At 36.5% G+C, this 57,671-nt stretch carries 56 protein-coding genes (2 of these 56 running past the window's edge); 34 read left to right on the forward strand and 22 right to left on the reverse strand.

Annotation, left to right across the window (positions count from 1 at the left end; all coding sequences use genetic code 11):
- The 7 genes in view from FBT53_RS09740 to FBT53_RS09770 are tightly spaced (at most 55 nt apart) and all read left to right on the forward strand, a layout consistent with a single transcriptional unit that may run on beyond the window.
- Positions 1-560 carry the 3' portion of a RagB/SusD family nutrient uptake outer membrane protein gene (locus FBT53_RS09740; protein WP_136950995.1) on the forward strand. It extends 940 nt beyond the left edge of the window, so 560 of the gene's 1,500 nt are visible here — the last part of the coding sequence; its start codon lies off the left edge, out of view; it ends in the stop codon at positions 558-560.
- Between the two features lie 10 nt (positions 561-570).
- Positions 571-2,238: a hypothetical protein gene (locus tag FBT53_RS09745; protein WP_136950996.1), complete on the forward strand. Its 1,668-nt coding sequence runs from the start codon at positions 571-573 to the stop codon at positions 2,236-2,238.
- 19 nt (positions 2,239-2,257) lie between these two features.
- Entirely contained in the window at positions 2,258-3,778 is a 1,521-nt protein-coding gene (locus FBT53_RS09750; RefSeq protein ID WP_136950997.1) for a hypothetical protein, read from the forward strand.
- A gap of 55 nt (positions 3,779-3,833) precedes the next feature.
- Complete coding sequence (locus tag FBT53_RS09755; RefSeq protein WP_136950998.1) at positions 3,834-4,880, forward strand: glycosidase; 1,047 nt, start codon at positions 3,834-3,836, stop codon at positions 4,878-4,880.
- Entirely contained in the window at positions 4,864-6,447 is a 1,584-nt protein-coding gene (locus tag FBT53_RS09760; protein ID WP_136950999.1) for a cellulase family glycosylhydrolase, read from the forward strand. Before FBT53_RS09755 ends, FBT53_RS09760 begins: the two co-directional genes overlap by 17 nt.
- A gap of 15 nt (positions 6,448-6,462) precedes the next feature.
- On the forward strand, positions 6,463-8,058 hold the full coding sequence (locus FBT53_RS09765) for a sodium:solute symporter (protein WP_136951000.1): 1,596 nt from the start codon (positions 6,463-6,465) through the stop codon (positions 8,056-8,058).
- Positions 8,059-8,060: 2 nt separating this feature from the next.
- Entirely contained in the window at positions 8,061-8,879 is an 819-nt protein-coding gene (locus FBT53_RS09770; protein WP_136951001.1) for a sialate O-acetylesterase, read from the forward strand.
- 92 nt (positions 8,880-8,971) lie between these two features.
- On the opposite strand, the gene FBT53_RS09775 is transcribed toward FBT53_RS09770, so the two are convergent.
- The 3 genes from FBT53_RS09775 to FBT53_RS09785 form a co-directional block, all read right to left on the reverse strand.
- Positions 8,972-9,493, reverse strand: a complete 522-nt coding sequence (locus FBT53_RS09775) for a DUF421 domain-containing protein (protein ID WP_136951002.1) — start codon at positions 9,491-9,493, stop codon at positions 8,972-8,974.
- A 324-nt stretch (positions 9,494-9,817) separates the two neighbouring features.
- Complete coding sequence (locus FBT53_RS09780; RefSeq protein ID WP_136951003.1) at positions 9,818-10,681, reverse strand: SDR family oxidoreductase; 864 nt, start codon at positions 10,679-10,681, stop codon at positions 9,818-9,820.
- Positions 10,682-10,730: 49 nt separating this feature from the next.
- Entirely contained in the window at positions 10,731-11,288 is a 558-nt protein-coding gene (locus tag FBT53_RS09785; protein ID WP_136951004.1) for a TetR/AcrR family transcriptional regulator, read from the reverse strand.
- A 231-nt stretch (positions 11,289-11,519) separates the two neighbouring features.
- On the opposite strand from FBT53_RS09785, the gene FBT53_RS09790 reads away from it, so the two are divergent.
- The 17 genes from FBT53_RS09790 (at position 11,520) to FBT53_RS09870 (ending at position 33,374) form a co-directional block, all read left to right on the forward strand.
- Positions 11,520-13,859, forward strand: coding sequence for a chondroitinase-B domain-containing protein (locus FBT53_RS09790; protein ID WP_136951005.1), 2,340 nt, complete (start codon positions 11,520-11,522; stop codon positions 13,857-13,859).
- Position 13,860: 1 nt separating this feature from the next.
- Entirely contained in the window at positions 13,861-16,101 is a 2,241-nt protein-coding gene (locus tag FBT53_RS09795) for a heparinase II/III family protein (protein WP_136951006.1), read from the forward strand.
- 6 nt (positions 16,102-16,107) lie between these two features.
- Complete coding sequence (locus FBT53_RS09800) at positions 16,108-16,455, forward strand: cupin domain-containing protein (RefSeq protein WP_136951007.1); 348 nt, start codon at positions 16,108-16,110, stop codon at positions 16,453-16,455.
- A 410-nt stretch (positions 16,456-16,865) separates the two neighbouring features.
- On the forward strand, positions 16,866-19,907 hold the full coding sequence (locus FBT53_RS09805; protein ID WP_136951008.1) for a TonB-dependent receptor: 3,042 nt from the start codon (positions 16,866-16,868) through the stop codon (positions 19,905-19,907).
- Positions 19,908-19,934: 27 nt separating this feature from the next.
- Entirely contained in the window at positions 19,935-21,359 is a 1,425-nt protein-coding gene (locus FBT53_RS09810) for a RagB/SusD family nutrient uptake outer membrane protein (protein WP_136951009.1), read from the forward strand.
- A gap of 13 nt (positions 21,360-21,372) precedes the next feature.
- Complete coding sequence (locus tag FBT53_RS09815; protein WP_136951010.1) at positions 21,373-22,224, forward strand: PKD domain-containing protein; 852 nt, start codon at positions 21,373-21,375, stop codon at positions 22,222-22,224.
- 41 nt (positions 22,225-22,265) lie between these two features.
- Positions 22,266-23,153 (forward strand): polysaccharide lyase family 7 protein, encoded by an 888-nt coding sequence (locus tag FBT53_RS09820; RefSeq protein ID WP_136951011.1) that lies wholly within the window; start codon positions 22,266-22,268, stop codon positions 23,151-23,153.
- A gap of 10 nt (positions 23,154-23,163) precedes the next feature.
- Positions 23,164-24,108 (forward strand): polysaccharide lyase family 7 protein, encoded by a 945-nt coding sequence (locus FBT53_RS09825; RefSeq protein ID WP_136951012.1) that lies wholly within the window; start codon positions 23,164-23,166, stop codon positions 24,106-24,108.
- A 178-nt stretch (positions 24,109-24,286) separates the two neighbouring features.
- Positions 24,287-24,994 carry a FadR/GntR family transcriptional regulator gene (locus FBT53_RS09830; protein ID WP_136951013.1) on the forward strand — a complete coding sequence of 236 codons (708 nt, stop codon included), beginning with the start codon at positions 24,287-24,289 and terminating at the stop codon, positions 24,992-24,994.
- A gap of 199 nt (positions 24,995-25,193) precedes the next feature.
- Positions 25,194-26,495 carry an MFS transporter gene (locus FBT53_RS09835; protein WP_136951014.1) on the forward strand — a complete coding sequence of 434 codons (1,302 nt, stop codon included), beginning with the start codon at positions 25,194-25,196 and terminating at the stop codon, positions 26,493-26,495.
- 33 nt (positions 26,496-26,528) lie between these two features.
- Positions 26,529-27,293, forward strand: coding sequence for an SDR family NAD(P)-dependent oxidoreductase (locus FBT53_RS09840; RefSeq protein WP_080319773.1), 765 nt, complete (start codon positions 26,529-26,531; stop codon positions 27,291-27,293).
- 12 nt (positions 27,294-27,305) lie between these two features.
- Complete coding sequence (locus FBT53_RS09845; protein ID WP_136951015.1) at positions 27,306-28,061, forward strand: SDR family NAD(P)-dependent oxidoreductase; 756 nt, start codon at positions 27,306-27,308, stop codon at positions 28,059-28,061.
- Between the two features lie 34 nt (positions 28,062-28,095).
- Positions 28,096-29,142, forward strand: coding sequence for a sugar kinase (locus tag FBT53_RS09850; RefSeq protein ID WP_136951016.1), 1,047 nt, complete (start codon positions 28,096-28,098; stop codon positions 29,140-29,142).
- A gap of 7 nt (positions 29,143-29,149) precedes the next feature.
- A complete protein-coding gene (locus FBT53_RS09855; RefSeq protein ID WP_136951017.1) occupies positions 29,150-29,815 on the forward strand; it encodes a bifunctional 4-hydroxy-2-oxoglutarate aldolase/2-dehydro-3-deoxy-phosphogluconate aldolase in 666 nt (221 codons plus the stop codon).
- Between the two features lie 12 nt (positions 29,816-29,827).
- Positions 29,828-31,099, forward strand: coding sequence for an Nramp family divalent metal transporter (locus tag FBT53_RS09860; protein ID WP_136951018.1), 1,272 nt, complete (start codon positions 29,828-29,830; stop codon positions 31,097-31,099).
- Positions 31,100-31,217: 118 nt separating this feature from the next.
- Positions 31,218-31,781 (forward strand): type 1 glutamine amidotransferase domain-containing protein, encoded by a 564-nt coding sequence (locus FBT53_RS09865; protein WP_136951019.1) that lies wholly within the window; start codon positions 31,218-31,220, stop codon positions 31,779-31,781.
- A gap of 63 nt (positions 31,782-31,844) precedes the next feature.
- Positions 31,845-33,374, forward strand: a complete 1,530-nt coding sequence (locus FBT53_RS09870) for a GH3 auxin-responsive promoter family protein (RefSeq protein ID WP_136951020.1) — start codon at positions 31,845-31,847, stop codon at positions 33,372-33,374.
- A 5-nt stretch (positions 33,375-33,379) separates the two neighbouring features.
- On the opposite strand, the gene FBT53_RS09875 is transcribed toward FBT53_RS09870, so the two are convergent.
- From FBT53_RS09875 to FBT53_RS09910, 8 genes are all read right to left on the reverse strand, one after another.
- Positions 33,380-34,003 (reverse strand): hypothetical protein, encoded by a 624-nt coding sequence (locus FBT53_RS09875; RefSeq protein ID WP_136951021.1) that lies wholly within the window; start codon positions 34,001-34,003, stop codon positions 33,380-33,382.
- Between the two features lie 71 nt (positions 34,004-34,074).
- On the reverse strand, positions 34,075-34,287 hold the full coding sequence (locus tag FBT53_RS09880) for a hypothetical protein (RefSeq protein WP_136951022.1): 213 nt from the start codon (positions 34,285-34,287) through the stop codon (positions 34,075-34,077).
- Positions 34,288-34,335: 48 nt separating this feature from the next.
- A complete protein-coding gene (locus tag FBT53_RS09885; RefSeq protein WP_080319291.1) occupies positions 34,336-34,497 on the reverse strand; it encodes a DUF1328 family protein in 162 nt (53 codons plus the stop codon).
- Positions 34,498-34,702: 205 nt separating this feature from the next.
- Positions 34,703-35,395, reverse strand: coding sequence for an SOS response-associated peptidase (locus tag FBT53_RS09890; RefSeq protein WP_136951023.1), 693 nt, complete (start codon positions 35,393-35,395; stop codon positions 34,703-34,705).
- A 138-nt stretch (positions 35,396-35,533) separates the two neighbouring features.
- Complete coding sequence (locus FBT53_RS09895) at positions 35,534-36,427, reverse strand: mechanosensitive ion channel family protein (protein WP_136951024.1); 894 nt, start codon at positions 36,425-36,427, stop codon at positions 35,534-35,536.
- A 61-nt stretch (positions 36,428-36,488) separates the two neighbouring features.
- Positions 36,489-36,695, reverse strand: coding sequence for a hypothetical protein (locus tag FBT53_RS09900; protein WP_136951025.1), 207 nt, complete (start codon positions 36,693-36,695; stop codon positions 36,489-36,491).
- Entirely contained in the window at positions 36,688-37,041 is a 354-nt protein-coding gene (locus FBT53_RS09905) for a hypothetical protein (protein WP_136951026.1), read from the reverse strand. Before FBT53_RS09905 ends, FBT53_RS09900 begins: the two co-directional genes overlap by 8 nt.
- On the reverse strand, positions 37,041-37,370 hold the full coding sequence (locus FBT53_RS09910; protein ID WP_136951027.1) for a YtxH domain-containing protein: 330 nt from the start codon (positions 37,368-37,370) through the stop codon (positions 37,041-37,043). The genes FBT53_RS09905 and FBT53_RS09910 overlap by 1 nt, the downstream gene beginning before the upstream one ends.
- 180 nt (positions 37,371-37,550) lie before the next feature.
- Between FBT53_RS09910 and FBT53_RS16100 the strand changes: the two genes are divergently transcribed.
- The 3 genes from FBT53_RS16100 to trxB all read left to right on the forward strand — a co-directional run bounded on the left by FBT53_RS16100 (position 37,551) and on the right by trxB (position 42,576).
- Positions 37,551-37,715, forward strand: a complete 165-nt coding sequence (locus FBT53_RS16100) for a hypothetical protein (protein ID WP_169630348.1) — start codon at positions 37,551-37,553, stop codon at positions 37,713-37,715.
- A gap of 51 nt (positions 37,716-37,766) precedes the next feature.
- Positions 37,767-41,489: a metallophosphoesterase gene (locus tag FBT53_RS09915; RefSeq protein ID WP_136951028.1), complete on the forward strand. Its 3,723-nt coding sequence runs from the start codon at positions 37,767-37,769 to the stop codon at positions 41,487-41,489.
- Between the two features lie 118 nt (positions 41,490-41,607).
- Complete coding sequence (gene trxB, locus FBT53_RS09920) at positions 41,608-42,576, forward strand: thioredoxin-disulfide reductase (RefSeq protein ID WP_136951029.1); 969 nt, start codon at positions 41,608-41,610, stop codon at positions 42,574-42,576.
- A gap of 73 nt (positions 42,577-42,649) precedes the next feature.
- On the opposite strand, the gene FBT53_RS09925 is transcribed toward trxB, so the two are convergent.
- The 6 genes from FBT53_RS09925 to FBT53_RS09950 all read right to left on the reverse strand — a co-directional run bounded on the left by FBT53_RS09925 (position 42,650) and on the right by FBT53_RS09950 (position 47,334).
- Entirely contained in the window at positions 42,650-43,096 is a 447-nt protein-coding gene (locus FBT53_RS09925) for a hypothetical protein (RefSeq protein ID WP_136951030.1), read from the reverse strand.
- A gap of 130 nt (positions 43,097-43,226) precedes the next feature.
- A complete protein-coding gene (locus FBT53_RS09930; protein ID WP_136951031.1) occupies positions 43,227-43,949 on the reverse strand; it encodes a head GIN domain-containing protein in 723 nt (240 codons plus the stop codon).
- A gap of 94 nt (positions 43,950-44,043) precedes the next feature.
- Positions 44,044-45,816 carry a PspC domain-containing protein gene (locus FBT53_RS09935; protein ID WP_136951032.1) on the reverse strand — a complete coding sequence of 591 codons (1,773 nt, stop codon included), beginning with the start codon at positions 45,814-45,816 and terminating at the stop codon, positions 44,044-44,046.
- A 14-nt stretch (positions 45,817-45,830) separates the two neighbouring features.
- Positions 45,831-46,160 carry a PadR family transcriptional regulator gene (locus FBT53_RS09940; protein ID WP_010519797.1) on the reverse strand — a complete coding sequence of 110 codons (330 nt, stop codon included), beginning with the start codon at positions 46,158-46,160 and terminating at the stop codon, positions 45,831-45,833.
- Between the two features lie 188 nt (positions 46,161-46,348).
- Positions 46,349-46,858 carry a nuclear transport factor 2 family protein gene (locus FBT53_RS09945; RefSeq protein ID WP_136951033.1) on the reverse strand — a complete coding sequence of 170 codons (510 nt, stop codon included), beginning with the start codon at positions 46,856-46,858 and terminating at the stop codon, positions 46,349-46,351.
- Positions 46,858-47,334, reverse strand: coding sequence for a DUF4870 domain-containing protein (locus tag FBT53_RS09950; RefSeq protein ID WP_136951034.1), 477 nt, complete (start codon positions 47,332-47,334; stop codon positions 46,858-46,860). Before FBT53_RS09950 ends, FBT53_RS09945 begins: the two co-directional genes overlap by 1 nt.
- Positions 47,335-47,501: 167 nt before the next feature.
- Between FBT53_RS09950 and FBT53_RS09955 the strand changes: the two genes are divergently transcribed.
- Positions 47,502-47,957, forward strand: a complete 456-nt coding sequence (locus FBT53_RS09955) for a DUF4442 domain-containing protein (RefSeq protein ID WP_136951035.1) — start codon at positions 47,502-47,504, stop codon at positions 47,955-47,957.
- 76 nt (positions 47,958-48,033) lie between these two features.
- Here the strand turns inward: FBT53_RS09955 and FBT53_RS09960 are convergent, their stop codons facing one another.
- Entirely contained in the window at positions 48,034-48,531 is a 498-nt protein-coding gene (locus FBT53_RS09960; RefSeq protein ID WP_136951036.1) for a hypothetical protein, read from the reverse strand.
- Between the two features lie 140 nt (positions 48,532-48,671).
- Here FBT53_RS09960 and FBT53_RS09965 point away from each other — a divergent pair, with 140 nt between their 5' ends.
- From FBT53_RS09965 to FBT53_RS09975, 3 genes are read left to right on the forward strand one after another with little or no spacing between them, the layout of a single operon-like run.
- A complete protein-coding gene (locus tag FBT53_RS09965) occupies positions 48,672-49,472 on the forward strand; it encodes a TIGR00266 family protein (protein WP_136951037.1) in 801 nt (266 codons plus the stop codon).
- Positions 49,473-49,484: 12 nt separating this feature from the next.
- On the forward strand, positions 49,485-50,138 hold the full coding sequence (locus FBT53_RS09970) for a DUF2461 domain-containing protein (RefSeq protein ID WP_136951038.1): 654 nt from the start codon (positions 49,485-49,487) through the stop codon (positions 50,136-50,138).
- A 7-nt stretch (positions 50,139-50,145) separates the two neighbouring features.
- The gene (locus tag FBT53_RS09975) at positions 50,146-50,733 is read left to right on the forward strand and encodes an NUDIX domain-containing protein (protein WP_136951039.1); all 588 of its coding nucleotides are present in this window, start codon (positions 50,146-50,148) and stop codon (positions 50,731-50,733) included.
- Here FBT53_RS09975 and FBT53_RS09980 read toward each other — a convergent pair.
- Together FBT53_RS09980 and FBT53_RS09985 are read right to left on the reverse strand one after the other, a co-directional pair.
- The gene (locus FBT53_RS09980) at positions 50,723-51,211 is read right to left on the reverse strand and encodes a D-alanyl-D-alanine carboxypeptidase (RefSeq protein ID WP_240729813.1); all 489 of its coding nucleotides are present in this window, start codon (positions 51,209-51,211) and stop codon (positions 50,723-50,725) included. The genes FBT53_RS09975 and FBT53_RS09980 overlap by 11 nt on opposite strands.
- Before the next feature lie 5 nt (positions 51,212-51,216).
- Complete coding sequence (locus tag FBT53_RS09985) at positions 51,217-51,984, reverse strand: D-alanyl-D-alanine carboxypeptidase (protein ID WP_169630349.1); 768 nt, start codon at positions 51,982-51,984, stop codon at positions 51,217-51,219.
- Positions 51,985-52,143: 159 nt separating this feature from the next.
- Between FBT53_RS09985 and FBT53_RS09990 the strand changes: the two genes are divergently transcribed.
- Together FBT53_RS09990 and FBT53_RS09995 are read left to right on the forward strand one after the other, a co-directional pair.
- Positions 52,144-52,341, forward strand: coding sequence for a hypothetical protein (locus tag FBT53_RS09990; protein ID WP_136951042.1), 198 nt, complete (start codon positions 52,144-52,146; stop codon positions 52,339-52,341).
- A gap of 229 nt (positions 52,342-52,570) precedes the next feature.
- Positions 52,571-55,744, forward strand: coding sequence for a PAS domain S-box protein (locus FBT53_RS09995; RefSeq protein WP_136951043.1), 3,174 nt, complete (start codon positions 52,571-52,573; stop codon positions 55,742-55,744).
- Here the strand turns inward: FBT53_RS09995 and FBT53_RS10000 are convergent.
- Positions 55,741-56,688 carry a LysR substrate-binding domain-containing protein gene (locus tag FBT53_RS10000; RefSeq protein ID WP_136951044.1) on the reverse strand — a complete coding sequence of 316 codons (948 nt, stop codon included), beginning with the start codon at positions 56,686-56,688 and terminating at the stop codon, positions 55,741-55,743. The genes FBT53_RS09995 and FBT53_RS10000 overlap by 4 nt on opposite strands.
- 132 nt (positions 56,689-56,820) lie before the next feature.
- On the opposite strand from FBT53_RS10000, the gene FBT53_RS10005 reads away from it, so the two are divergent.
- Positions 56,821-57,294 carry a Dps family protein gene (locus FBT53_RS10005; protein WP_136951045.1) on the forward strand — a complete coding sequence of 158 codons (474 nt, stop codon included), beginning with the start codon at positions 56,821-56,823 and terminating at the stop codon, positions 57,292-57,294.
- 54 nt (positions 57,295-57,348) lie between these two features.
- On the opposite strand, the gene FBT53_RS10010 is transcribed toward FBT53_RS10005, so the two are convergent.
- Positions 57,349-57,671: the 3' portion of a DUF2141 domain-containing protein gene (locus FBT53_RS10010; RefSeq protein ID WP_136951046.1), read on the reverse strand. It continues 94 nt past the right edge of the window; the window shows 323 of its 417 coding nt (coding positions 95-417); the start codon falls outside the window, past its right edge — the gene reads right to left on this strand; the stop codon is at positions 57,349-57,351.

Here is a 57,671-nt window from a genome sequence, read left to right on the forward strand (position 1 = left end):
CAGATGATAGTCTAATCCCAACGCACGACGGTTGGAGTGTATTCCAGACTACTGAAAAGCTTTTTTCTGCCTACGACCCAGCAGATAATAGAAGAAACAGTTTATTGGTTACAGAGGTATATGACCAAGAAGGTAACACCATTGGTTCTACACAAGATGGGTTAGTACCATATCCATTCACAAGAAAATATATAGACCCAAACTTTGAAGGCGATAAAACAAGCACAAGACCTTACCTAATCCGCTTTACAGATATACAGTTGGTATATGCAGAAGCAACCGCAAATGCAGAGGGATTAGCGTATTACAATCAAGTGCGTAGAAGAGCAGGGGTAGAAGAATTGGCAAGTTTAGCAGGCATAACAACCGCACAGTTTAGAAATTTGGTTGTAGAAGAACGCCAAAGAGAATTGGCCTTTGAGGGCGATAGACTATGGGACCTTAGAAGAAAAAATTGGGTACAACAAGAGGTGCTTACAGCTGCAGGCATTTCTGCAGAAGCAGCAGCGTTTTTTCCGCTTCCGCAACGAGAAATCGATTTAAATCCTAACATCAACTAAACTAAAACGAATGAAAAATCTATTTAAATTTTGGATCCTAGCAATCGGATTTTTGTTGGTAGGATGTACGGATGACCCATTAGAAGATTTAGAGGGTACTGCATGGCAAAAAGAACGGAATATAGTTTCTATTTTGTTAGAAGGGCAGATTGGTACTGCTCTTATAGAAAGAGATGTTGAGGAGGCTACTATTAAGGTTTTTGCTAAAACAGAAAATATAAAGGACCTTTCTAAGGTAGCCATAAAAGATATTCAGTTGTCTTATGGTGCTTCTACAGAGCAAACGGTAGGTACAACCTTAGATTTTACTTCTGGAGAATCAATGTTAGAGATAAAATCTGGAGCTGGTGAGTCGCTAATATGGCGTATAGAATTGCTTCCATTTAAATCAGACTTAGAAGGTACTTGGTATATTGGGCAAATTGGGTTGTATGCAGACTTATTTACATGGGAGTCATGGGGATGGGAAAAGTATGAGCAAATCAATAACTACTTGCCAGAATTAAACCCAGAGTTTGATAATACTATAACTTTTACTGTGGAAGGAGCCGATGAAAATGGGAATCCGTATGGCGTGTATGAGCACAATGCAGGTAATGACGGAGTTTATGGAAGTTTTACGGATACAGCGAATGGGTGGGATTTTAATAGCCGATTCAGAAAGATTCCAAAAGGCACGGGGACTTGGTCTCGAAATTTTGAGCTGAATAAAGTGATTATTACCGATGCCAACCGTGTGGTTCATGAGCTAGATTTAGAAGTGCTTGTAGCAACGGGAGAGGTTTCTTTAAAAGCAGAAGTGCCTTACCAACCAGAATTGTTTGATTGGAATGAGCAAAACTGGTCTTATGAAGAATTGGCACACATGTCTAAGTCTATGTGGTATACGCTGACCAAAGATTATGAGGCGCAAACAGGGAATGACATTATGAGCATTACCGTAGCAAATCAAGATGGAGATACTAGTTTTGATTATGATAACCACCAGATTACAGTCACTATACAAGATAATGAGGCAGATATTAGTGCTTTAGAAATCACAGGATTAGAATTGTCTTATGGAGCTACTGCAAACGTTACAGTTGGGGATGTCTTAAACTTTTCTGCTGGTAATACAACAACGGTAACAGTTACGTCAGAAGCTGGTGAAAGTCAAACTTGGACCCTCAATTTAGTGGTAAAACAAGCTATTGAAGGCACCTATACTTTGGCAAGTGCTTTAATCCACGTGAACCAAGAATGGGGCAGTGATTTTAATAAAGAAATAAGTGCTGATTTTCCTGATGCCCTGGCAGAATATGATAACCAGATACGTATTATCAATGAAGGGGTAGAAGGAGATAGGCCCTTTGGAACTATCAGCAACGAAGCAGGTGCAGACGGTATGTTTGGAGACTTTAATCACCCAGATGCGGATGTGGATTTAAATACAAAATTAAGACATCTATTGCCTACAGGGGATTCTTATTGGGAACTAGACACCACCACGGGTATTTTTTACATAGGCCTATCAAAAGATGAAATTACATCACAAGCAACCCTTATCGCTACAGAAACGGGTTACGTGTTAGCTTTTGAGTTGCCATATAGAGAACTAGAACCACGTTGGGATTATGGTAATTATGATAATTACATGTGCTGGACGTATAAGTACGAAGTATACATCGATAAAAACTAAAAATCACTTAGTAAATCGCATGAAGAATTTATATCATTATTCCGCTATATGCATGTTCATTTTTGGATTGGTTTCTTGCCAAGAAGATGATTTGAATGTAAACGAAGCAATTGCCCAAAATAGAGATATACAAATAACAAACCAAGTGGTGTCGACCAATTTTATTGGTAATGGTGTACAATGGGGCGGGTATGATATGGTGCCTACTTGGTTAGGAACAGAAACGTTGAGTGAGGAGGATTGGAGTACCCTTTTTGCAAGAATAGACTTTTTAAGACCACCGTTTTTAAGAATTATGACGAGCCCGTCTTGGTCTTATGAAGTAAATGGTGCTTATGATGAACAATCAAAAACTGCTTCTTTGTATCGCATGCTAGACTACGCCCAAGCCAAAGGAATAGAAGTAACCTTTGGTGAATGGGGGCATGTGTATGATGGGGATATAAGCAACATAAACGGGCAATGGGTTGCAAACTCAGTAAAATTTGTAAACCATTTGATTAATGAAAAAGGGTATACTGTTATTAAAACAGTCAACATTGTAAATGAACCTAATGGCGATTGGTCTTCTACTAATGGTAACTATAACGTTTGGAGAGATGTGCAATTGATGTACTTAGCAGAAATGGAAAAGTACAATTTAGCTTCAGTTAAGCTGATGGGGCCAGATATTGCCATTTTCAATTCTGCTGCGCAAACAGAATGGTTCACTAACGCAACTGTAGATTTAGGAGATAATTTAGGTTTGTATGATATCCATGTTTATCCGGAGCAGACTACCGTTAGGAGCGGGGAATATGCAAAAATGCTACGTGCATACAAAACGATAACGCCTGCAGATAAACCATTGGTTTTAGGAGAAATAGGGTTTAAATATGCCAATGTAGATGCTGCTTTAAAGGCTAAAAATGATGCTGCTATTGCAGAAGATGCTTTTGCCGGTCAAGATTCTAATATGATGGTATACCAAGCTTTTTATGGTGTAGATATGGCAGATGCCTTAATCCAAACCATGAGAGAAGGATATGCTGGCTCCATTATTTGGAATATGGACGATGCCATGTATAATAGTCCAGATGATGGAGATTACCATACACAAAAGTTAAAACGTTGGGGCTTTTGGAACATACTAGGAGAAGAGCTGGGAGGTAAAGCTGAAGACGAAATGATTAGACCATTCTTTTATCCTGTTTCATTGTTATCTAGATTCTTCCCCGCTGGCAGTACATTGTATCAAGTTAATTTGCCAGACAAAAAAGGAGTACGTGCTATTATGGGAGAGAAAGACGGTAAATACACTATTGCATTGGTCAATTCGCACTACGTCTCCTATCCTATAAATTTAAAGTCTAATGATTTAGAGTCAATTTCAGTAGCTAAATACAGCTACAAAGCAAACCAAGATGGCAGTTTTATAGGCGCTGTAGATCTGAACGGTTTTGCCATACCAGAGACGGAAAATATCGCTTTAAATTTAAAAGAAGGGGTAACGATAGAACTAGAGGGGCAATCTTTTGTCTTGTTTACCAATATGGAGTAACACCAATCATAAAATCATAAAATAAACAGCAAAACAACGCATAGTTAATTACAAGATGAATATAGTAAGTGATAATAAGCAAGTGGCTACAATAAAACTAAATAAGCATCCAGAGAATCCAATTTTTAGTCCAAATCCAGATAACCATTGGGAGAATTTGGTAGTATGTAATCCTGGAGTTTGGTATGAGGATGGTAAGTTTACCATGCTTTATAGAGCAGCAGGTAATGATGAAGAGCATTATATAAGATTTGGTCTTGCAGAGAGTACAGACGGTGTTCATTTTAAAAGAATGAGTAAGGACCCCATATTTTCTCCCAGTATAGATGGACCAGATATGGGTGGGGTAGAAGACCCCAGAATTGTAAAATTTGGAGAGGAATATTATATAACTTATGCGTATAGACCTTTTCCTCCTGGACAATATTGGAAGTTTGAGCATGATGTTATTTTAGTGCCAGAATCTGGAGAAGATACCCCACATGTTTATAAAAATAACGTAGCCAATTCTGGATTAGCTATATCCAAAGATTTAAAAACATTTAAACGTCTAGGCCGCATCACAACTGCAAATCTAGACGATAGAGACGTGATTCTTTTTCCAGAAAAAATTAATGGAAAGTATGCTATGTTACACCGTCCAAAAGAATGGATAGGAGAAGCATACGGCACTAATAGACCAGCAATTTGGATTCGTTTTTCAGATGATTTAATGGTTTGGGAAGAGCCTAGTACATTACTTATTGCAGGTATAGAAGGCACTTGGGAAGAAAAAGTGGGAGGTAGTACACCTCCATTACGTACCAAAGATGGATGGTTAATTATTTACCATGGCGTAGAAAATGGCGGATTAGGGTACTACCGTGTTGGAGCTGCATTATTAGATTTAGAAGACCCAACTAAGGTTATTGGTAGGTTAGAAGATTGGATAATGGAGCCAGAAGCTGATTATGAAATAGAAGGCTATTACAACGGGTGTGTTTTCCCAACAGGGAACATGATTATAGAAGATACGTTGTACGTTTATTATGGTGCAGCAGATAAGTATATTGGTTTAGCAACATGTAACATCAATCAGTTATTAGATGCATTTAAACAATAAGCAATTTTTATTTTTTTCCCTTGTCGCTTTTTTAACAGTCCTGTTATGGTCTTGTAAAGACAACGGTTTTGTACCAAAAGCAGACATTAATGTAGTTGTATCACCAGCCCAAAAATTAGATTTTCCATTTTTGGGCCACGGTGTACAATGGTCTGCATATCCACATGCCGATGCTCCAGATGCAGAATGGGGTGCGTTAATGACACCTGAAAAATGGGAGCTTTTATACGAAAGATTAGATTATATAAACCCAAGAATTATTAGGGTGATGGATGTTGCCTCATGGCGTTACTATCAAGGCCTAAATAAACAAGGGCAACCCCAACTTAATTTTGATACTCCAGAAATCAAAAGTCTGTATAAGCTTTTAGACTATTGTCAAAAAAGAGATATTCCTGTATTATTTGGAGAATGGGGAGCTCCTGGTTTATGGAATTTAAATAATGCGATTCCAGAAATAGAGCGGGCAGATGACCCTAGATGGATACAGATGATTATAGCCTATTTAGACCATCTAATTAATGTAAAGGGCTACACTTGTATTCAATATTACAATCTGGTGAACGAACCCAATGGATATTGGGCCTCTACCGATGGGGATTGGGAACAGTGGAAAAAGGGATACCAAATGCTATTTGATGCGTTACAAGCGTCTGATTTAGCACAACATATAGCTTTAGCAGGGCCAGATGCGGTTACGCAGTGGAATCATCCTACTAATCCTAAAAAGGCACATGATTGGGTGTATAGCACCATAACCGACTTAGACAAACAGACAGGTCTATATGACTTTCATATTTATGCCAATCAAGATATGATAAGAACAGGAGATTTTGTAGGTTATTTAGAACCCTTCATGCAAAAAATACATCCAACTCAAAAACCATTTGTTTTAGGAGAATTGGGAATGAAGTATACTGGGAAATTATTTGATGAAAATAAGAAAAGAGGAGAAGAAGACCCCCATGCAGGGCCAGATGATTCTTCTATGTTTGTTTACGATTACTTTTATGGGGTAGATATGGCAGATGCGGCAGTACAATCCATGTTGGCTGGGGCCAGTGGTACTATTGCTTGGGATTTGGATGATGCCATGCACACTGTTGGCGATTTAGGAGAAAAACATCAGCTTAAAAAATGGGGTATGTGGAATATTTTGGCAGAGGAGTTTGGGAATCATTCCAAAGATAAAACACCTAGACCTTGGGCGTATCCTTGGACGTTGTTATGCCAACTTTATCCTCCTAAATCTACGGTATACAAGCCCCAATTAGATGTTGTTAATGATAGTATAAGAGCTGTGGCAGCTCAATTTGATAATGGCTTTACATTTACTCTGGTCAATCAATCAAAAAAGGACCAACATATGGCATTTTCTTCATCCCTAATAGACCAAACGCAAGATTTGTATGTGTATGAGTATGCAGAAGCGCAAAGCGCCAAAAATACAGCAGGTTTTCCTGTTGCAGCTCAAAGAATAGAACCAAACAACCAAGCTACTTTTTTGTCTTCTATCGCTTTAAAAAAGCATAGTGTACTTTTTGTAAGCACCAAGGCTCTAGAGTAAAAAATAAACATATAAGTGGAATATAATTTAGGAACTGTAGACATTGTAGTACTAGTACTGTACTTTATTTTTATTGTATGGTTTGGGATTAAATCTTCTAAAAAAGGGAGTACTTCTACGCAAGATTATTTTATGGCTGGCCGTAGTATGACCTGGCCTATTATTGGTTTTTCCTTATTTGCAGCCAGTATTTCTAGTACTACCTTAATTGGTAAAAGTGGCGATGCCTACTCAACGGGTATAGCGGTATTTAATTATGATTTAGTATCTGTACTTGTCATGGTATTCTTTGCCATGTTCTTTTTACCGTTTTATATAAAATCTGGTATTTTTACGATACCAGAATTCTTAGAAAAACGTTTTGATAAGCGTTCTAGATACTATTTCTCCTTTATCACTTTAATGGGGAGTACTTTTTTAGACGCCGCAGGGGCATTATACGCCGCATCTTTATTAATGAAATTGGTTTTTCCGTCTTTAACTATAATGCAACTATCTATTGTATTTGCAGTGATTGTTGCGGCATATACTATTCCTGGCGGACTTTCTGCTGCAATAAAGGTAGATTTGGTACAGGGCGTATTGTTATTAGTGGGGACTTTTATCCTCACTTTTTTGGCACTAAATAATGGGGGAGCAGCATATTTAAAAGAAATGCTTTTGGAGGGCGATTATATGATGAAATTAATCCGCCCAATGGACGATGCTTCTGTTCCTTGGTTGGGTATGGTTGTGGGTATCCCCATCTTAGGGTTTTATTTTTGGGGTAACAATCAAGTTTTAGTGCAAAGGGTATTAACTGCTAAGTCTATAGACCATGGAAGAAAAGGAATTTTACTAGTTGGATTTTTAACGGTTTCTATCATTTTCATCATCATATTTCCGGCAGTAATTGGTAAGCACCTATTCCCAGATTTACCTAAGAATGATATGGTGTATCCCAAATTGGTCATAGAATTAATGCCAACTGGGTTGCTAGGTTTAATGCTAGCAGCTATGGTAGCGGCACTTACTTCTACACTCAGTGCGTTGCTCAACTCTGTTGCTACACTATTTACTATGGATTTTTATAGCACTATTAAGAAAGATGCATCGCAAAAAGAACAGGTATTTGTAGGTAAAATAGTCTCACTATTAGTTTTAATACTGGCGGTATTATGGGTGCCGTTTATTTCTAAGTTCGATTCACTTTTAAAGTACTATCAAGAGATGCTTACCTATATTGCGCCACCGGTAGTAGCCTTGTTTTTCTTAGGAGTGTTCTGGAAAAGAATAAATAGGCATGGTGCTTTTTGGGGACTTATTGCCGGAGCTATTCTAGCGCTAGATACCATTCTTTTAAAAGCACTTTTTGATATTGAGCTTCTAGGCAATATGCACTTTCTTTTAAAGGTGCCTTTTTACTTTTTGTTTAGTGCTTTGGTCATTATTATTGTAAGTTATACAACAAAACCAGATGGCCCAGAAAAGATTAAAAACTTAATTTGGACTAAAAAGATTTACAAGGAAGAAACAGAAGAATTAAAGGGTGTTCCATTGCTTAAAAATTTTAGATTTTGGTCTTTAATATTAATAGGTTTTTGTTTGTCGGTTTTATTTTTATATCGTTAAGCATGAGAAACAGTTTGTTTTTAGTGCTTAGTATCTGGGCTGTACTGATGGGGCAAGCACAAGATTCCAATTTTCATGTTTATCTCTGCTTTGGACAATCCAATATGGAGGGTTCTGCAGTCATTGAAAAAGAAGATAAGCAGCCAACAGATAGATTCTTAGTGCTCCAAAATATGGATTGTAAAAATTATTCCCGTTCTAAAAATACATGGTACCCCGCTATACCGCCCTTAAGTAATTGCCAATCAGGATTGTCACCTGCAGATTATTTTGGAAAAACATTGGTAGCCAATTTACCAGACAGCGTAAGAATAGGAGTTATAAACGTGGCAGTAGGCGGTTGTGATATTAGATTATTTGATAAAAATCAATATCAAAATTTCACAGAAACTTATCCAGAAGAATGGTTTCAGAAAAAAATTAAAGATTACGATGGTAATCCCTATCAATATCTAGTAAATTTAGGGAAAAGAGCCCAAAAAGATGGAGTGATAAAGGGAATTTTGTTGCACCAAGGAGAATCCAATACTGGTGACGAAGAATGGCCAAAATATGTGGCTAAGATATATAAAGATTTACTTACGGATTTAGGCTTACAAGCATCAGAAGTGCCCCTTCTGGCGGGAGAAGTTGTGCATGCGGAACAAGGAGGTACATGTGCTGCTATGAATATAATTATAAACAAACTACCAAATGTTATCCCTACTGCACATGTAGTTACTTCAAAAGGATGCGAAGTGCAGAAAGATTTGGTACACTTTAATAGTGCTGGTGTAAGGGAAATTGGGAAAAGATATGCGACTAAAATGTTGCAAATATAGTAGTGTAGTAGATAGATGTAGTTAATTTTAGAAAAAAACACCAATCTTGAGCGGTTGGTGTTTTTGTTTTCTAAAAGAAAGTACTTTATAGACTATTGCTGTACTCCATCTATAATCCAATTTTGAATTAAATTATCGTCTTTTTTGTGTAGTACAGAGACATCACCAGTAGATTCAAAAATTACAGCTTTTACTTGGTTTAAATGTGTTACGTTAGCTTCTCTTAGTTTAGCTTTTAAATCGCTCTCAGTAACTTTAGCTTTCTTTAAATTTTGGTAAATAATATTTGTGCCATCCATTAGCAGTAATGGTTTATTGTCCACCAAGTTTTGAATTAATGGGAGTTCTCTAAAATGGGCAAGAGTTATCTGTAATACATAAATTGCCAATAGTCCAATAAAACCTTCTGCTAAGTTTACTTTTAAAGGTAAAATAGTAGTGGCTATAACAGAACCGATTGCAATAGTCATAGCAAAGTCAAAACTAGACATCTTAGAAAAACTTCTTTTCCCAACCACACGAGTAAGTAGTATGGTTACCAAATAGATTCCTATGCTGGTCAATAGTATTAGTAAAGCAGATTCCCAAGTTGTTTTCAATAATTTCTCTAGCATGTTATGATTTCAATAATTTAAGGTAATAACGAATAGCAATAACACACTAATTGCAACCAGTATAAATACCATGTTCTTCAATATCCTATTGCAATTATTTCCTTTCATAAAGAGGATGTAAAATTCTAAAACCTAGCAATTATGTTCCAAATTAGGAAGTTAAGCTAGAATGGATTAGCGTAAAATGAAAAATGCTTAACGCAATAAATGAGCATAAACAAAACAAAAAAGCCATTGAGACAACGAATCAATGGCTTTGTTCCCAAAATAAACGGGATAAATTTTAAGGCATTTAAAAATTGGGACCGTCCTTTTAATATGATTTTATAAAAATTTCGCTTTAACCTCTTGTAATAATTTGTTCCCAGTAGGATCTGCCTTAGTTTTTAAATGGCATAGTTGTTCTGCCCAATCAGACGTACGCTTACGTAGTGGTGGATTTTCTTCTTTTGCCAAATCTAAAATAATTGCCGCTACTTGTTCTGGGGTTTGGTAAGCAGTGGCGTCTCCGTTAGCAGCTCTATCTTGTGCTCCCTGTAAAAACGTATCAAAAATGGGCTTATAGGCCCCTGTAACCATTTCGCCTTTATCATTAGAAGTTTTGGCAACAGCATTATTCATAAATTCGGTTGCTATTCCTCCTGGTTCTACTAAAGAAAATTTGATATTGAAAGGCTCACCTACATAAGAGGCAAGTGCTTCTGTAAAGCCCTCTACGGCAAATTTAGCTCCACAATATAATTCTGAAAAAGGTTGCCCCACCAAACCACCTACAGAAGTGATATTAATGATATGTCCACTTTTAGCAGCCCTCATATGTGGTAACACCGCTTGGGTAGTTTTTACTACTCCTAAATAATTTACGTTGGTGACCCAATCTATTTCTTCCAGTGAAGTTTGTTCTAACGTTTTTGCAAAGCCAGCCCCTGCGTTATTCAACAGTATGTCTAGCTTGCCGTCTGCCTTAATAATAGTGGCAACTGTGTCCTTAATAGTATCTACCTTAGTTACATCTAAGGGTAGTACGGTAATATCCAAGCCTTCTTTAGAAATAGCATCATGTAACGGCTCAGCTTTATCTAAGTTCCGCATGGTGGCGTAAACTTTGTAACCTTCTCTAGCAAATAGTAGCGCACTCTCTAGGCCTACTCCAGTGGATGTTCCTGTAATTAAAATGTTCTTTTTCATGTTTAAGTATTTTAGAATGAATATTCATTCCAAGTTAATAATAAAATTTTTACGCCTTTATAGCATCCCACGTCATTTGTAATTGATTTTTGAGAGCCTTTTGAGAAGCGTTTGTAGCCTTAGAATTAAAATGAGTTCGTAAAAAAGAGAGTATGGATCCTGCCATAAATTGCAATAAATCTGATGTTGCTATATCCTTTAAAATTAGGTCTTGCTTTCCTTTTTCAATAAGTTGATGTACCATAATAATGGATTTTAAACCTACCTCTCTACTTTCTGGAGCAATAATGGGAGAAGCCTGTAGTTGGTCCATGAACTTAAAATATTGTTCATGCTGCAAGAAAAACTTGACTACCTTGGTATAATAATTTTCAAATTGTGTTCTTATCGGAGCATTTGCATCAAAAACATCAAATAAAACTTCTTCTTCAATCTTTATTTTTTGATAAATAGCATTGATTAACACCTCTTTATTGGGGAAATAATTATAAATGGTACCCATTCCTGTACCAGCTTTATTAGCAATGGCAGACATTGGTGTAGCATGCACCCCGTTAGTAGTTAGTAGTTCTAACGCTGCGTGTAATATTCTTTCTTTTTTATTCACTCCACAAAACTAGCACAAATGGAATGTTTATTCCAATTTTTTGAAACTAATTCTTTGTTAATCTTATTTAAGAGTTGGTACCGAAAATATCTACGAAAACTAAACTTCGGAGATATCATTTTGATAATCATTAGCCTTTAAAATACATTTTTGTTAATATATAAGGTTAGATTTTGATGTTTATGAAATATGTTTATATTTGGTCAACCAAACTGGTAAACCAATTAATGTATGAAATACACTAAACTGCTGCAAACGACTTTTTTATTAACATCTTTACTGGTAATAACTAGTTGTAAAGACACGAATACACCCAAAGATGTGGTGCATAATGTGGCCGAATTTGACCAAGCTGTGGCCAACGCTAAACCAGGAACTACTATTACTTTGGCAAATGGAGTCTGGAAAGATGCAGAACTACTTTTAGAAGGGGAAGGAACAGCGGAGGCTCCAATTACTTTAACTGTTGAGGAAAAAGGGAAAGTGCTGTTAGAAGGGCAATCTAATTTAAGATTGGCTGGTAAATATTTGGTGGTAGAAGGTTTAGTCTTTAAAAACGGATATACCCCAACAACCGAGGTGATTAGTTTTAAAAAAGATAAAAATACTTTAGCGCACCATAGTAGGTTAACAGAGTGCGTTATAGATAACTATAACAATCCAGAACGTCATGAGCCAGATACATGGGTAGCCATATATGGCAAGCATAATAGAATAGACCATAATCACTTAGTAGGTAAGCGTAATCGTGGAGTTACCATGATTGTAAGGCTTAATACAGAAGAAAGTCAAGAAAATCATAACCAAATAGACCATAACTATTTTGGTCCGCGTCCTAATTTGGGTTCGAATGGAGGCGAAACTTTACGCATCGGAACAAGTCACTACTCTTTAACCAACTCCAGAACTGTGGTAGCTTCTAATTATTTTGACCGTTGTAATGGGGAGCATGAAATTATTTCGAACAAATCTGGAAACACTACGTATAAAGACAATATGTTTTATGAGTGTACTGGAACCTTAACTATGCGCCACGGTAGTAATACGCATGTGGAAGGCAATGTTTTTATAGGAAATAATAAGCCTAGTACAGGTGGTATTCGTGTTATCAATGGCCAGCAGACGGTTATTAATAACTACGGTGTAGGATTAACAGGCTACCGTTTTAGAGGGGCTTTTGTGATGATGAACGGTGTACCCAATTCGCCTATTAACAGATATCACCAAGTGGTGGATGCTAAAATTGCGAACAACACTTTTATAGATTGTGACCATATACAATTATGTGCAGGGAGCGATGCGGAACGGAGTGCAGTTCCTGTAAATTCTGTGATGGAAAACAACGTTTTCTATAGCACGGACCGTAAAAATTTATTCACGGTCTATGATGATATCAGCGGAATTACGTTCAAGAAAAATATTATCAGTCCAATTACGGAAAGTATAGATGCCGAAGGTTTTGAGCAAAAAGAGCTTAAACTGGTTGAGAATGATGCTGGTTTATTACTTCCGGAGGGTCTTAAAGGTATTGGCGCTACGCTAAGTGATAATTTGGCTTCTAAAGAAAATACGGGTGTTTCTTGGTATTCTAAAGAGGATACAGAGGTTGCACTAAATACAGGAAAAAAAGTGCAAGTAGCACCTGGCCTTAATGCTTTGGTGGCTGCGGTTGCAAATTCCAATGCAGGTGATATTCTTGTTTTAGAAGCAGGTGAAAAGTATACCAATACAAAATCAGTTGCAGTCAATCATCCAATTTCCATTAAAGGAGCCGAGGGAGATAAACCTACGGTATACTTCGAGAAAAAATCGCTTTTTCAAATCAATAACGGTGGTAGTCTTTCTCTTGAAAATCTAATTTTTGATGGGGAAGATGCACCAGATAGAACAGGTAATTCGGTCATTACTACTAGCAAATACAGCATGACAAAAAATTACAAGCTGTTTGTGGATAATTGTGACTTTGTCAATTTAGATGTTAATCATTCTTATGATGCAATCCGCGTTTACAAAAATACGTTTGCGGATACCATCAGCATAAAAAATTCTAAATTTCATACCATTAGTGGTAATGTTATGGCATTGGATAAAGAAACCGATGATATTGGTATTTACAATGCAGAATATGTAATTCTAAAAAACAACAGTTTTACCAATGTTGGGGGAGCGGCGTTGCGTTTACACCGTGGCGGTAAAGATGAAAGTACCTTTGGGCCTTTCTTAGAATTAGAAAACAATGTTTTTGATCAAGTTGGGCAAGACAAGCGCAATAAGTATGATGCTGCTATAAGCCTCTACGGAGTACAGGAAATAGCTATTAAGGATAATATTTTTCAGGAATCAAAGGGAATTAACATGCATTTGGTTGTTGGGGAGCCTATTGTAAACGTGGTGCATAACAATTTCTACAAGTCAGACCAGTTAAATGTTACAGGAGACCAAAAGTACAACGCCGCAAATCTATGGCAGATGCCGCCTAAATTTAAGGAGGATAGTTATGAGCTAGCAGAAGATTCGCCGTTGAAAGGGAAAGGCGTCACAGGAGAGGATTTAGGACTACAAGTAGATTAAAATGGTATTGAAAAAGCTAAAATTAGCATTAAGTGTGCTTATTTGGTTACCTGTACTTTTCTTAGGAGCTCAGGAACACCCAAAATTGATTCTGACTAAAACGGGGGTAAACCAAATAAGACAGCAATTGGGAAAATTACCCATGCTAGATAAAACGGTACAAGCGGTAAAAGAAGAGGTAGATGTAGCAATGCTAAATGGTATAGATGTTCCCGTTCCTAAGGATTATTCTGGTGGATACACGCATGAAACGCACAAGAAAAATTATCGTTTAATGCAGCAGGCAGGGGTGTTATATCAGATTTTAGAAGACGAAACCTACGCCATTTACGTGCACGAGATGCTCAAGGCTTATGCAGAATTGTATCCTACTTTACCTATTCATCCAAAAGAACGTTCTTATGCTAGGGGAAAATTGTTTTGGCAGTGTTTAAACGATTCTAATTGGTTGGTATACACCAGCCAAGCTTACGATTGCATTTATGATTTTTTAAATAAAAAAGACCGTAAGTATCTAGAAAATAAGTTGTTTAAGCCATTTGCCGATTTCATATCCATAAAGAACCCTCAGTTTTTTAATAGAATACATAATCATAGTACGTGGGGTAATGTAGCGGTAGGTATGATTGCCTTGGCTATGGATGATGATGCTTTACTAGAGCGAGCTTTGTACGGAATAAAGGATGCGAAGTTAGCACAAGGTTTAAAAGATAACGACGGAGGATACATTATAGAACCAGGCAAGGCAGCCGGATTCTTTGCGAATTTAGATGAACCCTTTTCTCCGGACGGTTATTACACAGAAGGCCCGTACTATCAGCGCTACGCCATGTATCCTTTTTTAATTTTTGCGCAAGCATTACAGAATGTAAAGCCAGCGGTTAAGGTGTTTGAATACAACAATGGTGTGCTGCTCAAAAGTGTTTATGCGCTTTTGCAATTATCAGATAAAGATGGTGAATTCTTTCCTATAAATGATGGTCAAAAAGGCATGTCTTATTATAGCAACGCCTTAGTAAACGCTGTAGATATAGGATATTTCTATGGAGGTAAGGATGCATCATTGTTATCTATAGCAAAAGAACAAAACAAGATTGTTTTAAATGATGCTGGCTTAGCTGTAGCTATGGGAATACAAAAAGGGCAAGAAAAGCCCTTTGTTAAAGAATCTGTTGCATTTACAGATGGAGCAAAAGGAGACGAAGGTGGTATTGCTGTGTTACGTAAAAATGGTTTGGAGCTGGTATATAAATACACTGCTCAAGGTTTGAGTCACGGACATTATGATAAGTTGTCTTATTCTTTATTTGAAGATGGAGAAGAGGTGATTCAGGATTACGGCCTAGCTAGGTTTGTAAATATTGAGCAAAAAGGCGGAGGCAATTATTTAAAGGAAAATAAAACTTGGGCAAAGCAAACCATTGCGCATAATACCTTAGTTCAAGATCAAGAATCTCATTTTGGAGGTGCGTATGAGGTTGGTAGTAAACATCATTCTAATTTAGTATACACAACCCTAGACCAGTCAGAAGTTGTAGCTGTAAGAGCAAAAGAAGAGAATGCATATCCGGGTACAAATATGGTTCGTACAATGGCAATTGTACAAGATAGTACTTGGCAAAGTCCTGTAATTTTAGATATTATGGAGGTGCAATCTAAAGAAGCGCATAAATATGATATGCCTTTGTATTATTTAGGTCAGCCAATGACGGTAAGCGTACCTATAACTTCAGCAGAGTTATTAAAACCTCTAGGGGGTAAAAACGGCTACCAGCATTTATATAAAGAAGCTGTGGCATCATTAACAAATGATAATCTAAAATTCTCTTGGTTACAAAACCAAAGATTTTATACCGTAACTGCTATAAGTACAAATAAAGATTCCTTAGTAATGGGGAGAACAGGTGCTAACGACCCTGAATTTAATTTACGTAGAGATCCTGTTTTAATTCAAAGAAGAAATGCAGTAGCAAATACGGTATTCGTATCTACAATTGAGTCTCACGGAACGTACAGTCCTGTATCAGAATTGGCGGTAAATGCAACATCTACAATTCAAAAAATAGAAGTTATACTGCAAAATGAAGATTATTTAGTTACAAGTATAACTAAAACGGATGGTAGTATTTACGCAGTTGCATTCTCCAAACAAAAAACGGATAAAAGCACTAAACATAATATAGCGATTAAGGGTAAGCAAATTACTTGGCAAGGCCCTTGCACACTAATCAATTTAAAATAACAAAGGATGAAATCATTTGGAGCAAGTAAAGAATTTTTATTGGACCAAGACCAAGAATGGGAAACTGTTGGTGAAGGCGTAAAACGAAAAATTATGGGCTATGATGATAAAATTATGCTCGTAAAGGTTCATTTTGATGAAGGGGGTATTGGGTATGAGCATGAGCATTACCATTCTCAAACAACCTATGTTGCTAGTGGTGAGTTTGATTTTACCATCGGTGGTGTAAAAAGAACCGTAAAGGAAGGGGATAGTGTATATATTCCGCCACATGTACTACACGGTGCAACTTGTACAAAGACAGGGATTTTAATTGATGTCTTTAGTCCAATAAGAGAAGATTTTATGGAATAGCCATTTAACTAGGGCTAAAATTGTTCATGCAACCAAATTTTACAGGGTAAATTGTTAAATAAGTAATTTTTGTAAGATATTTTTTCAAAATCATTTTTAATTAACATTTCTGTAACTTATATTTGGTAAACCAAATTGGTTTACCAGTTTGGGTAGCCAAATTAAAATAGACTACATGAGAATAATTTAAGAATAAAAAAAGGATAGGTGCACGCCTATCCTTTTGGAATATCACTTCTTTCGGAGGGAAGTAATACACAGACACATTACTGTAATCTGCTACAGCAAAATTAACAAAATTCATTTGATTTTGATTGCAACCGATTGCAGGTAATAGAAAAGTAAACAAACTGCATAAAATTTAGCAGGGGGAGAGCGCAAGAAGAATTAATTAGAAACTAACTGAACAAATGAATTTTAAACTGAAATTAATGCTGTTGTTTGTCGGCTTATTAAGCTTGCAAACATTTGCTCAAGATACCTTTACAGTTACAGGTACGGTATCTGATAGCAACAATATCCCGATTCCAGGGGCCACCGTTTTGGTGCAAAATACTACTAGAGGAACAACCACAGATTTTGATGGAAACTTTAGTATAGCTGTTTCTCAAGGAGAAGCACTCCAGATTTCTTATTTAGGTTATGCTACGCAAACGATTTCAATAGAAAATCAACAAAGTCTAAATGTGGTATTACAAGAAGATACCAATCAATTAGATGAGGTAGTAATTGTAGGTTATGGAACTAGAAAGAAAGTTCATTTAACCGGAGCGGTTGCGCAGGTGGTGAATGAGGACTTAGATCAGATAGCTGTAGCTAGGGTAGATGATGCCTTGGTTGGGCAAATAGCTGGTGTAAATATTTCTGCTACAGAAGGTGAGGCAGGTTCAGCACCAACTATTAGAATTAGGGGGGTAGGTTCCTTGAACGGTGATTCTGCACCCTTAGTAGTGGTAGACGGTTTGCCTGTAGATAGTGATTTCCTGGGTAATTTAGATATGAATGAAGTACAGAGTTTTGATGTATTAAAGGATGCTGCTTCTTCTGCTATTTATGGTTCTAGAGGTGCTAATGGGGTAATTTTAATTACGACAAAACAAGGTAAAACAGGTAAAACCAAATTCAGCTATAATGGATATACTGGTTTTAAAGAAGCAAAGCAAAGTGATGCCTATTATTTCTCTATTGCGGAGACTGCGGCAGCAGAACAAGCTGCTACAGGCGGATTGTCTGATAGGACAAGATATAAACAATTAATTGGCATTGACAGGGATTGGCAAGATGTAATTTTTGATGGAGGTAAGATAGAAAGTCATTCTTTAAGTGCTCGTGGAGGTAGTGAAGATACCAAGTTTAGCGCTTCTTTAGGCTACTTGCATGATGAAGGTGTATTGCTAACAGATGACTATAAACGTTATAATATGCGTTTAAAAGTAGATACTAACGTAGGGGAGCGCGTAAAGTTAGGTGCTAACATTGCGCCTTCTTACTCTAGAAGAAGAAGATTTGACGGTTCCACGCATGATATTTTAAGACAAACGCCTTGGTTGCCTGTATATCATGATGCAAATACTATTCAATATGTAGATAGAAATGTGTATCCAGACGTGCAAATAGGTGATTATGCATTACAGAGACATTTTGATAACTACGATTTGTATGGTGATGGTAGTGCATTAGTGGATATTTCCAATACATCTAATACCAACCCAGCTGCAAAGGTTCTAGAAAGAGACCGTAATGATTATAAATTCAAAATTGCAGGTAGTGTTTATGCGCAGTATGAAATTGCAGAAGGTTTAAGTTTTAGAACTGTGCTATCTGGAGACTATCAAAATACGTTTAGAGATAGATGGCAAGGAGTAGAGTCTAATAGAAATGGGGCATCTGCGGCAAGTTACAATGTTAGTAATGAAAACAGATTTCACGTAGTTTCAGAAAATTATTTTACCTATGATAAAGTTATTGGTAAGCATGATATTTCTGCCATCGCTGGTCTTTCTGGTGAAAAATGGGAATGGCAAGGTGATAGTTCTGCAGGTACAGGTTATACCTCAGATTTGTTAAAAACCCTTAGTGCAGCTACTGTATTGACATCTATTGGTTCTTTTAAGTTGGATGAAAGATTTCAATCTTATTTTGGTAGGTTAAATTATGCTTTCGATAATAAGTATTTAGCATCTTTTAGTTACAGAAGAGATGGTAGTTCTATTTTCGGTGTTGATAAAAAATTCGGAGACTTCCCGGCTGCCTCTTTAGGTTGGAGGGTTTCTGAGGAAAACTTCTTAAATAACAGTTCAATTATCAGTGACCTTAAATTAAGAGTGAGTTATGGATATACAGGTAATAAAGATATAGATACGGGTAGTGATGTTATAGATTTATATCCTTCTATCCCATTATTAGGTACAGCAGTTTATAATTCTCAAGCAGCCTTTGTGGCATTAAACATTCAAAACCCAACATTGCAATGGGAGCGTTTAGAAGAATTCAATCCTGGGGTAGACTTTGGTTTCTTCAACGGTGTTGTTTCAGGTTCTGTGGATTATTATGAGCGTAAGTCAGATAAACTTTTGCTGTATAACCCTGTTTCTTCAACCACTGGTTTTAGCAGTGCGTTGGTAAATTTAGGACAAGTTAAAAATAGTGGTTGGGAGCTAGAATTGCGTACTAGAAACGTCTCTACAGAAAAATTTAGATGGTCTACTACATTCTTAGCTTCTATGAATGAGAATGAGTTGACCGACTTTGCAGACGCCAATGGACAGATATTAAATGTGGACAGCAAACGTGCAGCTGAGTGGATTAACTTAGTTGGCAATCCAATTTCATCTTATTATGGATGGGTTGTTGATAGGGACATTCCTTTGGAGTATTTAAATAACCCGTATCACCCAGTAGGTGGTGAGGCACAAGATGTATATGTAAAGGATTTAAACGGAGATGGTCTTATTGATGATGATGATAAGACAATTTTAGGGGATCCTTATCCAGAATTAATTTGGAGTTTAACCAATGATTTTAAGTTCGGTAATTTAGATTTTAGTTTTTTATTCCAAGGAAGTCATGGTGCTGAAATAAGAAATATGGGAGACCAATACATTTTTAATCACTTTAACAGTGCACAAGATTTTGATCCTGCTATTACTCCAGACCAAGGATTTATAAAGGAAAAGATTTTTACGGATGATATTATACAAGATGCATCTTATATCGCATTAAGAAATGTCAATTTAGGATATAATTTTTCTAAAGACATTACAGACAAATTAGGTCTAAGTAGCTTTAGATTATACGTTACAGGGCAAAATTTAATGTATTTAACTGCGGATGATTATACGGGCTTTAACCCAGAATCAATCAATGATACTAGTCCAACCACTTATGGTTACCAGCGTGCAGGATCACCTGTTTTCAGAACTATTTCTATTGGTACTAATATTGAATTTTAAGGTTTAACTATTAAGAAGAGATTTAAAATGAAGACTATATACAAATATGTTAGTTTGGCTTTGGTTCTAGGTACTTTGGTAGCCTGCGAGAACGATTTTTTAGAGCCAGTACCAGAATCTGCAATTAGTAGTTTAGGGTACTTTAGTAATGATGAAGAAATAGAAACTGGAGTGATAGCAATGTATGATGCAATACAAGGTATCAACTCTACAGATTTGGACGATAATAGAGGTGTACAGTTAGAGTACTACTTAACGGAAATGCGAAGTGATAATACTAGGACTAAAAGTCAAGAGGGTGAAGCTGCGCAATTTGAATCCTTTACGGTTTCTACTGCTAACGGTATAGTTAACAACTATTATAAGAGTTTTTATAATGTAATTTATCGTGCCAATTTAGTACTTGCTAACCTAGGAAATGCTTCTGAGGCTAAAGCGACCCAATTTGAGGCAGAGGCAAAATTTGTTAGAGCTTACGCGTATTTTAATCTAGTAAGATTATACGGTGATATTCCTCTTATAGATGGCTTAATTGGGCCATTAGATAATGAAACTGCATTTACAAGGGTAGCTGCTGCAACTATTTACGAATTAATAGTGGAAGACTTGGGTATTGCGGCTGCAGGATTAACCAATGGGGAGAAATTTAGAGCATCTAAAGCAGCAGCAGAAGCTTTATTGGCTAAAGTACATTTAACCCTTGGTAATTATACAGAAGCTCAAGTTTTATGTGAAAACGTTATGAGATATGGTTTTGCTTTGGAATCAAACTTTAATGATGTTTTTTATAATGAAGGAAATAATGAAATAATTTTTGCTATCGCCTACAACCCAGGTATCGAATCTGATAGTCAGGATTTTTCTGCGGAGTTCATGAATGGTGTGGGTAGAACTGTTGGTGTAAACTATGTTACTGACGAGGCTATTGCTGCATTAGACGAGTTTGGTGGTGATAGAACACAATACTCTTATCGTGTGGATCCTTCACAGCCAACCCAAACGCAAGTGGTAAAATATCTGCCAAACGGAGAAGACGGCGGTGCAGATGGAAAAAGTTTTAGTACAGATGCAACCTTATCTGGTAATGATTGGATAGTTATTCGTTATGCAGATGTTCTTTTAATGCATGTAGAAGCTATATTAGCTGGCGGTCAAGAAACTAGTGCAGGTGCGGCATTATCATCATTTCAAACGGTAAGAGATAGAGCCGGAATTACAACTCCAGTAAGCTCAATCACTAAAACAGATTTGTTAAATGAAAGAAGGGTAGAGTTGGCTTTTGAAAATCACAGATTATTTGATCTGATTAGATTTGGTGTTGCTCAAGATGTATTATCAGCATTTTCTACGGCTAACGGATACGGTTTTACAGCAACAGATTTATTACTACCAATTCCACAGAATGAGATAAACCTTAGTAAAGGTTTGATGAATCAAAATCCTGGTTATTAAAATTAAAATTGAAATGAAAAATTCTATAAATAACATTAAAAATTATATGTTCGCCGGTATAGCCCTACTTGGGCTTGCTGCGTGCGACTTTGAGTATGATATAGCAGAAGAAGGTTCAATAGACGATTTAACTCCTCCTAGTGCTAGTTTTTCTGCATCGCAAAGCGAGGTGGATTTTCTGCAGTACGCCTTTGCAAATCAGTCTAATAGTGCTACTACATATGCATGGGATTTTGGAGATGGTAACACTTCAGATGAAATAGACCCTGTAAATATTTATCCAGCAGAAGGTACATATACCGTAAGTTTAACGGCTTCGGATGCGTTGGGTGCAGTTAGTACTTTTACTATGGATATAACCGTAGTAGAGCCAGAAGAGCCAGAAGCAATAACTCCAGTGGTTTTAGAAGCAGATTTTGAAGATTTGAGTTTACCAGATGGAACAGGAGATGGTCGTGATTCTTGGAGAAATGATTTTGGAGGTGTAATACAGATAACAGGTAGCCCTGTACAGTCTGGTGATCAAGCGGCTAAATTCCCATCTGCTGGTGACCGAGTTGCTTACCAGTCAGATATAGCTGTGACTCCAAATACAGATTATGTATTAACATATTACTACACACTTAAAACAGATAATCCAGGTAGCATAACCTTATCTGTAATAGGTGGTGGTATTAGTGATTTAGCAGAATTAGATGCTGCTAAACTTGCAGACTTTGTAGGTGACGATCAAACTAGTGCTAATGATTATGTAAAGGTAGATTTAGCATTCAACTCAGGTGCAAATGCAAGTATTGCAATTTTAATAACCAATCAAGGAGCAGAGGCTAGGTTAGATAATATATCTATAGAGCCTGCACAGTAAAATAGTTGTATTTAGTTTAGTTTTTTAGTTTAAAAAGGATAATGAGATTTTCGGCATTCATACTTAGTTTTTTAACGCTTACCCTTACATTGTTGGTGAATTCACAAGAGGTAGCGATTAACACCACAACTTGCTTAGTCAAGGAGAAGCCAGTTAAGAAAAAGAAAAAGTATCGTTTGCCGAAAATTGACCTATCCCACTGGAAGGTGACCATACCAACAGGGAAACCAGATGAAGTTACCCCTCCAGAAATAAAAGATTATGCTACCATAGAAAAATTGAAACCGTTTATGTACACGGATTCTACAGATGGTTCTATAGTATTCCATGCTATTCCTAATAAAACTACTGCGAACACCAAATATTCTAGGACAGAATTAAGGGAGCAAATGGAGCCAGGCAGTAACCATGTAAACTGGACTTTTGCAGAGGGTGGTGCCCTTAGTGGAACTATGAGAATGGACGCTGTTTCTAAAGCAGCAGATGGTAAATACCATAAGGTAATCATCATGCAAATACATGGTAGGTTAACCAATGAGCAAAGAGACTTAATAGGTCAAAAAGATAACAATGCACCTCCTATTTTAAAGATTTATTGGGATAATGGTAAGATTAGGGTGAAAACCAAGGTGCTAAAAGTAAAAGGACTTTCTGGTGATGCCTTATTACACGAAAGTGTTTGGGGAGATGATGAAGGTCGAAATTTTGAAGAAAAAGTCAATTTTGACAAATTTAAATTAGAAGTTAAAGTCACAGATGGCAAAATGGTCGTTTCGCTAAATAAAAACGAATATTTTGTATACGATGACATCAATATAAAAAAATGGGGAATCTTTGAGAACTACTTTAAAGCAGGTAATTATCTGCAAACTAGGGATGATGGTGCTTTTGCAAAGGTGAAAATATACCAGCTTAACGTTTCTCATTAATAACTAATAGATGTATAATTTTTGTTCCAAATCAAATAACAACTATAATCTTTATTTAGTACTTAGTTTGCTGCTAACAGTTTTAATAAGCTGTAGTGATAAGCAAGGAGAAGAAGAGGTTGTGGCTAAAGAGCAACCCAATGTTGAGGCAGAAGAAGAAGGTACGGTACAAGAAGATGCTACAGCAAATTATTCACTACCTACAATAGACTTGAACCATTGGAAGGTAACACTACCCATTGGTAACAATGGTAAACCCATAGAAGTGGAGCCGCCAGAGATATTGGATTATGCTACAAATGAGACCTTATTGCCGTACATGTACAACGACTCTACCGATGGTTCTTTAGTCTTTTATACTTTTCCAGAAGCTAGTACTGCTAATAGTACTTATTCTAGAACAGAATTAAGAGAGCAAATGGTGCCAGGTAGCAATTCTATAAATTGGACGTTTGAACAAGGAGGGGAGCTATCTGGAACATTATCGGTTCCAGAGGTTTCTTTGGACCAAGATGGTAATCCTTATCGCATAATTGTAATGCAAATTCATGGCAGATTAACAATTGAACAACGAGATTTAATAGGGGAAGATGATAATAATGCACCCCCAGTTTTAAAAATCTATTGGGCTAAAAATAAGGTTAGGGTGCACACAAAAATGCTCAAGGATACTACATTGTCAGATACTGAAATTTTATATACTACTGCTTGGAAAGATTCGGTTAGAGAGTTTTCTGAAGTTGTAGGTACAGCTAAATTTAACTTAACAGTAAAGGCATCAAAAAATAAATTAGAAGTAAGTCTCAATAATGCAGAAACGTTTGTTTACGAAGATGTACATATGCGTAGATGGGGCATATTTGAGAACTACTTTAAAGCTGGTAACTATTTTGTAAGCAAAGTAGAGGGGACAAATGCAACTGTAAAATATTATCAATTAAAAATTGACCATTAACATAAAGATTGAGTTAGTTTAGTTTGGTTCTTAAGCTGTTGACAAATAGCAATTTGTCAACAGTTTTTAAGAGCTGTAATAAAAAGAGAAATTTAACTTCATTAATGTTTTGTGGGTTTTGCAAATTGTGTAATTTTAACAAACCAATCTGGTTAACCAATTTTAATTCGGGTAGTTTATGAGAATGGAAATTCTTACTAAGGGAGATAACGAAGGGGTCCAAAAAGATATTATTAAAAAGTTGAGAGACTTAATAGATTATAAAAATTTGGAACCTGGAGACAAGCTACCTTCTGAGCGTATGTTATCAGAAAAATTTGAGGTAAGCCGGAGTAATGTTAGAGAAGCAATTCAAAAACTGGAATTTTTCGGGATTCTCAAATCCAAGCCACAAAGCGGTACGTTTATAGCAAACATCGGCCAGATTGCTATGAAAGGGATGTTAGAAGACATTTTAAAATTAGAGGATCCTGATTTTAAATCTTTAGTAGAAACACGTATTCTATTAGAGCTTAAAACGGTGAAGTTAGCATCCTTAAGAAGAACAGAGGAGGATTTAAAAAAGATAAGAGAAACCTTAGATGCCTATAAGGCAAAGGTTTTAAATGGGGAAGATGCGGTTCAGGAAGATTTGCTATTTCACTTAGCCATTGCAAAGGCAAGTAAAAATAGTACTATGAATACGTTCATGTTGATTATCACCCCAGAAATCATTACCAATTTTGAAAAATATCATGTTTGTGACAATAATCAATCTTTTTTAGGGATTCAAGAGCATGAGGATATTTATGAAGCGATAAAAAAGCAGGACCCCCAGTTGGCAAGAGAAAAAATGAAGGTCCATTTTAAAATTTTGTATCAGTATTGTTACAATACTAAAGAATAATAAAAAAGCTGACTATTGTAGTTGCACGCCTGCAATAGTTATACATGAAATAGGAGGGAAGTAAAACTTACTACACATTTGAAGATGCGTTCCTAGCATCATTAACATGCATGTTGTCTAAGTTTTATGTAAAACTGGAGGGTTATAACAGGTGGTTGTAACATTCTGGATAGGGTTTTAATTGTTTAAAAACAAGAATATGAAATTTAAAGGATTACGGTGGTGGGTTGTAGGATTGGTAGCTTTAGCCGCAATCATAAACTACATAGATAGGCAAGCTTTTGGTGCATTGTGGCCAGATATTGCAAAAGAATTGTTCCCAGATATGGATGCAGATGGGCACAAGGCCATTTATGGTTCCATTTCTACTGTTTTCATATTATCCTACGCCGCAGGTCAAGGTTTATTTGGTAAAATTTTTGATTGGATTGGCACGCGGTTGGGTTTCGCATTGTCTATTGCAGTTTGGTCCATTGCAACTATGTTACACGCAATAGCACAAGGTTTGTACAGCTTTTCCATATTTAGATCCATTCTAGGTTTGGCAGAAGCGGGCAATTGGCCAGGGGCTGCTAAAGCAAATGCAGAATGGTTCCCTACCAAAGAGCGCGCTTTTGCTCAAGGAATCTTTAATTCGGGTGCAGCTATTGGGGGTATTGTGGCGTATCCAATCATAGGAATATTAGCAGATTTTCTTGCATGGAAATCCATTTTTATTGTGGTGGGTATACTGGGGCTACTATGGTTATTACCGTGGTTATTTATCGTTAAAGCAAGCCCTAAAAAACATCCTTGGCTATCAGAAGAGGAGAAAGAATATATTCTTAGCGGACAAAAGAATCAAGATTTAGATGGTGATGGAAATTATGATGAAGGCTATAACCCAACTACGGGAAAACTTTTAAAGCATAAAGAAAGTTGGGGTGTAATTATTGCGTCTGCCGCTATAGACCCCATATGGTGGTTATTTATCGTGTGGATTCCCATTTACCTTTCAGAAGTTTTTGGACTTAATGTAAAAGAGATTGCGTTCTCTGCCTGGTTGCCTTATGTAGGTGCCATGTTAGGTGCTTGGGCAGGTGGATTGTTGGCGCAGAATCGTATAACAGCAGGTTGGTCTGTAGACAAGACTAGAAAAATGGTCATAACCCTAGGATGTTTAATCATGTTGCCTTGTTTCTTTTTATTAAAAGCCCCAGGAACGGCTACCAATGCAGTAATTATTATGGCTGTTTTATTGTTCGGTTTTCAAGTGGCTATAGGTAACATACAAACACTTCCGAGCGATTTATTCAGCGGTAAAATAGTAGGTACACTTTCTGGTTTTTCAGGAATGGCGGCCAAATTGGGTGCTGCAGGTTTAACCTTATTAGTAACATTTATTACTACAGGGGGTAATTATACACCAGCCTTTATCATCGGTGGCATCTTAGCACTTGTAGCCCTTGGAGCGGTATGGGGGTTATGTCCAAAGATTGCACCCCTAAAACCTAGACAATAATTAGTAATTAGATAATACAAACAAATACATAAAATGAGCAATTCTAACGGAAAAGTAGCGGTAATAACTGGTGCAACAGGAGGTATTGGTTTTCAAGTAGCCAAAAGGCTAGGTCAAGACGGATACACCGTTATCCTTAATGGTATCGAGGACGAAAAAGGTGCCGAAAGAGTAAAAGAATTAGAGGCAGAGGGTATCAAAGCAGAATATTATGGTTTTGATGTTACCAAAGAAGATGCCGTTAACGAAAACATTAAAGCTATTGGCGATAAGTACGGGAAAATAGATGCACTTATCAACAATGCAGGCGGTCTTGGTGGTCGTTCTAGATTTGAAGAAATGACAACGGAATTCTACCGTTTTGTAATGGCATTGAACTTAGATTCTACCTTCTTTGCTTCTAGAGCAGCAATTCCTTACCTAAAAAAGGGAGAGAATGCTTCTATCATTAATTATACGTCTATTGCAGGTTGGAATGCAGGTGGGCCAGGTGCTGGTATTTATGGAACATCTAAAGCAGGTGTACATGCTATCACTAGAGCATTGGCTAAAGATTTGGCAGAATATGGTATTCGTGTAAACGCTGTATCTCCAGGTACAATAGACACACCATTCCACACCCAAATAAAATCAACCAAACCAGAAGTATTCGCTTCTTGGAAGAATAATATTTTACTAGGAAGATTGGGACAGCCAGAGGATGTAGCCTCTGTGGTTTCTTTCTTAGTAAGTGACAATGCTGCCTTTTTAACGGCAGAGACCATCCAAGTTGGTGGTGGACAAGGATTAGGAATCTAATAAAATATAAAAATGGGTAAGCTAGAAGGAAAAATTGCAGTAGTTACTGGTGGTTCTAGAGATATTGGTAGAGCTATAGCCGTGAAATTGGCCAAAGAAGGTGCTCATGTAGCAGTAAACTACCTTAATTCAGAAAAAGGAGCCAACGAAACTGTTGCAGAGATTGAAGCATTGGGTAAAAAAGCAATTGCCGTTAAAGCAGATGTATCCAAACTAGAAGATATTCAACAACTAAAAGCAGCGGTCACTAAAGCTTTTGGAGAAAAGGTGGATATTTTGGTAAACAACGCTGGCGGTTTATTTGCTCGTAAGACCTTACAAGAGTTCGATGAAGCATTTTATGATTTAGTGATGAACGTGAACTTTAAATCTACGGTATTTGTATCCCAAGCTTTTGAACCTTTAATGGACAAAGGAGCTTCTATCATCAATATTTCTTCACAAGCAGCTAGAGATGGCGGCGGTGGCGGATCTGCACTGTACAGTTCTTCTAAAGGAGCAGTAACAACCTTTACTAGGGCTATGGCCAAAGAATTGGGTCCAAAGGGAATTCGCGTAAACGCACTTTGTCCAGGTCTAATCGGTACAAAATTTCATGACGATTTTACAAAGGATGAAATTCGCTCTAAAGTAGCATCGGTAACTCCTTTGCGTAGAGAAGGCCAAGCTGCAGAAGTTGCGGATTTAGTAGCTTACCTGGCTACGAACGATGCCACGTTCGTAACCGGAAATAATATAGATATCAACGGAGGTTTGGCATTTAGCTAAGCTTTCTACAAACAACAAAGCATAACAGTCAATAATGAAAAAAGTAGTAACCTTCGGAGAAATAATGCTCCGATTGGCCCCTCAAGGGTTTTTAAGATTTTCACAAGCCAATAGTTTTGATGTGGTCTATGGTGGTGGCGAGAGTAACGTTGCCGTATCCTTAGCCAATTATGGTGTACCCGTAGATTTTGTAACGCGTTTACCTAAAAATGATATTGGCCAATGTGCCCTTATGGAAATGCGTAAGCGTGGTGTGGGTACAGATAAAATTGTTTACGGCGGTGACCGTTTAGGCATCTATTTTTTAGAAACTGGTGCGGTTTCTAGAGGTAGTAAAGTGGTGTATGACCGTGCACATTCTGCTATGGCAGAGATTGAAAAAGGCATGGTAGACTGGAAATCTGTTTTTGAAGGTGTAGAATGGTTCCACTGGACAGGGATTACCCCTGCCATTTCTCAAGGTGCCGCAGATGCGTGTTTAGAGGCAGTTAAAGCAGCAAGTGATATGGGCGTTACCATCTCTACCGATTTAAATTATAGAGCTAAACTTTGGAAGTATTGTGATGATGCTAAGCGCGAAGAAATAATGGCGGAGCTTACATCCTATTGCGATATTGTTTTGGGGAATGAAGAAGATGCAGAAAAGCATTTTGGTATTAAACCAGAAGGTTTAGATATTACTACTCAAGGAGAACACGTAAAGGCCGAAGCATTTCTATCGGTTTGTGAGCAAATGATGAAACGTTTTCCACGGGCTAAGAAAGTAATTACCACCTTAAGAGGTTCCCTTTCTGCAAGCCATAACACATGGGCAGGGGTATTGTACAATGGTACAACCATGTACAAATCTCCAGAATACCAGATTACACACATTGTAGACCGTGTAGGTGGGGGCGATTCTTTCATGGGTGGTTTAATCTACGGATTATTAAAATACCCAGAAGATGACCAAAACGCCTTGAATTTTGCAGTTGCTGCTTCTTGCTTAAAGCATACTATTAAAGGCGATGCTAATTTGGCTACGGTAGATGAAGTAGAAAAATTAATGAGTGGTGATGCATCCGGAAGGGTGGCTAGATAAAAATGGCATGGCACAGTATTCAAGAATTGAAGTAATACAAGCAATGAAGGACACCGGGATGGTGCCTTTATTCTATCACCCAGATGTAGAATTGGGTAAAAATGTATTAAAAGCCTGTTATGATGGTGGTGCGCGTTTGATGGAATTCACTGCACGAGGTGATTTTGCTTATGAAGTATTTTTAGAGCTGAACAAATATGCAATTAAAGAGCTACCGGGCATGATTATGGGCGTTGGTTCCATCACAGATGCAGCGGCAGCTAGCTTGTTTATGCAAATGGGAGCTAACTTTATAGTAACACCATCTTTAAGAGAAGATATAGCTAAGGTTTGCAACCGTAGAAAAGTATTATGGTCTCCGGGTTGCGGTAGCTTAACAGAGATTAATGCTGCAGAAGAGTTAGGGTGTGAGCTGGTAAAGCTATTCCCAGGCTCTACTTACGGTCCTGGCTTTGTAAAGGCCATTAAAGGCCCACAACCTTGGACAAGTGTAATGCCAACAGGCGGGGTAAGTACAGATAAAGACAATCTAAAAGGTTGGTTTGATGCTGGAGTAACCTGCGTAGGTATGGGGTCTAAGCTCATCTCTAAAACCATTTTGGAAAATAAAGATTACGATGGGTTACAGCAATTGGTGGCTTCTACTTTAGAAACTATCAAATCTTTACAATAATATCGGTTTAAATTGAACACGCTATCACCCATTTTTAAGAAGATACTTGGCCTGATTTTAAGTTTCGGGCCGGGTATTTTTGCTATTGGCTATACTATTGGTACTGGTAGCGTAACTTCTATGACAGTAGCTGGCAGTACTTATGGTATGCAGTTGCTCTGGGTTTTAGTGCTTAGTTGCTTGTTTTCCGGGGTGCTTATTTATGCTTACGGCCAATATGCATTGGTTACAGGGGAGACAGGCCTATTTGCGTTTAGGAAGCATTTAAAGTATGGTAAACTCATGGCAATCTTAGTGCTAGTGGGGATTTCTTTTGGGCAATGGAATTCACTCATGGGTATATTGGGTATTAGTTCTAATATTGTTCAAGAGATTCTTGCCATATACATACCTACAATAAAATCTACTGGTGTTAATGTGGTATTCATAATTGCCGCCATTATTATTATCACCATGTACTTACTATTACTCAAAGGCAAGTACACTTTTTTTGAAAAAATCTTGGTCATTTTCGTGACCATCATGGGATTTTCATTTTTATTTTCATTATTTCTTGTACACCCTTTACCTGTAGAGGTCATACAAGGATTAATCCCCTCAATACCTCAAGTAGAAGGGGGTAAGATGATGGTAGCTGCCTTTGTAGGTACCACTATGGCATCTGCTACTTTTTTATCTAGACCTCTATTTGTAAAAGGAAAAGGTTGGACCTTAGAAGCTAATGGAGCACAACAGAAAAAAGACGCAATCATTGCGGCTATATTGGTTTTTGTTATAAGTGGGGCTATCATGGCCGTAGCTTGTGGAGCGCTGTACCATGAAGGTAAGGGCGTAAAAACAGTATTAGATATGGTAGGTGTTCTAGAGCCTGTAGCAGGCAAATTTGCACTAACCTTATTCTTTTTTGGAACTTTAAGTGCGGGGTTATCTTCTATTTTTCCCTGTTTATTAATAGCTCCAATTCTTTTAGCAGATTACCAGTCGGGAGAATTAGATACCAAGTCTAAGCAGTTCAAAGCAATTATGGCCATAGCTTGCTTATTTGCATTAATAGGGCCTGCAATTGGCGCAAATGCTATTGAAGTGCAAATTCTTTCTCAAGTGTTTAATGTATTTGTGTTACCACTTGTTGTTGCCGGTATTTTGTACTTGATGAACTTTACATCTGTTATGGCAAAACATCGTCCGCACTGGGCACTGAATTTAGTGATGGGGGCTGCTTTTATTTTTGCTTGCATAATATCTTACAATGGTGTAATTGCCCTGTGGAATTATTTAGGGTAGCAAAACACCATTTCATCTTTAACTCTATCACTTTCGGTAAACAGTTAATCTTCTAACGGATAGAACAAAAACACTCTTTTATTGCTATGTACTTTTGAGTAACAAAAAAAAGCAAGATATGAGTTTAGAAAATAAAAAGGTAGCTATGTTAGCTACACACGGTTTTGAAAAATCCGAATTATTTCAACCCCTAAACGCACTAAAAGAAGAAGGTGCACAAGTAGATATTATTTCTTACCACGAAGGTGAAATAAAAAGTTGGGACGGTGACAATTGGGGAGAAAGCATCAAAGTAGATAAACAAATTAAAGATGTAAAAGCAGAAGACTACCATACTTTGGTATTGCCAGGTGGGGTAGCGAATCCAGATAGTATGCGTACTAATGAAGACGCATTGTCATTTATCAAAGACTTTTTTAAACTAAGCAAACCAGTAGCGGCTATTTGCCATGCACCTTGGTTGTTAATTAGTGCCGGAGTGATAGAAAATAGAAAAGTAACTTCTTACAAAAGCATTAAGGATGATGTAATTAATGCAGGAGCTACATGGGTAGATGAAGCAGTAGTGGTAGATGATGGATTGACTACCAGTAGAAACCCAGACGATTTACCGCAATTTATCTCTAAAGTAATAGAGGAATTAAAAGAAGGTAAGCACGAAGGTCAGGTTGTAAACGCCTAAGAAAAAGAATTTATATTGAATCAAAAGGCAAGGTATACATCTTGCCTTTTTTAAGTTAAAAGCATGGCAATATTAGGAAATATCATTAAAGGGGTTATAGATGTCACAGGTAAGCTAACAGAAGACCACAAACCCGTAGACGAGCAAAAAGCAGTATTGACAAATTTGCTAAAGACTGCAGAAAATACATTGTTTGGACAGCATTACGAGTTTGGAAAAATCTTGGCTGCCCCTGATATTCAGGCTGCTTATGCTCAAAAAGTTCCCTACCATGATTATAACAAAATGGCTCAAGAATGGTGGCAAGATGTGGTAGATGGGAAAGAAGATGTTACCTGGCATGGGAATCCAGACTATTTTGCTTTAAGCTCTGGAACTACAGGTAAAAAGAGCAAACGCATACCTGTAACGGATGCTATGATTAAAAGTATAAGAAAAGCAGGAATAGAGCAGGTTTTGGCATTGCATAATTTTGATTTACCTCCAGATTTTTTTGAAAAAGAAATTATGATGCTTGGCAGTTCTACAGATTTAAACCAGAGAGATGGCCATTTAGAGGGAGAAATAAGTGGTATAAGTGCTAGTAATATTCCTTTTTGGTTTAAGGGGTATTACAAACCGGGCGAAGACATTGCTAAGATAGATGATTGGGATACGCGTGTAGAAACTATAGCTAGAGAAGCAAAAAATTGGGACATTGGTGCCCTAAGTGGAATTCCTTCTTGGATGGAGCTAATGTTAGAGAAAGTAATTGAGTATCACAATGTGGAACACATTCATGAGATTTGGCCCAATTTACAGGTATACACCTCTGGTGGCGTAGCTTTTGACCCTTACCAAAAGAGTTTTAATGCATTATTAGGTAAGCCAATACAAATAATAGATACGTATTTAGCTTCTGAGGGTTTTATTGCATTTCAAAATAGACCAGAAACTACAGCAATGAAATTAGTTACAGATAATGGTATTTATTTTGAGTTTGTACCCTTTAAACCAGAATACATCAATCCAGATGGCTCTTTGGTCGCAGACGCTCCAAGTTTAACTTTAGACGAGGTTACTACAGAAGAGGATTACGTATTGCTAATTTCTACCGTGGCAGGGGCTTGGCGTTATATTATTGGGGACACCATTGCATTTACAGATGTGGCTAGAGCAGAGATTAAGATAACGGGTAGAACCAAGTTTTTCCTAAATACCGTTGGGAGTCAATTATCTGTAAATAAAATGAATGATGCTGTTCAGTATTTAGAAGAACAGCTCAACTTACATATTCCAGAATATACGCTCTGCGCTAAACGTTATGACGATGGATTTTACCACACTTGGTATCTAGGAGCAAGTGAGAATAAAGATGTGGAAAACACTGCTGCATTGTTAGATAATTTTCTAAAAGAAGCCAATAAGAATTACAAGGTAGCAAGAACCAAAGCATTAGAAGGGGTAAAAGTACATTTTGTAAAGCAAGAAGTATTTACGGAATGGAGTGGAGCCAACAAAAAGAAAGGTGGGCAGGTGAAAATGGAGCGTGTCATGGGAGAGGAGAAGTTTGCAGAATGGGAAGAATTTTTACAGAGAAATAACTATCAGTAAATGGGTTATTCGCCAATTTCCTTAACCAATTCTCTAATTTCTTCTGGAGATAGATAAAAGTCCTTTATACGTTTTTTGTATAAAGGGTCTATATCCGCATTATCTAATATAAAATGTTTTGTTTTTAAAATATAGGCTGCCATTCCATTTTTTACCGCAAATAGGTCTGCATTACGCTCTGCGGACTTTACGTGTTCTTTAAAAAGTACATACCTAATACCAAATATGAGCATTTCCCAATTATTTAGTTGTTGGTAATCCATAACGTGTCCTAGTTCATGGCCTAACCATCCTATAAGTACATCTTTTGGTACGTGTATGGTTTTAAACTCCTGATTATTGATTTTAAACTTTTCGCTAATCAAAATAACATAACCTCTTTTCTTTTTACTTCTAAAAAAGCTTCCAAAAGTAGGCTGGGCCATCATTACAGACTTTTTAATATTCTTTTTGAATTTAAAATGAATAGGAACATCTTTTAAACTAGGAAAGTGTTCTAATGCAATTGTAGCTTCTTTTTGTATGGTTTCTGGTATATGCATAGTAGGGGTAATGCTATTAAAATATACAAATAGTACTGCTAGGAGTAAAACTATGGGTTGTACTAAGTAAATACGTAATTTCTTCATAATCCGTTACGGCATAAAAAATAAAAACCTGGTTGTAGACCAGGTTTTTATTTCATAGCAATTTTTTAATCTTAATGGTCATCTGTATCACCATCAAATTCTTCTTTAACGTCTTTAGCAGCGTCTTCTACTTCTTCACCTGCTTCTTCAACACCATCTTCAATTTCTTCCATGGTGTCCTCTGCTTTATCTTCTGTAGTTTCTCTACAGCTGGTGAACATAACCGCCATTACAAACAATAGGGTAAAAAGCGCTGCTGTTTTTTTAGTGATTCTCGTAATCATTTCTCTGTTTTTTTAGATTCAACTTTAGTTTTTAGGGTCAATTAACTTCTAGATTCTTTTTCTACCAGTTATCAATGAGATAATAAATAGAATAATGAAAATGAAGAATAATATTTTAGCAATACTTGCTGCCCCTGCAGCTATTCCTCCGAATCCAAAAATTGCGGCTATTATAGCCAATATTACAAATGTGACTGTCCAACGTAACATAGTTTTCTTTTTTTAGGTTGATGTCTGACTATCTCTTAATCAGTACACTACAAATATACAGCTGCATAGGGGCTTGGTTTGATGCTAAGAAATTAACAATTAACTCATTAGCATATAACTAAAACTATTGGTCTTAAATACTGTTAAAAAAAACATCCGTCTAAATAAGACGGATGTTTTGAGTTAATTATTAAAATGTGTGCGCTTAGTTTAAGGAAAAAGGATACAGGTTATTCCGCAGAAGCTTATCTGCCTGTTCTTTTTCAAAAAGTTTTTTGGGTACGGAATGTATGTTAAATTCTAAATCATACATAGTTCCCATCAGTTCTTTTGCAGAGGTTTGGTCTAAATCATCGCTAAGCCAAGAATTTCCTTGTTCTTTAGAAATAATTAATGGTGCTACATTGCTAATATCTTGGTGGTCTGTAATATTGCTATATGTACCTGTAGTAACTACTGCACAGGTAAGAAATCCATCTTCTAATTTACTATAAACCCCAGCAATAAAGAAAGGTTTATTGTCCTTTAGAGTGATAAGAAACGGTTCTATTTTTCCATTGTTGAATAGATACGTGTAGAAACCAGTAACCGTAATTAGGCATCTATCGTTCTCCAAAGAGCGTTCCGCCCAAGGAAATTTATCTTCTGTTTTAGAAATGTTTAAAGTATTGGCTTGCTTTTGAAAAAACATCCAGTCTTCCTTGAATCCGTTTGGCATAAGACCCCAAATGGCAAATTGAAGTTGTTCAGGTTCTGCTAAGGTGATTATGGGTAAATTTTCTTCTTTAAACCCATTTATAATCATTCTAGGATTATACAGTTCTGGATATTCAAACGGTACACCAAACTCTTCTTCTATTTCTTCTTTTGCCGCTACATTAGAAAGTTTGTATATCATGTTTAAATCTTTTAATGCAAGTTCGCAATAACTGTTGGAGTAAAGTGTCTCAATTCCTTCTAATGCTAATCCTTTTAAAATTAAGTGTTTAGCTTTTTGGCTTTAGGGAGGAATATTATTAGGATAAGCTTCAACAAATTAAGATGTAGTAGTTTCACCCTTTAGTTGTGCAACCAAATCTTGTGGTACATCAAGGGTGCGTATGGGGAAAGGAATTACAATACCTTCAGCATCAAAAGCAGCTTTTATTTTAATCATTGCTTCTGTTTTAGCTTTAGCTACTTCTAAGGCAGAAGTAGAGTTTATCCAGAAACGGGTTTCAAAGTCGATAGAACTACTACCAAATTCACGATAAAGAAAAATAATTTCTTCGTCTGAAGTAACTGCGTCAAAATTGGCTACTATAGTTTGCTTAACAATTTTTCGAACTAATTCTAAATCGGAATCATACCCCACACCACATTCTAAAATTACCCTAGATTGGGAGGTAGTGCTGTAATTTTTAATAGGATTTTCCACTACCATTTTGTTAGGGATGTATACCAAATTATTATCTACTTGTTTAAGCGTTATAACTCTTAAATCGATGTCTACTACCTCGCCTTCGTAATCATTGGTTTTAATCCAATCGCCAAATTTTATTTGTTTCACATAAGAAAGTAGAATACCAGAATAGGTGTTTGCCAAAGCACCTTGTAGCGCTAATCCAACTGCCAAACCAGCAACACCTGCTCCTGCAAGTACTGTATTTAAAGCTTTGCCCAAGTTTAAGATGCCTAAGACAAGAAAGAGTCCAATAAGAATAACAGCTACTGACGTTATCTGAGATAACAATTGTTTCATACTTTCTTGCAGTCTACTGCGACTCGTAAGCTTATAGGCAAGCTTTTTTATGTACCTAGAAAGTATGATGGTAAGGACAAATACTAAAATGGCTAAAATAAGATTGGGTAGGTTCGCTACAAAAGCGTTTAACCAACCATCTAATTTTGTCCACATGCCTTCTAAGGCTTTTTTAAATTTGTCTTCCATTTGTTTTTTATGGTGTTGGTGAATAATTTAAATTCACCTTGTTTGTTTGGAGTTAAAAAATCTATTTAAAGACTTTTTTTAATAAGTAAGCAATGACAATTTTTTTGACTGGCGAAATAATTTTGTGCGCTAAGGTCATAGGTTGAAAGTAATGTTCAATATCGTCTTTGCTAGACTTTAATAGTTCTACATTAATCTCCTTTCTAAGGCGTAGAATTTTAAGTTCTTGTTGAATTTCTGCAAGCGAATTAAAATCAGTTTTACTCATCTCTTAATAAGGTTTTAGAAAGTTTTCTAACAATCGCTTTTTCAATAATTCCTCTAAAAGGAATAAGTGCTAAACCTAGTAATATATAAATACAACCAACTATGGCGTACCCTAAACTACTACTGTTAACGCCTTCACCTATATAAATAGAGAGTCCTATAGACAAAAACACTGCAGCCATTATGGCAAAAATGCCTAACATACAATATTTAATAAAAGAAATGCTGATTTCCGAAGTATGGTAAAACAGTTTCAATTTATAATACTCCCAAGAATTTTGTAGCAATTCTTGGGAGTTGTCTAATGACTCAGTTGTTATAGTGCTTATTTTCTTTTCGGCCGCCATTAGGATGCTTGTAACTTTTTATTTCTTGCTTTTAAATCCTTCAACTTACTTTCTAAGGTAGAAATGACGTCGTCTGCTTTATAACTAGCATCGCTTACTAAAGCCTCTACTTCATGCTCCAAACTACTTCTCTTAGTAGTAAAAGAACTAGCAATCTGGTTGCCTAATTGGGTAGCGCTGTTCGCTACATTATCTACCACATGGTTACTTTCTTCCACCAATTTTTTTCTTGTAGAAGAACCTTTATCTGGGGCAAATAAGATACCTAACGTGGCTCCTATAGCCGTACCGGCTAATATTCCTAAAATTGTATTACTGCTATCGCTCATAGTATAAATTTTTTAATGATTCAAGTCAAAAGTACTTCAGTTATTAAGGTTTGATTAATGCAAAAGCGAAAGTCTTTGATGGTTTTACAAAATGCAATTGCGTTAAGGATAAATGCATTAACAATACGCTAGGAGACAGCATACGGGTAACTTGCGGTGATTAATCTAAAACCAAAAAAAATGAAACAAGGAGAAGAAAAAACCGAGTTCGTTAAAGAAGAACATAAGGATAGCAAAAAGTATATCTTTCAGAAAAACACCAAAACCAAAGTAGCATTCTTTTTTGTATTGAGTGTTCTTGTGTTACTTATTTTAGGTGTTGTAGTTAGTGGTGTTTCCTTCTAACTGAGCACACCAGATACAAACCAATATCCAAGTAGAACTAAATAAAAATACATGCTAACTTCACAAATTAAAATTATAAAACACAAGTATTTATTTGTTTTAAGTGCAATGCTCACCCTAGGTTGTGCCACACATAAACCTCAAGAAATTAAACTGGCTAATGCTGAGAACTTAAAAAAGGGTACACCTGTGTATACCTTTTATTTAGCAGGCAATTATGGTAATGCCACCCAGCAACCCAATAAAGCCACTTTAAATGCCTTAAAAAACACATTAGAGGATGCTCCAGAAAATAGTATGATGATTTTTACAGGAGATAACGTCACTAATTTAGAAGACAATTGGGATAAAGACAAAAAGGTATTAAAAGAGCAGTTGGCCTTAGTAGAAGGATACAAGGGAAAAACACTATTTATACCAGGGAACAATGCTTGGAAACAGCATGATACCAATACAGTAGAAGACGTAGAAAACTATATTAAAGACCAAGAATTAGAAAATATAGAATATTACCCAAAAAATGCATGTCCGCTAGAATATAAAGTTATTAATGACCAGTTAGATTTGATTGTAGTAGATTCTAAATGGTTTATATCTAACTGGTCCAGAGAAAAAGACATCAACAAAAAATGCCACATTATAGATACCCGTAGACGATTTATGGAGGAGCTAGAAGGATATTTAAATGATGCACAAGGAAAAAATATTATAATTGCCATGCACCATCCCATATTTAGCAATGGGGAATATGCAGGCCATGCCAGTTTAAAAGATCATTTAACTCCTTTCCCTATTTACGGTTCTTTAAAAGAAGCCATGTTAGACCTGGGCGCTTTTGACCCAGACCATTTAAACAGTAGAAGGTATAACTACCTAAGAATTTTAGTAGCGGCGCTTTCCCAAACAGCGGAACGGGTCACTATAGTATCTGGTCATGAAGAAAGCTTACAATATTTAACGGGGGGCAATATACATCAGGTAATTAGTGGTGCGCTAGCAGATGTACAAGGCACAAATAGAGGTAAAGATAGAATTACTGCCATTGGTGGAACCTTGGAGTTTGAGGGACAATATACGCACGGTGCTAATGGGTTTGCCAAGTTAGAATATTTTAAAGATGGGAGTTCTAAGGTTACCTTCATCACACCAGAAGAAAATCAGAAAGAAAAAACATTAGCAGTATTAGGCGCCCTACCTACTTATGACAGTTCCAAGACGTATGCAAAAACGAACAAAAGCATAGCAGTGGCTTCTGTTTTAACAGACCCAAAAGCATATAAAAAACCAGGCCTATATAAATTTTTATGGGGAGACCGTTACCGTAACTATTTTGGTGAGCAGGTAAAAGCACCTGTAGCTTATTTAGATACACTTTATGGCGGTTTATCTGTGGTAAAAGAGGGAGGAGGACACCAATCTTTTTCGCTTAGGTTAGAAGATAAGGACGGTAAGCAGTACAATATGCGAAGCCTTAAAAAAAGTGCAATGAAATATTTGCGTTTTCAACTACCAGGTGTTTCGTTTAATGAAGAAGATTATTTAGATACTTTTCCAGAGGAAGTGGTAACAGACTTTTTTACTTCGGCACATCCCTATATGCAATTGGCTATAAACCCTTTGGCTAGAAAGGTAGGTATTAACCATTCTGATACTAAATTATATTACATTCCCAAACAAGAAATTTTAGAAGAACATAACGAGACCTTTGGGGACGAATTATACTTTATAGAACGTAGACCCTCAGATGAGCAACTGCATTATAAGGGCTATAGAAGAACCATTACAGAAGCAGGTAGGATTAAGGATTTTGAGAGCACTACAGATATGCTTGAGCTTATTGCGAGTGATGAGGATTATACTATTGACCAGCGCAATTACATAAGAGCACGGTTATTTGATATGTTGATTGGAGATTGGGATAGGCACCAAGACCAATGGCGTTGGGTAGAATATGAAAAAGAAGATGGTACGGTAGAATTGATGCCAGTACCAAGAGACAGGGACAATGCATTTCCTAAATTTGATGGATTTGCACTTAAACTAATTAAATTGTTTGCTCCAAATAGTAGAAGGTTTCAATCTTACGATGCTAACTTTCAGTCTGTTAAATGGTTAAATGTTGGTGGTAATAAATTAGACAGAGCACTTTTAAATGAGTACGATGTTGCTATCTGGAAAGAAGAAGCCCAGTACATTATAGATAATTTATCAGATGCGACTATAGATAAGGCATTCACGAACTTGCCAGTAGAAGTGCAAGACAATACTGTAGAACGTATTAAAACCCAATTAAAATTAAGGAGGGGTCAGCTGCAAAAAGCAGCAGAAGATTATGCCAAATACCTTAATAAAGTTGTTGCCGTTACAGGTACAGAAAAGGATGATAAATTCCAAATAGAGCGCTTAGTAGATGGTAAAACCAGGGTTACTGTAGAGCGTATTTTTAGTGATAAGCAAAATGAGGTAATGTACGATAGAACATTTACTAAAGATGTTACTAAAGAAATTTGGATTTATGGTTTAGGGGACGATGATGTGTTTGAAATTAAGGGTGATGGCGACCACAAAATTAAATTACGCATTGTCGGCGGCTATGGAGAAGACGCCTACGATTTTGAGAATACAAACCGAGTAAAATTGTATGAGTGGGACCACGAAAAATCTGAATTTAAAGATAAAGTACCTGCCAAGCAGATGAGTGATATATATACCACCAATAACTATCATTGGCGCTATTTTAAACCTAATATGAATATTGTGGCTCCAAAAATAGGATTCCGTACAGATGATGGTTTATTTGTTGGTTTGGGTGATACCTACATTAAACAAGGACTTAATGCAGACGATTTTAAACAAAAACATAGCTTTTTAGCCAATTATTATTTCGGGTTTAAAGCGGTAGAATTACAATATACAGGTGTTTTTACCAACATATTTCCCAAATGGAATTTTGAGGTAGAAGGGTATTATACTAGTGACAAATACACCAAAAACTTCTTTGGAATAGGGAATGAAACAATAAATAATGAAGATGCACTAGATAGAGATTATTACCGAGCAAGGATTAGGCAAATAAAGGCCCGCGCTGGTATAGCTTATTATGATTTACGATTTAACGCTTTATTTGAATCTTTTGAAGTAAGTGAAAACGAAAATCGCTTGTTTAACCCATCAAATTTAAATCCAGCCTTGTTCGATGCACAAAATTATGCTGGGGCAGAGGTTTCTGCTCAATACGATAGGGATAATGCAGATGATTTCCCTACCAAAGCCATTTTATTTGCTTTAAGGGCAGGGTACAAAATGAATTTAGATAATAGTAATAATAAGTTTGGTTATGCTAGTTTTAAAACTGCTTTTGCCCATAAGTTATTAAATTCAGGGAATTTAGTTTTAGCATCAGAAGCAGAGGTAAGTACAAATATTGGAGCTAACCCATACTATTTTTACCATGCACAATCCTTAGGTGGCAATAATGGTTTGCGTGGTTTTCGCGATGAACGTTTTGCTGGGCACTCTTATTTTTATCAATCTACCGACTTAAAATTGCGTTTAGGGCACACGGTTACACCAGTAACTCCAGTTACTTTCGGTTTATATGGTGGTTTTGATTATGGTCGCGTTTGGGAAAGAGAACAGGTAAGCAATGAATGGCATACAAGCCAAGGAGGTGGTTTATGGATTAGTACTTTAAAAGCTTTTAATTTTAACATTGGTTATTTCAATTCTAAAGAAAACAACCTCATCCAAGTTGGGTTTGGATACGATTTCTAATGCAAAGGGCCATGCTACTAAATACAACTTATTTACAAACTTTGGTTAATAAGTAAGCTGTAAGGTTATACATAAAACTGCTACTTTTGTAGTACCAAAGCTAAAAGTTTAGAAAGAGATGACTCAAGGTATTGAAAGGATAAAAACGTTGATTATTGGTTCTGGTCCTGCGGGCTATACTGCAGCAATTTATGCAGCTAGAGCAGACCTTAAACCAGTTATGTATACAGGTATGGAACCTGGAGGCCAGTTAACAACTACCACAGAAGTAGATAATTTTCCAGGTTATCCAGAAGGTATAGACGGTCCTACTATGATGATGCAACTACAGCAACAAGCGGAGCGTTTTGGTACAGAAGTACGTATTGGGATGATTACTGCAGTAGAATTTAGTGACGAAGTTGGCGGCATTCATAAAGTAACGGTAGACGATAGTACACAAATAGAGGCAGAGACCGTAATTATCAGCACGGGCGCTTCTGCAAAATATCTTGGGTTGCCAAGTGAACAAAAATTACGCGGTGGTGGAGTATCTGCCTGCGCGGTTTGTGATGGATTCTTCTACAAAGGTCAAGATGTTGCCATTGTAGGTGCAGGTGACACGGCGGCAGAAGAGGCTTCTTATCTTGCTAACATTTGTAAAAAAGTAACTATGTTAGTGCGTAAAGACCACATGAGAGCCTCTAAAGCTATGCAACACCGTGTAAACAGCTTAGAAAATATAGAAGTTCGGTATAATACAGAAGTAGATGAGGTTTTAGGAGACCAAGTTGTAGAAGGTTTACGTATGGTGAATAACCAAACAGGAGAAAAGGAAGAAATAGCAATTACAGGTCTTTTTATAGCCATTGGGCATAAGCCTAATACAGATATTTTTAAAGGACAGTTAACCATGGATGAAACAGGCTACATAGTAACGCAACCGGGTTCTACAAAAACAAACAAACCAGGCGTTTTTGCAAGTGGTGATGCTCAAGATAAAGTTTACAGACAGGCGATAACGGCAGCAGGTACAGGTTGTATGGCAGCCTTGGATGCAGAGCGTTATTTGGCGGCTGTGGAATCTAAAGAAATCATGGAAGCATAATTTACATATATTAAGAAACTAAAAAAGCCACATGAATATTTCATGTGGCTTTTTTTTTCTAGCCGCAGATGGTCTAATCTATTTTTCGATAATTTTCGGAAAAGGTACGTTGGCCTTCTTCATCTAAATTTATCTGGCTGTAAACCTTATCCTTCAATTTAAGTTCAAAGGTAAATACCCTCATGGTATCTAGAGATTTCATCATTTGGGCATCGCCATATTCAATGGTTTCTATAAGCTTGTTGTCTGTTATCTTATAGGTGCCATACCCAAACCTGCCATTCGGTTCTTCGGGTACAAATCTGCTCCACATAATGTAGCCATTAAAGTACATCTTAATTTGTCTGTACCCATTGGCTTTAATTATGGTATCCGTCACATTAATTCCATCATCATAGTTGTAAAAGCTCTCCAGTTCCCATGTGCCTTGGATGGATTTTTCGCTCACGGGTTGGTCAGGGGTCGGTTGGGTCGCGCTTGCACCCACAAAAAGCAAAATAAATGCGAGTAAACTTTTCATATCCCTGAGTTTAGTTTAATTAAATAATGACAATAAATTACGATAAATATTTAACTTTTAATATAATAAAAGCAAAAAAGCCATCACATTACTAATTATGTGATGGCTTTAAAATTGTATTTATTAATTTTTAATCTCTTCTAATAGACCCAGAAACTGATTTATTAGTTTTCACCGTAGGGTCACCAGCGTAAGAAATATCCGCACCACTACTCGCATCTGCTACAAGCATTTCAGTAACGTTAACAGAAATATCTGCACCACTACTGGCATTTGCCTTACATTCTCTAGTCCGTAAGCTTCTCGCTTTAATATCAGAACCGCTACTAGCACTAGCTACTAATTTATCTGTACTACCTGTAATGGTTATATCTGCACCACTACTACAATCCGCTTCAATACCACGAGCAATTAAGTCCACCTCAATATCTGACCCGCTGCTAGCATTTAAACTCACATGTTCTGCAGTAATACTGTTTTCTGATATTAAATCGGCGCCACTAGAGGTAGATAGTTCAGTAACTTCTGGGAGTGTAACATAAACTTTTTTAGTGGCTCTACCAATGTTTTCTATGGCATGGATTTTAAGTTTATCACCTTCAATGTCAGTACCAATTAATCCAATTATATTTTCGTCTGCTTCAACACGTATTTCATAAGAATTCCCTTGGACTACAAAGACATCCATACCTTCAGAAGCATGAATAACGGTAAAATCTCCAGTAACGGAACGGGTTTCTTCTACTACTTGTCCGTTACCTTTGGTACCATCTCCAAAGTTAACATCAAAGGCGCAAGAGCTGGCAAATATGGCCAATAGGGCTGTGATTATGATTCTTACTAATGTTGTCATGATTGTTTGTTTTTTAAGATTGATTAAATTTCCTTTTTATTGCTTAATTATTAGCATTTTATTTACTGAATTGTCGTTTTTAAAGGGTCAGTTGTTAGTTGTTGTCCTTGGCTTTTAATTGTACCCCGTTTTCATCTATTTTAAGGATAACAGATTCGCTTCCATCTTTTACGTCTATATCTATCCCGTTTTCTCCAATTTTTACATGTCCGTTTTCGTCTCCCACGTTAATATCAATTCCAGATTCACTTATGTTGATTTTACCCTGTTCGTCTGTTTCAGGGTCTTCTGGGCAATTTAGACACTCTAAGATGCCATCATTGCCCATGACCCAATGGTAATCAACTATTTCACTACGGTAAAAATCTTTGTTATTTTTAGTACTCCACCCAATGTGTCTGTCTAGGTTTTCCGCAAAAATTACTACGGTACCAACAGGAACAAACAACTCTGCCCTTACCTCTTGATTTCGCATTTTTGCTTCTTTAGGTGTTGTTAAATAATTATTTATGATGAATTGATTTTTGTCTAATTGATAATCAAACGCAATTTTTTCTGCTCTTGCTCTAGCTTCCTCAAAAGAGCTGCCATCCGCATCTCTTTTAATTTTTATTTGAGTCAGCGTGTCCGTAGCTTTTTTTACATCTAAACGTATGTTTTTAGAATAAATAATGGGTTCGCCATCATCAGAGAAAACCAGCTCTAATCCTTCATAACGCATGCTATTTTCAAAATCTAAATCTTGAGCACTACGCGTACTAATGTAAAGGGTATCATTAGACTTGTTTATGGGCAATACGCGAGTTTCTGTAGTTGTACCAGTATAGGCATATGCCATAGATTGTTTAATACCTAAATACACTAGGCAAGCCGTAGCAATAAGCCAAACCCCAAACAAGGTATATTTAGCTACATTACCAATAGATTTAAGATTAGAAACTAATATTTTTAATCCTAAATACAGCAAAAAGAAGAAAGGAATACCAATGGCAAAAAATACAAGTAAAGAAACCAACCAAATTGGTGTTCCTGTAGTATTTACCATATTGTAAAAATCCACACCGGGTATATTAACTGATTTTATGATACCTATGGTAAACATGCTGATAAAAAGACCTATTAAGGCAGCTGCCCCAGTAATTATCATGAGTATGCCTATGAACTTGCCAAATATTTTAAAGATGAACATAAAAATATCTGCAATCGTATCAAAAAAAGTTTTGGAGCTGCTCTTAACTTGGTTTCCTACCTTTTGGTAGTCCACGCTTTTAACTTTGTCTGCAACATCAACAAACCCCTCTTTTACTTTGCGTTCTATATTGCTGATGTTGACGGGCTCTCCCCGCATGTCTAGTTTTTGACTTGTAGATGCAGCTTCTGGCACTAAAATCCAAAGAATAATGTAAATAAGAATCCAGAATCCAGAGGTAACTAGTGCTAAGAATATAAATGCCAAACGTATCCAAAGGCTATCCACCCCTAAATAATGTTCTAAACCAGCACATACGCCACTAATATATTTTTGGTCAATATCTCTATACAGTTTTTTACCTTTTCTTGGTTTTTCTGTATGGGTTTTGGGTGTGTCTTCAAAAATATCTTCGTCTACCATATAATCTTCTGGTTGCCCCATGATGTTGATTACGTGGTCTACCTCTTTTTGCGTGATAACCTGACGGTCATGCTCCATTTTTTCTGAAAAAAGCTCAGCAATCCTGGCCTCTATATCCATGATTATTTCTTCGCTACCTGCAGTGCCTGCAAAAGACCTTTTAATAGCTTCTAGGTAGCGCCTTAGCTTAGTATACGCCTCTTCATCTATATGAAAGAAGGTATTTGCCAAATTTATGTTTACTGTCTTGTTCATTTTTTGTTGATGTCTTAATTGTTGTTGGTTACCAGGTTTACTGCATTTCTTAACTCGTCCCAAGTGCCATTTAATTCTTTTAAGAATAATTGACCTGTTTCTGTTAGGGCGTAGTATTTTCTAGGCGGGCCAGAGGTAGACTCTTCCCACCGGTAATTTAATAGTCCCGCATTTTTTAAACGCGTCAGTAGGGGATATATAGTGCCTTCTACCACAAGCATCTTAGCGTCTTTTAGGGCTCCTAAAATCTCAGAAGCATACTTGTCCTCATCTTTTAAAATAGATAAGATACAGTACTCCAGAACCCCTTTGCGCATTTGTGCTTTTGTGTTTTCTATATTCATAACTTCATGGTTCTTAATTTTCCGGACTGGGTCCGGGATTTGATTAACTGTTCGTTTTTTTGCTTTACAATTTGGTTTCCTTTCGGCACTCCTTGATGAGGGGAGCGCCTGGAAACCGCTTTTTGATTGATTGATGTTGTTGTTTTTTGATGATTGATTGATGAATAAACTCCTATTTCTGAGTGTTTTTATTGCAGTAATTGATGGTCATAACTTAACTCTCTTTTTAGTTTCCATTCGCCATTTTCTATAATCCATATATGGGTAAATTTGGCAATGTCTCCCTTTTTATACGTTTGGTTTTGGTCTAAAGAGCTAAAACTATGTACCCCATGTTGTATAGCTCCATACAAAACCTCTTTTTTATATAATGGATAAACTTTAAAACTATCTGTAACCAAATGGCGCTTAGCTGGGGGCAATGCCCTTGAACCTCTTCTGTTGCACGCCTCTTGCATTGGTCTTAAAAATGCTTCTTTACCTTCTGTAAAGCCTCCCTTATCATGATAAAACTCAAAATCTTCTGTAAAGAGCTGGTCAAGATAATCTGTGTTGCAGGTGTTAAAAGCAGCATCAAACAGTAAGCTGTCCTTCTTTGCCAATAACTTATACAGCTCGTCTGTTTTGTTGAGTTGACACCATGATGTGTGCACATTAAGTAATAGCAATAGTAAACTTAACGATAGTACATTTTGCATCACTTTATAAATTTAATGGTGATAGGGTATTCAAAATACGTACCCTCATTGGTTCTAAGGGTAGCAATGATGGTATAGATAAGATTTATAAGGCTTAGAATCATGTGTACAAAACCAGCAATACCTACAGGCCAGAAAAACCGATTAAACGGAAAACTACTGCTTTCCCAATGAAAATCAATAGTATCCCATTGGTTAATGTCTTGCCAAACACTGTTGTGAAAAATATCAGAAAAACTACCAATAAAGAAAGGTATAGTTAACAACCCTGCTAGCGCACTATATAAGATTAAACTTATTTGAAAATTTAGAGCTTGTTTGCCGTTGTAGTCTACAAATTTAAGTTCATTACGGTTGGCCAACCATAATACTAAAGGCAATACAATATTGCCTAAAGGAATAAAATATCTAGACAAAGTAGCGGCATGTATTATAGCCGATAAATTGCGTTCGTGTTTGGTTAATGTAGTGTCCATTTTGCTCGTTTTTTGATGATTGTAAACAGTTTTACCTATTAGCTTACGATGCAAATATATATCCTAAAGATGGTACTATGCAAAACAAAGTACTAAATATTAACAATTAGTTAACATTTTAAACTTTCAATTTTTTCCCTATTTTTAGCGCAACTAAAACTAAAAAAATGGCTGCAACCCCCAGTAAATTCAACACTTTTTGCTTTTTTAAACTGCCTTCTGCATGGTGGAGCGGCGTACGCTTACGCTATATTGATGAAAACAAGGCAGTTACCACCGTTACCCACAGATGGGTAAACCAAAATCCGTTCAAAAGTATGTTTTGGGCAGTACAAGGTATGGCTGCGGAACTAAGTACGGGAGCAATGGTTATAGATCAAATTAAAGAAAGTGGTAAGCGTATATCTATGTTGGTGCAAAATAATAATGCCAACTTTTCTAAAAAGGCCAGAGGTAAAATTACTTTTACTTGTGAGGATGGTCATTTAATAGCAGAAGCTATTGAAAAGACTATAGCAACAGGTGAAGGCCAAAAATTCTGGATGAAATCAGTTGGGGTTAATCAAGATGGAGTTGTAGTCAGTACGTTCAATTTTGAATGGACGGTTCGTTTAAAAAGTTAACTTTTTAGAACCCAAATAAAAAATAGGCTAACCTACAACGGTTAGCCTATTTAGGTTATATCAATAGTTTAGGTTGTTAATCTCCAGCGCTTAAAGAAAAGCTTCCGTCTCCATTAAAGTTGGCAGCTACAATAGTAACAGTCCAAATTCCAGGGGCGCCGTTTGCCGTAACTCCATCAATACTATCTGGCTCAGCCCCGCCAATAATTGTTTTGTCCAAAACAGTTAGGCCTTCCGCATCTTTTACAATTATTTGAAAAGAGCCATCAGTAGTTGCTGTAATGTCTGCATTATAATCGGCAGTACTCAAATTATTATTCCAACTAAAAACACGTGTAGCAGTACCTCCGTTACCAGTAAAACTTGCATCAATATCTCCATTAAAATCAGAACGGTCCCCTACGGTAAAATTTGCTTCACTAGTTGTAATTTGCTCACCATTTACGGTTAATCTAACAAAAGTATCTTCTTCATTTTCTTTACTACAACTGCTCACTATGGATAAAGAAAAACATAGTAATAAAATATTGGTTATGTTTTTGCCGCTAAAAAAATTTAAAAGGGTGTAAATCATGGAATGGGGTTTTTAATTCTTTATTACATTACAACTACAACGCTAGATACCCTACTTTATGCTACATTTTTTTTCTAATGTAACATTTGATTATAATTAACTACAGATAAAGCATAATCACTAAAATCATCAATCAAGTTATGAATGCACACGAAATAGACTACAAGATTTACGGGGAAGAAATGCAATATGTAGAAATAGAACTAGACCCCCAAGAGGCTGTTGTGGCAGAGGCCGGCAGTTTTATGATGATGGATTCTGGGATAAGAATGGATACCATTTTTGGAGATGGTTCTAACCAAGAATCAGGCGTATTGGGTAAAATCTTTTCTGCAGGTAAGCGAATTTTAACGGGCGAAAGTCTATTTATGACCGCTTTTTTAAATGTAGAACATGGTAAAAAGCAAGTTAGTTTTGCTTCTCCGTATCCCGGTAAAATATTACCTATAGACTTGTCAGAAAAAGGCGGCAAGTTTATTTGCCAAAAAGATGCGTTTTTATGTGCCGCCAAAGGGGTTACCGTAGGTATAGAATTTTCTAAACGCTTGGGTAGAGGTTTATTTGGTGGCGAAGGATTTATAATGCAAAAATTAGAAGGAGATGGTATGGCGTTTGTACACGCTGGCGGTACTATGGCTAAAAAAGAGCTGGCTCCTGGTGAAGTATTAAAGGTAGATACGGGTTGTATTGTTGGTTTTTCGCAAACTGTAGATTACGATATTGAATTTGTAGGTGGTATTAAAAACACCGTTTTTGGTGGTGAAGGGTTGTTCTTTGCAACCTTACGTGGGCCCGGTACGGTATATATACAGTCTTTACCTTTTAGTAGATTGGCAGGTAGGGTTTGGGCAGCCGCTCCTAAAGCTGGGGGTAAATCTAAAGGCGAAGGTAGTATATTGGGTGGTCTTGGCGATTTGCTAGATGGCGATAACGGGTTTTAGTACCTTTGGTTCATGGATTTTAATCAGCTTTTTAACTTTTTAGAAGAATTACAACAAAATAATAATAAGGAGTGGATGGATGCCAATCGTAAATGGTATCAATCCCTCCGTTCTGAATTTATTGCTTGGTTAGATGAATTAAATCAAAACCTAGCTCAGCTAGACGATGATTATTATGATACGCCAGGAAAAAGAGGTATAAATCGTATCAACAATAACCTCATGTTTCATCCTACTAAACCTATTTATAAAGACCATTTTGGCGCAGGATTGGACAAAGCTCCAGAGTCTGCCGATTTTTATGTAGAAGTCGGATTAAAAAATTGTATGCTAGCCGGTGGGTTTTGGCGACCGGCACCTAAAATTCTGAAAAGTATTAGAGAAGGAATAGATTATGATGGAGAGGTGTTACAAGAAATTATTAGTACATCTTCCTTTAAAAAAACCTTTGGTAGCCTGTACGAGGATGAAAAGTTGAAAAAAGCACCCAAAGGATATACTATGGGGCATCCGCATATAGATTTACTACAGCACAAAACGTTTGCAGTGGTGCATCCAATTTCTAGGGACCTTGTAGTTTCGGCAGATTTTAAAGCACATTGTATTACGGTTTATAAGGAAATGTTGCCGTTTAGAAGATATTTAAATAAAGCTGCTTCTTTATAATTGTAAGGTGAAATACGGCAAGGTAAAAAACATAAAAACAGAACTACTTTCAGACAATTGGTATACTTTAAATAAAGTAACTTTTGATTATCAAAGAGAAGATGGTAGTTGGGAAGAACAATCTAGAGAATGTTATGATAGGGGTAACGGAGCTGCTATTTTACTATACAATTTAGACAAAAAGACGGTTATCTTAACCAGACAATTTAGAATGCCCACCTATGTAAATGGCAATGAAGATGGTTTTATGGTAGAGGTTTGCGCTGGTGTTCTGGAAAAAGGCAATGCAGAAGAGACCATTAAAATGGAGGTAGAAGAGGAAACGGGTTATCAAATTGATAATGTGGTAAAGGTGTTTGAATCATATATGTCTCCTGGTTCGGTTACTGAAATATTGCATTTTTTTATAGGGGAATACCAACCCAATATGAAGATAGGTGCTGGAGGAGGCGCAGAAGACGAAACCGAGAATATAGAAGTTATAGAGCTTCCATTTGTAGAAGCTTTAAAATGGATGGCCACGGGCAAAATCAAAGATGGCAAAACTATCATGTTACTACAATGGGCACAAATACATCAGTTGTTTAATAAGTAGAATACAATTGTTCTAATAATAAATACATTTCCTCTCTTATAGCGCTGCTGGGGCGTCTAAAATTGTTGTTCATTAAGGAAAAGTATAGCAGATTACCTTTTTTTGTACGTAAGTAACCGGCAAGATTGCTTACCCCACCCATGGAACCGGATTTGGCATAAATAAAATTAGATTCTCTATTCTGTGGCGTATTACTTATGGTACCGTTAGCATTCCATATAGGCAATAAGGAAAACAAGCGTGTACTATCCAATTCCTTATGCATTTTACCAAGTAATTGTACTACAGATGTAGGGGTAAATAGGTTATACCTAGATAAGCCAGAACCATCTACCCATAGGGGTTCTTCTAATATTCCTTGTAATCGGGTTTTTAATAGGTAATTACGCATAGCATCAAAAGACATGCTATCTGTTTGGTAAGCGGCGCTTGTAAGCATTAATTGCTCAGCTAAAAAATTATCACTCTTTCTTAGCATATACTTCAACTATCCGTTTCAATACCATTCAATAGCTTAGAAAGCGGTATAGGCTTTAAACTAAAACCAAGATTTGCCTTAGGGTGCTCTTGTTGTATGAGCGCCAATTGCAAGCTGTCTGACACAATAAAAGGTATATGTAGCGTGTCTTTTGTTGTATTTTTTTTAATGTAAAATCTATTCCTGTGCTGGTCTCTAGCAGTTTTAGTAGACTTAAAGGTTATGTTTTCTTTAAATAAAGCAGGAGCTACGGATTCTTCTCCTGTTATGGTACTTAAGCTAATTACGTTCCCGTACATGGGCATACTGGAGCGTTCAGCAGAAAAATAATAGGGATAATCTTCCCAAGCCCAACCAGGACCAAAGGGTTCAACAGTTGGGTAGTTTTTTACAATACGTATGGTATTAAATTGTTTTAAAAAAGATAAGGCGGTACTATCCTTAAAATAAGGATGTCTCCATGTGGGGTCTCCTGTACCTTTTATATAAAGTGTATCGTTTTTAATTGTATACGCTAGAGCAGGTAACTTTTTAGGTAAGCTAGTTGCTGCCGTATAAAATGTAAATAATTTAGTGGTACTTGCAGGGATAAAATAGCGTTTGTGGTTATAGGCCAATAGGGTGTCTCCGTTTTGTGCATTTACCACCAAAACTCCTGTAAACTCTTGTTTAGTTTTAGCATGGTTTAATTGAACAATAAACTTTTTGTTTTGCCGTTGAATCCTGGGGGTTGTGCAGTTTGTTAATAGTAAAACTATTAGTAAGAGACACATCAATCTAATAGTAAAATATTGATTTATAACGGATTCTATATTTTGTTTTAAATTGATTAACAGCATTTTTTCTTATAATTAACGTTTGTGATTGTTCAACAATAGTATTTTTATTTGTAAATTAATAGACGACCATTTTAACCTAAATATCGACAAAATATGCCGAGAGCAATGCTTGATTACACCAAAACTGTGCTACAGAAAGTCAGTTTTGATGCGAAGTTGTTCGCAAGAGAGCTAGAAAAAGCAATAAACCGCTTACTGCCCAATGAGGTTGAAGAATTAAAAATCTGGTTGAATACCTACATTTATGATAAGCCAGAGTTAAGACAAAGTTTAATTTATTTAAAAAAGTAATAAAAAGCCACTCATACTTGAGTGGCTTTTTTATTTTCAATACGTCTTATCATAATACTCGTGTTAAAATATTTAGATATAAATAGGATATTTCTCACAATAAATGTGTTAATTTGTTTATATTGGTTTAAGATGTTGCTTAGGAAACTGGGTGTCAATCATTTTTTATTAATGATCTAGAAACCGTCCCTTTAAGCAAGTCTTCCTCAGTTCTTGTTTAATAGATGTTATGTCGGTTTTAGATCATATGGCAAATAAGAATCCCCATACTAACAAAGTCCTAGCTAATAATGCGCCTTCATTTTTAAATGATTTATACAATAAATCCCCTTTTGGCATTGCAAAACTTGATAGCGATGGTCATTTTATGCAAGTAAATCAAAGATTCTGTACCATCACTTCGTATAAGGAAACAGATTTGCTCAGCATGCGTTTTATAGATGTTTTGGCTCCTATAGAAATAGAAGATAAATCCAATCCCATACCCTTCGGATTTAATCAAAAAGACTATGCTACCATTTGCTTAGTAACTCCGAATCAGAATAAAATAAAGGCTAAAGTACATATTAATTCTGGTGAAGAAGACGGCAAAGCCTACTATACCTTGGTAATTGTAGATTATAGTGAAAAGCAAACGGTTGTCTCTACTCTGCAATTGCCAGAGCAAAATTGGTTTGAGAGAGCTTTTAATGATGCTAATGTGGGTATGTGTTTGTGTAATGCACAAGGCGATATATTACGTGTCAACAATTGGCTTGTGGCAAATATGCAGTATACCAAAGAGGAGTTTTTACAACTTAATTTAGGTGATGTAACTCATCCAGAAGAATTGAAAATTGGACTGAAACGCTTTAAAGAAGTCCGTAATGGTTCTCGAGACTCGTATAGTTTAGAGCAGCGTGTATTTAAAAAGGATACTACTGTTTTTTGGGTAGAAGTTTATGTGTCTGCTCTGCGAGAAAACAGTGGAGCTGATGATAGATTTGCTGTAATTGTTTTAGATATATCCAAACAGAAAAAGGCTGCAGAAAAACTGAACCATAATAATATTTTTCTAAAATCGCTCATTGATAACCTTCCTATACCCATATTTTGGAAAGATAAAAACAGTGTTTATCAAGGCTGCAATTCAAAATTTGCAGAAAATGTGGGCTTAAAGAGCACAGAAGAAGCAATAGGAAAAACGGATTATGATTTTTTCTGGAATGCAGGATACAGCAAAACTTACCAGGAAAAAGATGCAATGGTCATAAACTCTGGGAGACCCATACTTAATTATGAAGAGCGCTACCAAATTCGTGGAGAAGAAGAGGAGGGTTGGGTGCTGACGAGCAAAGTACCTTTGAAAATAAATGGGGAAATAATTGGTGTTATTGGTTTTGGATTAGATATTACAGATTTTAAACAAGTAAAAAGTCAGGTTCATAAACAAAATGATTTTTTAAGGGCATTAATTGATTACCTACCCAATCAGGTTTTTTGGAAAGATGCTGAATGTGTCTACCAGGGCTGCAATGCAGAATTTGCAGCAATCGTGGGTCTAGAGCATCCAGAGCAAGTAATTGGTAAAACCGATTTTGACTTTACTAGGAATACCAAACATGCTCAAAGCTATGTGGATTGGGATAAAAAGGTAATGGCCAAGGGCGAACCTGTTCTTAATTTAGAAGAGCGTTATTTTAAAGCAGATGGCAAAGAAGGTTGGGTGTTAACTAGTAAGATTCCTCTTTGGAACCCAGAAAAGACTAAGGTTACCGGCCTTTTAGGATTTTGTGTAGATATTTCTAACATTAAAGAGATAGAGGCGGAGCTAAAACAACAGAAAGATTTTCTTAGACTATTAATAGATAATATGCCAAACCAAGTGTTTTGGAAGGATAAGGAAAGCCGTTATTTAGGTTGTAATACCAAATTTGCGCGGGAGTTTGGCCTTGCTTCTACAGATGATGTCATTGGTAAAACAGACCATGATTTGGGATTAAACAGTGAATTTGCCGATAAGTTTGTAGAAGCCGATAAAAAAGTCATAGACTCTGGTTTTCCATTATTAAATATGGAAGGTTCTTATGAAGATATTGAAGGGCAATTGCATTGGGGACTTACCAATAAATTACCATTAGTACTTAATGATGAAATTATTGGACTCCTAGGGTTCTGTGTGGATATTTCCAGTTTAAAAAGAGTACAGTCTGCTCTTGAATTTCAAAATAGAGCGTATGAAGCTCTGAACAAAAATTTAGTAAAAACCAACAACGAGCTTATTGCCGCCAAAGAAAAGGCTGAAGAGAGTAGTAGATTAAAATCTGAATTTTTGAACAATATGTCTCATGAAATTAGAACGCCCATGAATGGTATTATTGGTTTTTCTCAGCTTCTAGAGGAGGCTAATACCACAGAAGAGCGGCAAACCTACATTAATATTATACAAAATAGCAGCAAGCAGTTGCTACGTATTATAAACGACATATTAGAGATTTCCATTCTCGAGTCTAAAAAAATAAAACTACAAAGAACACACTTAAATCTAAATAGCTTTTTACTAGAACTGTATTCTGTATTTGGCTTAAAATCAAACAATTCTAAAATACAATTACAGTTAGAAATGCCCTTAGAAGATGAGGATAGTTACATTTATACAGATGGCTCCAAAATCAGAAAAATTTTAGAAAATTTGTTGGAAAATGCAATAAAATTCACCCCCCAAGGGCACGTAAAATTTGGATATTACATAAAAGACAAGGGTTTGATTATTTACGTGGAAGACACCGGTATTGGTATATTAGAAGAACACAAAGATGTCATATTTGAGCGCTTTGTACAAGGCAGGGAAAATGCAGCGGTAGATTATGGAGGTTTGGGTTTAGGCTTAGCCATTTCTATGGAAAATGCAGTGTTATTAAATGGTAATTTAGCAGTACAATCAGCAGAAGGACAGGGCTCTACTTTTCTATTGACCATACCCCTTGGAGAAGAAGACTTTAAAGGACAGACAATTGGAGATATCCCAACACCCTATGAAGACCAACTAAAACAGTTTGTAGTTCTAATTGCAGAAGACGAGGAGATAAACTATTTCTTTTTAAATACTTATATCAAGAAAATTAAAGAAGCACAGCTTACTGTTATAAGAGCTAGAGACGGGGAAGAGGCTGTAGAATTTTGTAAAGAGCATCCAGAAATAGACTTAATTCTAATGGATGTAAAAATGCCAATCATGGATGGGTTAGAAGCAACCGAAATCATCAAAAAAATGCGTCCAGATTTACCCATTGTGGTACAAACTGCTTTTTCTTTAGAAGAAGATAAAGCAAAAGCTTTTGAGGCGGGTTGTGATGGTTTCTTGTCTAAACCTATAGATAAGAACTTATTAAAAGATGTGTTACAAGAAAAATTGGGTTTCTAGTCTTTTTTAGTGTTAACAGGACTTATGATTTCTACATCTTGAAAAGCAATTGCACCGCGTACAATACCAGCAATAGTTTCTCTTAAAGCCTCTGTAATTTGCATTTTTAATTCGCTTTTATGGTAAATAAGACTAATTTCTCTTGCGGGAGAGGGTTTGGTAAAATGCCTTAGATTTTTCTTCTTAGCATCATCCAAGTCCATGGTATTTAAATAGGGCAATAAGGTCATCCCTAAACCTTCATTAGACAAGTTGATTAAAGTTTCAAAACTGCCACTTTCTATCTGGAAATGCTCTCCTACCTTGTTTTTAGGTGACTTGCACAAGTTAATTACCCCATCTCTAAAGCAATGCCCATCTTGTAGTAATAAAACATCTGCTATTTCTAAATCGGCAGTTTCTATTTCTTTTTTCTCATGTAACCGATGATTTTGAGGTATGTAACCTACAAAAGGCTCATAGTACAATGGTCTTTCCTTAATAGAGGAAACCTCTAATGGCGTGGCGGCTATAGCGGCGTCTAAATGACCGTCCTGTAGATTTTCTATAAGCGTATCGGTAGCCTGTTCTTTTATAATCAGGTTTACCTTTGGGTATTTTTTTATAAAAGTAGAAAGAAACATGGGCAATAATGTAGGCATTACAGTAGGGATTATTCCCAATACAAAATCACCTCCAATAAAGCCTTTATCTTGGTCCACAATATCTTTAATACGGTCTGCTTCTGCAACAATATTCTTTGCTTGCGCTACAATTTTAGCCCCTACCTCTGTTATGCCAATAGGCTTTTTGCTTCGGTCAAAAATTAAAATATCAAGCTCGTCTTCTAATTTCTGCACTTGCATGCTTAGCGTTGGTTGCGTTACAAAGCTTTTCTCTGCAGCTAGGGTAAAGTTGCGGTGTTCTGCAACGGCTAAAACATATTGCAATTGGGTAATGGTCATGCCTATAAATTAAAGCGATAAAGATATAAATTACATCAATTAAAACTATGTAAAAAGCCTCTAAGTATTGCGTAAATTTATATCAGAATTAAAGCGACCTTAAAACAGAAATAAACATAAAAGCACAGCAACATGAAAACAAATAAAATAGGTTTAGACCAAGAAAAATCAGTAGCACTTAGCAAAGATTTAAATACCTTACTCGCTAATTTTCAACAATACTACTTAAACCTTAGAGGGGTACACTGGAATATAAAGGGGAAACGTTTTTTTGATTTACATGAAAAGTTTGAAGAATTGTATGTGGATGCCAATTTAAAAGTTGATGAGATTGCCGAACGTATTTTAACATTGGGGGGTACACCTTTGCATACGTTTGAAGATTATACCAATGCAGCAAAAGTGCCGGTGGGTAAAAACATAACCAAGGATGTAGAAGCTGTACAATTAATCGTAGATTCCTTAAGCGAATTGTTAACTATTGAAAGAGAAATTTTAGATGCTTCTGACGATGCCAATGATGAAGGAACCAATGCAATGATGAGTGACTTGATTACCGAGCAGGAAAAAACCGTTTGGATGTTTACCGCTTGGTTATCAGAATAAGAGAGTATCGGTTTAGAAGAGAAAAGTCCCGCTAAAGAGCGGGACTTTTTTAGTTTAAAATCTTATGGTGTGGCTCACTGGTTCTTCTGCAACAGTAAAGGAAGAATCCTTAAATGTTGGTGGTCCGTACATATTTATTTCTCCTGTTGTACCATAGCTTTCTTTGGGCATACCGTTAGCTTGGAAATCCATTTTGTTATTACCGTTAGCATCATGCAATATCATAATTGCATATGTGCCTGGGGCAACGTTCTCAAAAGTGATGGTTACAGCCCCTTTTTTCGCAGCAACAGAGGACATTTTTAATCCTTGAGCTTTCATAAAAGTTTCTGCTGTATGTAAACCGGCCAAAAGGGTTCCTTCACTATTCAGCACAT

It is taken from the genome of Flavobacterium sp. ASW18X (genome assembly GCF_005144745.1).
Lineage (GTDB): Bacteria > Bacteroidota > Bacteroidia > Flavobacteriales > Flavobacteriaceae > Croceivirga.

Coding starts and splice junctions, on each gene's coding strand:
- FBT53_RS09835 (WP_136951014.1), top strand. CDS start 25,194: ATGAAATTTAAAGGATTACGGTGGTGGGTTGTAGGATTGGTAGCTTTA.
- FBT53_RS09855 (WP_136951017.1), top strand. CDS start 29,150: ATGGCACAGTATTCAAGAATTGAAGTAATACAAGCAATGAAGGACACC.
- FBT53_RS09845 (WP_136951015.1), top strand. CDS start 27,306: ATGGGTAAGCTAGAAGGAAAAATTGCAGTAGTTACTGGTGGTTCTAGA.
- FBT53_RS09825 (WP_136951012.1), top strand. CDS start 23,164: ATGTATAATTTTTGTTCCAAATCAAATAACAACTATAATCTTTATTTA.
- FBT53_RS09925 (WP_136951030.1), bottom strand. CDS start 43,096: ATGAAAAGTTTACTCGCATTTATTTTGCTTTTTGTGGGTGCAAGCGCG.
- FBT53_RS09905 (WP_136951026.1), bottom strand. CDS start 37,041: ATGGCGGCCGAAAAGAAAATAAGCACTATAACAACTGAGTCATTAGAC.
- FBT53_RS09885 (WP_080319291.1), bottom strand. CDS start 34,497: ATGTTACGTTGGACAGTCACATTTGTAATATTGGCTATAATAGCCGCA.
- FBT53_RS09775 (WP_136951002.1), bottom strand. CDS start 9,493: ATGCTAGAGAAATTATTGAAAACAACTTGGGAATCTGCTTTACTAATA.
- FBT53_RS09815 (WP_136951010.1), top strand. CDS start 21,373: ATGAAAAATTCTATAAATAACATTAAAAATTATATGTTCGCCGGTATA.
- FBT53_RS09980 (WP_240729813.1), bottom strand. CDS start 51,211: ATGCTAAGAAAGAGTGATAATTTTTTAGCTGAGCAATTAATGCTTACA.
- FBT53_RS09930 (WP_136951031.1), bottom strand. CDS start 43,949: ATGACAACATTAGTAAGAATCATAATCACAGCCCTATTGGCCATATTT.
- FBT53_RS09810 (WP_136951009.1), top strand. CDS start 19,935: ATGAAGACTATATACAAATATGTTAGTTTGGCTTTGGTTCTAGGTACT.
- FBT53_RS09840 (WP_080319773.1), top strand. CDS start 26,529: ATGAGCAATTCTAACGGAAAAGTAGCGGTAATAACTGGTGCAACAGGA.
- FBT53_RS09750 (WP_136950997.1), top strand. CDS start 2,258: ATGAAGAATTTATATCATTATTCCGCTATATGCATGTTCATTTTTGGA.
- FBT53_RS09895 (WP_136951024.1), bottom strand. CDS start 36,427: ATGGAAGACAAATTTAAAAAAGCCTTAGAAGGCATGTGGACAAAATTA.
- FBT53_RS10000 (WP_136951044.1), bottom strand. CDS start 56,688: ATGACCATTACCCAATTGCAATATGTTTTAGCCGTTGCAGAACACCGC.
- FBT53_RS09910 (WP_136951027.1), bottom strand. CDS start 37,370: ATGAGCGATAGCAGTAATACAATTTTAGGAATATTAGCCGGTACGGCT.
- FBT53_RS09830 (WP_136951013.1), top strand. CDS start 24,287: ATGAGAATGGAAATTCTTACTAAGGGAGATAACGAAGGGGTCCAAAAA.
- FBT53_RS09940 (WP_010519797.1), bottom strand. CDS start 46,160: ATGAATATAGAAAACACAAAAGCACAAATGCGCAAAGGGGTTCTGGAG.
- FBT53_RS09900 (WP_136951025.1), bottom strand. CDS start 36,695: ATGAGTAAAACTGATTTTAATTCGCTTGCAGAAATTCAACAAGAACTT.
- FBT53_RS09770 (WP_136951001.1), top strand. CDS start 8,061: ATGAGAAACAGTTTGTTTTTAGTGCTTAGTATCTGGGCTGTACTGATG.
- FBT53_RS09745 (WP_136950996.1), top strand. CDS start 571: ATGAAAAATCTATTTAAATTTTGGATCCTAGCAATCGGATTTTTGTTG.
- FBT53_RS09955 (WP_136951035.1), top strand. CDS start 47,502: ATGGCTGCAACCCCCAGTAAATTCAACACTTTTTGCTTTTTTAAACTG.
- FBT53_RS09875 (WP_136951021.1), bottom strand. CDS start 34,003: ATGAAGAAATTACGTATTTACTTAGTACAACCCATAGTTTTACTCCTA.
- trxB (WP_136951029.1), top strand. CDS start 41,608: ATGACTCAAGGTATTGAAAGGATAAAAACGTTGATTATTGGTTCTGGT.
- FBT53_RS09880 (WP_136951022.1), bottom strand. CDS start 34,287: ATGATTACGAGAATCACTAAAAAAACAGCAGCGCTTTTTACCCTATTG.
- FBT53_RS10005 (WP_136951045.1), top strand. CDS start 56,821: ATGAAAACAAATAAAATAGGTTTAGACCAAGAAAAATCAGTAGCACTT.
- FBT53_RS09950 (WP_136951034.1), bottom strand. CDS start 47,334: ATGGACACTACATTAACCAAACACGAACGCAATTTATCGGCTATAATA.
- FBT53_RS09935 (WP_136951032.1), bottom strand. CDS start 45,816: ATGAACAAGACAGTAAACATAAATTTGGCAAATACCTTCTTTCATATA.
- FBT53_RS09960 (WP_136951036.1), bottom strand. CDS start 48,531: ATGATTTACACCCTTTTAAATTTTTTTAGCGGCAAAAACATAACCAAT.
- FBT53_RS09870 (WP_136951020.1), top strand. CDS start 31,845: ATGGCAATATTAGGAAATATCATTAAAGGGGTTATAGATGTCACAGGT.
- FBT53_RS09755 (WP_136950998.1), top strand. CDS start 3,834: ATGAATATAGTAAGTGATAATAAGCAAGTGGCTACAATAAAACTAAAT.
- FBT53_RS09790 (WP_136951005.1), top strand. CDS start 11,520: ATGAAATACACTAAACTGCTGCAAACGACTTTTTTATTAACATCTTTA.
- FBT53_RS09915 (WP_136951028.1), top strand. CDS start 37,767: ATGCTAACTTCACAAATTAAAATTATAAAACACAAGTATTTATTTGTT.
- FBT53_RS09820 (WP_136951011.1), top strand. CDS start 22,266: ATGAGATTTTCGGCATTCATACTTAGTTTTTTAACGCTTACCCTTACA.
- FBT53_RS09760 (WP_136950999.1), top strand. CDS start 4,864: ATGCATTTAAACAATAAGCAATTTTTATTTTTTTCCCTTGTCGCTTTT.
- FBT53_RS09985 (WP_169630349.1), bottom strand. CDS start 51,984: ATGTGTCTCTTACTAATAGTTTTACTATTAACAAACTGCACAACCCCC.
- FBT53_RS09945 (WP_136951033.1), bottom strand. CDS start 46,858: ATGCAAAATGTACTATCGTTAAGTTTACTATTGCTATTACTTAATGTG.
- FBT53_RS09970 (WP_136951038.1), top strand. CDS start 49,485: ATGGATTTTAATCAGCTTTTTAACTTTTTAGAAGAATTACAACAAAAT.
- FBT53_RS16100 (WP_169630348.1), top strand. CDS start 37,551: ATGAAACAAGGAGAAGAAAAAACCGAGTTCGTTAAAGAAGAACATAAG.
- FBT53_RS09890 (WP_136951023.1), bottom strand. CDS start 35,395: ATGATATACAAACTTTCTAATGTAGCGGCAAAAGAAGAAATAGAAGAA.
- FBT53_RS09865 (WP_136951019.1), top strand. CDS start 31,218: ATGAGTTTAGAAAATAAAAAGGTAGCTATGTTAGCTACACACGGTTTT.
- FBT53_RS09800 (WP_136951007.1), top strand. CDS start 16,108: ATGAAATCATTTGGAGCAAGTAAAGAATTTTTATTGGACCAAGACCAA.
- FBT53_RS09995 (WP_136951043.1), top strand. CDS start 52,571: ATGTCGGTTTTAGATCATATGGCAAATAAGAATCCCCATACTAACAAA.
- FBT53_RS09795 (WP_136951006.1), top strand. CDS start 13,861: ATGGTATTGAAAAAGCTAAAATTAGCATTAAGTGTGCTTATTTGGTTA.
- FBT53_RS09990 (WP_136951042.1), top strand. CDS start 52,144: ATGCCGAGAGCAATGCTTGATTACACCAAAACTGTGCTACAGAAAGTC.
- FBT53_RS09965 (WP_136951037.1), top strand. CDS start 48,672: ATGAATGCACACGAAATAGACTACAAGATTTACGGGGAAGAAATGCAA.
- FBT53_RS09850 (WP_136951016.1), top strand. CDS start 28,096: ATGAAAAAAGTAGTAACCTTCGGAGAAATAATGCTCCGATTGGCCCCT.
- FBT53_RS09780 (WP_136951003.1), bottom strand. CDS start 10,681: ATGAAAAAGAACATTTTAATTACAGGAACATCCACTGGAGTAGGCCTA.
- FBT53_RS09805 (WP_136951008.1), top strand. CDS start 16,866: ATGAATTTTAAACTGAAATTAATGCTGTTGTTTGTCGGCTTATTAAGC.